Source organism: Hypericibacter sp. (genome assembly GCF_050729195.1).
GTDB lineage: Bacteria > Pseudomonadota > Alphaproteobacteria > Dongiales > Dongiaceae > Hypericibacter.
Genome location: NZ_JBOHKS010000147.1, coordinates 1 through 50,060, shown reverse-complemented (window position 1 = coordinate 50,060; position 50,060 = coordinate 1). Strand labels below are relative to the sequence as shown.

The 50,060-nt window shown below is 65.3% G+C and carries 49 protein-coding genes; 33 read left to right on the top strand and 16 right to left on the bottom strand.

Features of this window, described 5'->3' with window-relative positions; all coding sequences use genetic code 11:
• Nucleotides 1-661: NAD(P)H-dependent oxidoreductase (locus ACREE8_RS11460; RefSeq protein ID WP_431573127.1), on the top strand; the 661-nt coding region annotated here is incomplete at its 5' end.
• A gap of 9 nt (nucleotides 662-670) precedes the next feature.
• Here ACREE8_RS11460 and ACREE8_RS11455 read toward each other — a convergent pair.
• Together ACREE8_RS11455 and ACREE8_RS11450 are read right to left on the bottom strand one after the other, a co-directional pair.
• Entirely contained in the window at nucleotides 671-1,018 is a 348-nt protein-coding gene (locus tag ACREE8_RS11455; RefSeq protein WP_431573126.1) for a DUF4870 family protein, read from the bottom strand.
• 111 nt (nucleotides 1,019-1,129) lie between these two features.
• Nucleotides 1,130-1,753 (bottom strand): TetR/AcrR family transcriptional regulator, encoded by a 624-nt coding sequence (locus ACREE8_RS11450; RefSeq protein ID WP_431573125.1) that lies wholly within the window; start codon nucleotides 1,751-1,753, stop codon nucleotides 1,130-1,132.
• Nucleotides 1,754-1,900: 147 nt separating this feature from the next.
• Between ACREE8_RS11450 and ACREE8_RS11445 the strand changes: the two genes are divergently transcribed.
• From ACREE8_RS11445 to ACREE8_RS11425, 5 genes are all read left to right on the top strand, one after another.
• Nucleotides 1,901-2,986, top strand: a complete 1,086-nt coding sequence (locus ACREE8_RS11445) for a polyamine ABC transporter substrate-binding protein (RefSeq protein ID WP_431573124.1) — start codon at nucleotides 1,901-1,903, stop codon at nucleotides 2,984-2,986.
• 224 nt (nucleotides 2,987-3,210) lie between these two features.
• Nucleotides 3,211-4,074 (top strand): ABC transporter permease, encoded by an 864-nt coding sequence (locus tag ACREE8_RS11440; protein WP_431573123.1) that lies wholly within the window; start codon nucleotides 3,211-3,213, stop codon nucleotides 4,072-4,074.
• A gap of 4 nt (nucleotides 4,075-4,078) precedes the next feature.
• Nucleotides 4,079-4,861, top strand: coding sequence for an ABC transporter permease (locus ACREE8_RS11435; RefSeq protein WP_431573122.1), 783 nt, complete (start codon nucleotides 4,079-4,081; stop codon nucleotides 4,859-4,861).
• Entirely contained in the window at nucleotides 4,854-5,948 is a 1,095-nt protein-coding gene (locus ACREE8_RS11430) for an ABC transporter ATP-binding protein (RefSeq protein ID WP_431573121.1), read from the top strand. The genes ACREE8_RS11435 and ACREE8_RS11430 overlap by 8 nt, the downstream gene beginning before the upstream one ends.
• Nucleotides 5,949-5,964: 16 nt before the next feature.
• Nucleotides 5,965-6,483 (top strand): GNAT family N-acetyltransferase, encoded by a 519-nt coding sequence (locus tag ACREE8_RS11425; RefSeq protein ID WP_431573120.1) that lies wholly within the window; start codon nucleotides 5,965-5,967, stop codon nucleotides 6,481-6,483.
• Nucleotides 6,484-6,487: 4 nt separating this feature from the next.
• Here ACREE8_RS11425 and ACREE8_RS11420 read toward each other — a convergent pair whose 3' ends face one another.
• Nucleotides 6,488-7,891 (bottom strand): FAD-binding oxidoreductase, encoded by a 1,404-nt coding sequence (locus ACREE8_RS11420; protein ID WP_431573119.1) that lies wholly within the window; start codon nucleotides 7,889-7,891, stop codon nucleotides 6,488-6,490.
• Between the two features lie 193 nt (nucleotides 7,892-8,084).
• Between ACREE8_RS11420 and ACREE8_RS11415 the strand changes: the two genes are divergently transcribed.
• From ACREE8_RS11415 to ACREE8_RS11405, 3 genes are all read left to right on the top strand, one after another.
• Nucleotides 8,085-8,522, top strand: a complete 438-nt coding sequence (locus ACREE8_RS11415; RefSeq protein WP_431573118.1) for a DMT family transporter — start codon at nucleotides 8,085-8,087, stop codon at nucleotides 8,520-8,522.
• A 232-nt stretch (nucleotides 8,523-8,754) separates the two neighbouring features.
• Nucleotides 8,755-10,425, top strand: a complete 1,671-nt coding sequence (locus ACREE8_RS11410; protein ID WP_431573117.1) for a GMC family oxidoreductase — start codon at nucleotides 8,755-8,757, stop codon at nucleotides 10,423-10,425.
• Nucleotides 10,426-10,428: 3 nt separating this feature from the next.
• On the top strand, nucleotides 10,429-10,866 hold the full coding sequence (locus tag ACREE8_RS11405) for a hypothetical protein (RefSeq protein WP_431573116.1): 438 nt from the start codon (nucleotides 10,429-10,431) through the stop codon (nucleotides 10,864-10,866).
• Nucleotides 10,867-10,921: 55 nt separating this feature from the next.
• Here the strand turns inward: ACREE8_RS11405 and ACREE8_RS11400 are convergent, their stop codons facing one another.
• From ACREE8_RS11400 to ACREE8_RS11385, 4 genes are all read right to left on the bottom strand, one after another.
• A complete protein-coding gene (locus ACREE8_RS11400; RefSeq protein WP_431573115.1) occupies nucleotides 10,922-12,142 on the bottom strand; it encodes an ammonium transporter in 1,221 nt (406 codons plus the stop codon).
• A gap of 239 nt (nucleotides 12,143-12,381) precedes the next feature.
• Nucleotides 12,382-13,074, bottom strand: coding sequence for an MBL fold metallo-hydrolase (locus tag ACREE8_RS11395; protein ID WP_431573114.1), 693 nt, complete (start codon nucleotides 13,072-13,074; stop codon nucleotides 12,382-12,384).
• Between the two features lie 5 nt (nucleotides 13,075-13,079).
• The gene (locus ACREE8_RS11390; protein WP_431573113.1) at nucleotides 13,080-13,796 is read right to left on the bottom strand and encodes a GntR family transcriptional regulator; all 717 of its coding nucleotides are present in this window, start codon (nucleotides 13,794-13,796) and stop codon (nucleotides 13,080-13,082) included.
• Entirely contained in the window at nucleotides 13,786-15,003 is a 1,218-nt protein-coding gene (locus ACREE8_RS11385; RefSeq protein WP_431573112.1) for an NAD(P)/FAD-dependent oxidoreductase, read from the bottom strand. Before ACREE8_RS11385 ends, ACREE8_RS11390 begins: the two co-directional genes overlap by 11 nt.
• Before the next feature lie 169 nt (nucleotides 15,004-15,172).
• On the opposite strand from ACREE8_RS11385, the gene pcaD reads away from it, so the two are divergent.
• The 7 genes from pcaD (at nucleotide 15,173) to ACREE8_RS11350 (ending at nucleotide 21,502) form a co-directional block, all read left to right on the top strand.
• Nucleotides 15,173-16,021: a 3-oxoadipate enol-lactonase gene (pcaD, locus tag ACREE8_RS11380; protein WP_431573111.1), complete on the top strand. Its 849-nt coding sequence runs from the start codon at nucleotides 15,173-15,175 to the stop codon at nucleotides 16,019-16,021.
• Nucleotides 16,022-16,121: 100 nt separating this feature from the next.
• Nucleotides 16,122-17,222, top strand: coding sequence for a sugar ABC transporter substrate-binding protein (locus tag ACREE8_RS11375; protein ID WP_431573110.1), 1,101 nt, complete (start codon nucleotides 16,122-16,124; stop codon nucleotides 17,220-17,222).
• A gap of 151 nt (nucleotides 17,223-17,373) precedes the next feature.
• On the top strand, nucleotides 17,374-17,559 hold the full coding sequence (locus ACREE8_RS11370; RefSeq protein ID WP_151177978.1) for a 2-hydroxymuconate tautomerase: 186 nt from the start codon (nucleotides 17,374-17,376) through the stop codon (nucleotides 17,557-17,559).
• 76 nt (nucleotides 17,560-17,635) lie between these two features.
• Nucleotides 17,636-18,391, top strand: coding sequence for an SDR family NAD(P)-dependent oxidoreductase (locus tag ACREE8_RS11365; RefSeq protein ID WP_431573109.1), 756 nt, complete (start codon nucleotides 17,636-17,638; stop codon nucleotides 18,389-18,391).
• Nucleotides 18,392-18,518: 127 nt separating this feature from the next.
• Nucleotides 18,519-19,541 (top strand): ABC transporter permease, encoded by a 1,023-nt coding sequence (locus ACREE8_RS11360; RefSeq protein ID WP_431573108.1) that lies wholly within the window; start codon nucleotides 18,519-18,521, stop codon nucleotides 19,539-19,541.
• 15 nt (nucleotides 19,542-19,556) lie between these two features.
• Nucleotides 19,557-21,047, top strand: coding sequence for a sugar ABC transporter ATP-binding protein (locus ACREE8_RS11355; RefSeq protein ID WP_431573107.1), 1,491 nt, complete (start codon nucleotides 19,557-19,559; stop codon nucleotides 21,045-21,047).
• 44 nt (nucleotides 21,048-21,091) lie between these two features.
• Complete coding sequence (locus ACREE8_RS11350; protein ID WP_431573106.1) at nucleotides 21,092-21,502, top strand: GlcG/HbpS family heme-binding protein; 411 nt, start codon at nucleotides 21,092-21,094, stop codon at nucleotides 21,500-21,502.
• Between the two features lie 150 nt (nucleotides 21,503-21,652).
• Here the strand turns inward: ACREE8_RS11350 and ACREE8_RS11345 are convergent, their stop codons facing one another.
• From ACREE8_RS11345 to ACREE8_RS11330, 4 genes are read right to left on the bottom strand one after another with little or no spacing between them, the layout of a single operon-like run.
• Nucleotides 21,653-22,534, bottom strand: a complete 882-nt coding sequence (locus ACREE8_RS11345; protein WP_431573105.1) for an amidohydrolase family protein — start codon at nucleotides 22,532-22,534, stop codon at nucleotides 21,653-21,655.
• 29 nt (nucleotides 22,535-22,563) lie between these two features.
• Complete coding sequence (locus ACREE8_RS11340) at nucleotides 22,564-24,540, bottom strand: (Fe-S)-binding protein (protein WP_431573104.1); 1,977 nt, start codon at nucleotides 24,538-24,540, stop codon at nucleotides 22,564-22,566.
• A gap of 3 nt (nucleotides 24,541-24,543) precedes the next feature.
• Nucleotides 24,544-25,512 carry an electron transfer flavoprotein subunit alpha/FixB family protein gene (locus ACREE8_RS11335; RefSeq protein ID WP_431573103.1) on the bottom strand — a complete coding sequence of 323 codons (969 nt, stop codon included), beginning with the start codon at nucleotides 25,510-25,512 and terminating at the stop codon, nucleotides 24,544-24,546.
• On the bottom strand, nucleotides 25,512-26,279 hold the full coding sequence (locus tag ACREE8_RS11330) for an electron transfer flavoprotein subunit beta/FixA family protein (RefSeq protein WP_431573102.1): 768 nt from the start codon (nucleotides 26,277-26,279) through the stop codon (nucleotides 25,512-25,514). The genes ACREE8_RS11335 and ACREE8_RS11330 overlap by 1 nt, the downstream gene beginning before the upstream one ends.
• A 465-nt stretch (nucleotides 26,280-26,744) precedes the next feature.
• Between ACREE8_RS11330 and ACREE8_RS11325 the strand changes: the two genes are divergently transcribed.
• Both ACREE8_RS11325 and ACREE8_RS11320 read left to right on the top strand, forming a co-directional pair.
• Nucleotides 26,745-28,382, top strand: a complete 1,638-nt coding sequence (locus tag ACREE8_RS11325; RefSeq protein ID WP_431573101.1) for a GMC family oxidoreductase — start codon at nucleotides 26,745-26,747, stop codon at nucleotides 28,380-28,382.
• The gene (locus ACREE8_RS11320) at nucleotides 28,379-28,804 is read left to right on the top strand and encodes a hypothetical protein (protein WP_431573100.1); all 426 of its coding nucleotides are present in this window, start codon (nucleotides 28,379-28,381) and stop codon (nucleotides 28,802-28,804) included. Before ACREE8_RS11325 ends, ACREE8_RS11320 begins: the two co-directional genes overlap by 4 nt.
• Nucleotides 28,805-28,919: 115 nt before the next feature.
• On the opposite strand, the gene ACREE8_RS11315 is transcribed toward ACREE8_RS11320, so the two are convergent.
• From ACREE8_RS11315 to ACREE8_RS11300, 4 genes are all read right to left on the bottom strand, one after another.
• A complete protein-coding gene (locus tag ACREE8_RS11315; RefSeq protein ID WP_431573099.1) occupies nucleotides 28,920-29,651 on the bottom strand; it encodes an MBL fold metallo-hydrolase in 732 nt (243 codons plus the stop codon).
• A gap of 38 nt (nucleotides 29,652-29,689) precedes the next feature.
• Complete coding sequence (locus ACREE8_RS11310) at nucleotides 29,690-31,078, bottom strand: aminotransferase class III-fold pyridoxal phosphate-dependent enzyme (protein WP_431573098.1); 1,389 nt, start codon at nucleotides 31,076-31,078, stop codon at nucleotides 29,690-29,692.
• Between the two features lie 29 nt (nucleotides 31,079-31,107).
• Nucleotides 31,108-31,704: a HupE/UreJ family protein gene (locus ACREE8_RS11305; protein WP_431573097.1), complete on the bottom strand. Its 597-nt coding sequence runs from the start codon at nucleotides 31,702-31,704 to the stop codon at nucleotides 31,108-31,110.
• Between the two features lie 163 nt (nucleotides 31,705-31,867).
• On the bottom strand, nucleotides 31,868-32,644 hold the full coding sequence (locus ACREE8_RS11300; protein ID WP_431573096.1) for a FadR/GntR family transcriptional regulator: 777 nt from the start codon (nucleotides 32,642-32,644) through the stop codon (nucleotides 31,868-31,870).
• Between the two features lie 522 nt (nucleotides 32,645-33,166).
• On the opposite strand from ACREE8_RS11300, the gene ACREE8_RS11295 reads away from it, so the two are divergent.
• From ACREE8_RS11295 to ACREE8_RS11275, 5 genes are read left to right on the top strand one after another with little or no spacing between them, the layout of a single operon-like run.
• Nucleotides 33,167-34,633: a glutamine synthetase family protein gene (locus ACREE8_RS11295; RefSeq protein WP_431573095.1), complete on the top strand. Its 1,467-nt coding sequence runs from the start codon at nucleotides 33,167-33,169 to the stop codon at nucleotides 34,631-34,633.
• A gap of 52 nt (nucleotides 34,634-34,685) precedes the next feature.
• The gene (locus ACREE8_RS11290; protein ID WP_431573094.1) at nucleotides 34,686-35,630 is read left to right on the top strand and encodes an amidophosphoribosyltransferase; all 945 of its coding nucleotides are present in this window, start codon (nucleotides 34,686-34,688) and stop codon (nucleotides 35,628-35,630) included.
• Nucleotides 35,630-36,466 carry a hypothetical protein gene (locus tag ACREE8_RS11285; protein ID WP_431573093.1) on the top strand — a complete coding sequence of 279 codons (837 nt, stop codon included), beginning with the start codon at nucleotides 35,630-35,632 and terminating at the stop codon, nucleotides 36,464-36,466. Before ACREE8_RS11290 ends, ACREE8_RS11285 begins: the two co-directional genes overlap by 1 nt.
• Before the next feature lie 33 nt (nucleotides 36,467-36,499).
• A complete protein-coding gene (locus ACREE8_RS11280) occupies nucleotides 36,500-37,882 on the top strand; it encodes an FMN-binding glutamate synthase family protein (RefSeq protein ID WP_431573092.1) in 1,383 nt (460 codons plus the stop codon).
• Nucleotides 37,883-37,893: 11 nt separating this feature from the next.
• Nucleotides 37,894-38,340 (top strand): hypothetical protein, encoded by a 447-nt coding sequence (locus ACREE8_RS11275; protein ID WP_431573091.1) that lies wholly within the window; start codon nucleotides 37,894-37,896, stop codon nucleotides 38,338-38,340.
• Between the two features lie 89 nt (nucleotides 38,341-38,429).
• Here ACREE8_RS11275 and ACREE8_RS11270 read toward each other — a convergent pair whose 3' ends face one another.
• A complete protein-coding gene (locus tag ACREE8_RS11270; protein ID WP_431573090.1) occupies nucleotides 38,430-39,038 on the bottom strand; it encodes a hypothetical protein in 609 nt (202 codons plus the stop codon).
• 237 nt (nucleotides 39,039-39,275) lie between these two features.
• Between ACREE8_RS11270 and ACREE8_RS11265 the strand changes: the two genes are divergently transcribed.
• The 10 genes from ACREE8_RS11265 to ACREE8_RS11220 form a co-directional block, all read left to right on the top strand.
• Nucleotides 39,276-40,517: an FAD-dependent oxidoreductase gene (locus ACREE8_RS11265; protein WP_431573089.1), complete on the top strand. Its 1,242-nt coding sequence runs from the start codon at nucleotides 39,276-39,278 to the stop codon at nucleotides 40,515-40,517.
• Nucleotides 40,518-40,533: 16 nt separating this feature from the next.
• A complete protein-coding gene (locus ACREE8_RS11260; protein WP_431573088.1) occupies nucleotides 40,534-40,842 on the top strand; it encodes a sarcosine oxidase subunit delta in 309 nt (102 codons plus the stop codon).
• Nucleotides 40,839-43,757, top strand: a complete 2,919-nt coding sequence (locus ACREE8_RS11255; protein WP_431573087.1) for a glycine cleavage T C-terminal barrel domain-containing protein — start codon at nucleotides 40,839-40,841, stop codon at nucleotides 43,755-43,757. The genes ACREE8_RS11260 and ACREE8_RS11255 overlap by 4 nt, the downstream gene beginning before the upstream one ends.
• A gap of 3 nt (nucleotides 43,758-43,760) precedes the next feature.
• Nucleotides 43,761-44,492 carry a hypothetical protein gene (locus ACREE8_RS11250; RefSeq protein WP_431573086.1) on the top strand — a complete coding sequence of 244 codons (732 nt, stop codon included), beginning with the start codon at nucleotides 43,761-43,763 and terminating at the stop codon, nucleotides 44,490-44,492.
• Complete coding sequence (locus tag ACREE8_RS11245; RefSeq protein WP_431573085.1) at nucleotides 44,489-45,211, top strand: helix-turn-helix domain-containing protein; 723 nt, start codon at nucleotides 44,489-44,491, stop codon at nucleotides 45,209-45,211. The genes ACREE8_RS11250 and ACREE8_RS11245 overlap by 4 nt, the downstream gene beginning before the upstream one ends.
• 111 nt (nucleotides 45,212-45,322) lie before the next feature.
• Nucleotides 45,323-46,231 carry a class II glutamine amidotransferase gene (locus tag ACREE8_RS11240; protein WP_431573084.1) on the top strand — a complete coding sequence of 303 codons (909 nt, stop codon included), beginning with the start codon at nucleotides 45,323-45,325 and terminating at the stop codon, nucleotides 46,229-46,231.
• Nucleotides 46,228-46,911, top strand: coding sequence for a protein glxC (locus tag ACREE8_RS11235; RefSeq protein ID WP_431573083.1), 684 nt, complete (start codon nucleotides 46,228-46,230; stop codon nucleotides 46,909-46,911). Before ACREE8_RS11240 ends, ACREE8_RS11235 begins: the two co-directional genes overlap by 4 nt.
• 13 nt (nucleotides 46,912-46,924) lie before the next feature.
• Nucleotides 46,925-48,259: an FMN-binding glutamate synthase family protein gene (locus tag ACREE8_RS11230; protein ID WP_431573082.1), complete on the top strand. Its 1,335-nt coding sequence runs from the start codon at nucleotides 46,925-46,927 to the stop codon at nucleotides 48,257-48,259.
• Nucleotides 48,260-48,393: 134 nt separating this feature from the next.
• Entirely contained in the window at nucleotides 48,394-49,701 is a 1,308-nt protein-coding gene (glnT, locus tag ACREE8_RS11225) for a type III glutamate--ammonia ligase (RefSeq protein WP_431573081.1), read from the top strand.
• A 213-nt stretch (nucleotides 49,702-49,914) separates the two neighbouring features.
• A partial coding sequence (locus ACREE8_RS11220; protein WP_431573128.1) for a formate--tetrahydrofolate ligase occupies nucleotides 49,915-50,060 on the top strand: 146 nt, incomplete at its 3' end.

The following is a 50,060-nucleotide window of genomic DNA, read 5'->3' as shown; positions in this document are numbered from 1 at the left end:
CCGCCAAGCTGGCGCCGTAGCGGGAGCGGGGGCGATGCATATCCTGGCGGTCTTCGCCCATCCGGTTCGGGAGTCCTTCACCGGCGCCCTGCTCGACGCGTTTCTCGAGGGCGCTGCCGAGGCGGGCCACAGCGCCGAGATCGCCGATCTCTATCGCGAGGGCTTCGAGCCCCGCTTTCAGCCCGAGGATTTCGCGCAGTTCAAGGCGGGTGCCATGCCCGAGGCAATCCGGGAGGAGCAGGCGCGGGTCGACCGCGCGGAAGGGCTCGCCTTCGTCTTTCCGGTCTGGTGGTGGTCCTTCCCCGCCATCCTCAAAGGCTGGATCGACCGCGTGATGTCGCAGGGCTGGGCCTATGATTTCTCGCCGGCACGATCGCGCGGGCAGTTGGCCGACCGCCCGGTGCTGTTGTTGGGTTCTGCCGGCTCGCGCGAAGGCACCTATCGCAAATATCGCTATGACGACGCGATGGCGATCCAGATCGATGTCGGGATCCTGGGCTATTGCGGGCTGCGCAATGTCTCGACCCGCATCCTCCATGACGTCAATGACGATGCAGCGCTGCTCGCGGTGCATCTCGCGGAAGCGCGGCGCTGCGGCCGGGAGTTCGGGCGCTGGCCGCACCCGGCCACAGTCAAGCCGGGTGCGGTGCGCGAGGCTTAGAAATCGGACCTAGAACATCCAGGTCGCGGGATTGGGGTAGGGCTGCTGCTTGCCGACATACTGCATGCCTTTGACGCAGCGCACGATCCACCAGATCAGCACCAGCAGCAGGATCAGGAATCCGATGAGGATCCAGGTGGTCAAGGCGCCGATCACGGAAAACAGAAGACCGATCCAGAAGGTACGGATCTGCAGCCGGTAATGCGTCTGCACCCATTCCGGCGCCTGGCTCTTGTTCATATAGGCGATGATCACGCCGATCAGACCGGTGATGCCGGTCACGAGCGTGACGAGATAGAGAATGTAAACGAGGTTGGCGGTGCTGCCCGCCTTCGGATCGATCGGATTGCTGCTCACGGCACTTCCCCCTAATCGGCTATGACGACCAGGGGCAGATTAGGACAACCGGCCTAGCGGGCGTGAGCGGGAAATTTGCCTCCCATCGAGCCCTGGCGGGCCCACCCCCGGTCAGGCGCGCGGCGCGAGAAGGCCCGAGAACGCGATCTTCACCTGGCGCGCCATCCCGCGTTTGAGCTCGGCCAGGGTGTGCTCTTCCCGCGCCACGAAGCCCATGAAAAGACTGTTGCAGGATGCGAACAGGAGATCGCCGGCGGCCCGGCAATCGATGCCGGCGGCGATCTGGCCGCGTCCCTGCATGACCTGCAGGAGCTCGCCGACCTGATCGGCCAGCTTGCGATCGAGCTGGGCATAGCCTTGGCCGAAGGGCGAGTCGGCCTGGGTGAGGGCGGTCGCCATGGCGTTGCGCCACATGCTCTTGCTCAGATGCACCAGCGAATGATCGACATAATGCTCGAGCAGCCTGCGGACGGCCGCGACCGGGTCCTTGGGCGGATCGGCGATGATATCGCGGCCGGCGGCGCGGACCTCCTCGCCGTCGCGCGCCACCAGCGCCAGCAACAGGTCGCCCTTGGATTCGAAATGATTATAGACCGTGCCTGCCGCGACCTCGGCCTGTTCGGCGATGGCGTCCACGGGGGTCGCGTCGAACCCGTCGCGCCGGAACAGGTTCTCCGCCGCGGCCAGGATCGAGCGCCGGCGTCCCGCCTTCTGTCGTTCGCGCAAGCCGGTCATCGGGGGCGACAATCTCCTGCGGAATGATTTCGTTGGAGCTTGACGTAAATTTAGAGACGGTTCATTTTTTCGGCAAGCCCTTCCGCGAGGCTTGCGGCAGGCAAAGATCGGGAGTCGAATCCCGTCACCCCAGAGGAGGCTCTTGTCATGATCCGTTCGCATCTCCGCATTTCGCGCCGCCGTCTGCTGAAGACGGGTGCCGCCGGTGCCGCCGCGGTCGGCACGTTCTCGATCATCGGGCGCGCCAAGGCTGCGGAGGAAATCAACGCGCTGGTCTGGTGCGATCATTCCGACCCGGCCCTGCTGAAGCCGTTCGAAGACACCTACGGCATCAAGGTCAACACCAAGGAGTTCGCCGCGACCGGTGAGGCGCTGGCGATCCTCGACCAGTCGCAGCCCGGCGACTGGGACGTGCTGGTGCTGGACACGGTCGACATCACCAAGGTGGCGGCGATGGGCCATCTGGCGGCGCTCGAGAAGTCCGACTATCCCTGGGACGACATCTTCCCGCAGCTGACCACCGAGAGCCTCCATTTCCTCAATGGCAAGCTCTACGGGATCCCCGAGAAATTCGGCTACAACACCGTCGCCTACAATTCGTCGAAGGTGGACCCCGCCGACATGCGCAAGGCCTCGGTGCTGTGGAACGCGAAATACAAGGGCCGCATCGCGATCTATGACTATTACGTGCCGCTGATGCAGATGGTGGCGATCGGGATCGGCATCATCCCGCCGCAATTGACGCAAGATCAGCTGCCGGCGATCAAGGCGAAGCTCCTGGAGATGAAGCCGCTGGCGGCGCTGATCGGCGATGTCGTCACGGTGCAGAACGCGCTCGTCAGCGGCTCGGCGGACATCATCGCCGGCGGCGGCGAGTTCGCGACCGCGGGTCTCCATGGCGAGAACCCGGCGCTCGATTGGGTGCTCCCGGACGAGGGCGGCATCCGCTGGATGCAGTCGCTTGCCATCTTCGAGAAGAGCAAGCGCAAGGAAGCCGCCAACAAGTTCGTGAAATACATCATGAGTCCCGCCGGCCAGGCGCGGCTCGCGACCTCGGCCTGCTATTGGGCGATGCCCGCCAACAACAAGGCGGCGCTCTCCGACGAGCAGAAGAAGATCCTGCGCTGGGACGAGCAGCCGACCTTCCTCTCCAAGTCCTACCACTACATGTCGCCCAACCCCGAGATGGACAAGGCGATGCTCGAAGTGTGGACGGAGTTCTTGAACGCGTAGAGAGCGGCAGGCTGATTCTTGCATAGGGTACCCCCCTCCCTAACCCTCCCCCTCAAGGGGGGAGGGGATGGTTTGTCCGGAGGGATCGTGGTTTCACGGGAAGTGATCCTGCTGCGTCTATCTCGCTTCTTTCTTTCTATTCCCTCCCCCCTTGAGGGGGAGGGTGAGGGAGGGGGGTGCCGCAGACGCGATCTATCGACCTGCTTGCACCACCCGTATCTCCCATGACCGCGCTCAACTCCCGCCGTCTCGATCTCACCCGCTGGGCGACCTGGCCCGCGGCGCTCTGGACCGGGCTGTTCTTCCTGCTGCCGCTGCTGATCATGATGGCCGTGAGCTTTTCGGCGCGGGTCGACAACCGGATGCTGGCGGTCTTCACGCTCGACAATTACGCGGCCTTCTTCACGCAAGGCGGCGGCGTCTATGTGGCGGCCCTCGCCAACTCGGTCGAGGTGACGCTGATCGTCACCCTGGTCAGCCTCGCGGTCGCCTATCCGCTGGCTTACATCCTCGCCTATGGCGTGCCGGCGCGCTGGCAGCGGCTGCTGCTGGTCGTGATCGTGCTGCCCTTCTGGACCTCCTATGTGATCCGCTCCTATAGCTGGCTGCTGGTGCTGTCGGAGAAGGGCGTGATCAATCAGGTGATGCTGGCGCTGGGCCTGTTCGACCAGCCGATCGGGCTCGGCAACACGCGCGGCGCCACCGTGCTGGGCTTCGTCCATTTCTTCACCATGCTGCTGACCCTCACGATCTATGCCAACCTGGTGCAGATCAAGGAGAGCTACCGCAAGGCCGCGGCCGATCTGGGCGCTTCGCCTTTGCAGGTCTTCCTGCGCATCACGCTCCCTTTGAGCTTGCCCGGCGTGGCGGTCGGCGCCTTCCTCACCTTCGTGCTCGCCATCGGCGACTACATCACGCCTCAGATCCTGGGCGGCAGCCGCGAGCTGCTGCTGCCCCAGGCGATCATGCTGCAGATCAGCCGCCAGGCGAATTTCGAGATGGCCTCGGCCATGAGCATGGTGCTGATGCTGGTGGTGAGTGCCGCTTTCCTCGTCTTCGCGCGCCATCTGCGGATGGAGCGGGTCTGAGCCCATGAACGCGCGCCGGATCTTCGCCATCATCTATCTGCTGCTGGCGCTGGGCTTCATCTTCCTGCCCGTCGTCATGCTGATCCAGTATTCCTTCCAGGATGGGCTCCTGCCGGTGCCCCCCTTCAAGGGCGTGTCCTTGCGCTGGTACGACGCCTTTCTGGCCAACGACCGGCTGATCCATGCCATGGGCAACTCGACCCTGGTGGCCATCGCGTCGTCGGCGGTGGCGACGGCGTTGGGCTTCCTCGCCGCCTATGGCATGGCGCGGCGCAAGCGGCGCCTCAATCTCGGACTTCAACTGTTGCTGATGGCGCCCATCGCCGTCTCCTATCTCATCATCGCCATGGGTCTGCTGATCGTTTTCAACTGGCTCGGCATCTCGCGCTCGCTGCTGGCGGTGGGCATCGGCCATGTCGTGATCAACCTGCCGCTCTGCTTCGCCATCGTCTATTCGCAGCTGGGCGAGCATCAGGCCAATATCGAGCGCGCCGCCCATGATCTGGGCGCGAGCGACCTCAAGGCGCTGCTGCTGATCACCGTCCCGATGCTCTGGCCGGCGTTGCTGGCGGGCTTCCTGATCGCCGCGACGCTCTCCTGGGACGAGTTCGTGATCGCCTTCCTGCTCTCCAAGTTCGAAGTCACCATGCCGGTCATGATCTGGAGCATGCTGCGCTCGGGCCTCAACCCGGCCTTGAACGCCGCCGGCACCGTCGTCTTTGCGATCTCGATCCTGTTCGTGATCCTGATCGAGCTCATCCAAGCGCGGAGCCGGCGTCATGGCTGAGGCCGGGGAACCGCTGGTCCGGCTCGAAGGGCTCTGCAAGAGCTACGACACGCAGGTCGCGGTCGAGCGCTTCAACCTCACCGTCGCCAAGGGCGAGTTCGTGGTGCTGCTCGGGCCCTCGGGCAGCGGCAAGACCACGGTGCTGTCGATGCTGGGCGGATTCACCGAGCCCAGCGAGGGCCGTGTGCTGATCGAAGGCGCCGATGTCACGGCCCTGCCGCCGGCCAAACGCCCGACCGCGACGGTGTTCCAGGATTACGCCCTGTTCCCGCATATGAGCGTCCGGGCCAATGTCGGGTTCGGCCTCGCCATGCGGAAGGTGAGCAAGGCCGCGCGCGATGTCCGTGCCGACGAGGTGTTGAAGCTGGTCGGGCTCGAAGGCTTCGGGTCTCGGCGCGTGCATCAGCTTTCGGGCGGCCAGCGCCAGCGCGTGGCGCTCGCCCGCGCCATCGCGGTCAAGCCGGCGGTGTTGCTGCTGGACGAGCCCCTGGGCGCGCTCGATCTGGCACTGCGCCGGCAGATGCAGGAGGAGCTGGTCCATATCCAGAAGCGGCTCGGCACCAGCTTCGTCCATGTGACCCACGACCAGGAGGAGGCGATGAGCGTCGCCGACACGATCGTGGTGATGAACAAGGGGCGGGTCGAGGACCGCGGCGCGCCCTCACGGATCTATCGCCGCCCGGCCAGCCTCTTCACCGCGACCTTCATGGGCGAGAACAACATCCTCCCGGCCAAGCTGGCGGCCCGGTCGGGAGACGAACTGACGGTGGAGACGGCGCTTGGCCGTTTCCTGCTGGCTGGCGGCGGGGACGCCGCGGCGCTGCAAACCGGTGTCGCGCTCCATGTCGCCATTCGTCCCGAGCAGATCTTTCCGGCGGCGACGGCACCCGAGGGTGCGGTGTCGCTGGGATCGGCGATCCTGACGGAGCTGGTCTTCCAGGGGACCCATTGGCGCGCGCGCGTCAAAGCGGGGGCCAAGGGCGCGCTCGATCTGCTGCTGCGGCTGCCGCCCGATCTGGCGCCGGCCACGGGCCAGACGCTGGATCTCTTCGCCCGGCTTCAAGACATGACGGCCCTGACACGCTGATGCTGGTCTCCGCCCCATGAAGATCCTCGAGACGCGACGCCTCATCCTCAGGACGCTCGAGCCCGACGATCTCGACAACCTGTTCGCGCTCTATCGCGATCCGGAGATCCGCCGCTATTTTCCCGAAGGCACGCTGACCCGGGAGCAGACGCGGGAGGAGCTCGACTGGTTCGCAGGGGGCGGCGATCCCGATCATCCGCGGCTCGGTCTCTGGGCGACTCTCCACAAGGAGACCGGCCGGTTTATCGGCCGCTGCGGCATGCTCCCCTGGAGCATCGAGGGAAGAGACGAGGTCGAGGTCGCCTATCTGCTCGCCAAGGATCATTGGCGTCAGGGGCTGGGCGCTGAGATCACCCGGGCCCTGCTGCGCTATGGCTTCGAGCAATTACAGCTGACGCGGCTGATCGCACTGATCGATCCGGAGAATCAGGCCTCGATCCGCACGGCCGAGCGCGCGGGCCTGCGGTTCGAGCGGCGCATCGTGCATGAAGGCACGAGTTGCGCGCTCTATGCGATCGCGCGGCCGTCGGATTGACGGCTCAGAGCACCTTGCCGGGATTCATGATGCCCTTGGGATCGATCGCCAGCTTGATCCGCTCCATCAGCTCGAACTCGATCGCGGGCTTGTAAAGCCGGACTTCCTTGTTGCGCAACTGGCCCAGCCCATGCTCGGCGCTGATGCTGCCATGATGGCGGGCGGCGATGTCATGCACCAGGCGGTTGAGCCGTCCCATCTCGGCGAGGAAGGCTTCCGGTGTCATGCCGGCCGGCTGCAGCAGATTGAAATGGACATTGCCGTCGCCCAGATGGCCGAAGGCATAGACGACGATGCCGGGAACGGCCGCTTCGACAGTGACGGTCGCTTCCCTGATGAAGGCCGGGACGGCGGAGAGGGGCACCACCACATCATGCTTGATGCTGGCCCCGACCGCGCGCTGCGCCTCGACGACGGCCTCGCGCAGGAACCAGAGGGCCGCGGCCTGCGTCTCGTTCTGGGCGATGGTCGCCTCGAGCACGAGGCCGTCTTCCATCGCCGCCGTGAGGGCTTCCTCGGCGACCGTGGTGATGCCGCTGTTCTCGCGGCTGGAGGTCATCTCGATCAGCAGATAGGCCTCATGCGGATCGGGGAAGGGATCGAAGCTGCCCGGCACATGGGCGATCGCCTTCTCGAGCGCGATCCGCGGGATCATCTCGAAGCTGGTGAGGCCGTCGCCGCTGGCCGCGCGCATGCGGCCGAGCAGGGTCAGGGCCGCGTCCAGCGACGCGACCGCGACGAAGGCGCTGGCCCGTTCGCGCGGGCGCGGGAAGAGCTTCAGCACTGCGGCCGTGATGACGCCCAGCGTGCCTTCCGCGCCGATGAAGAGATGCTTGAGGTCATAGCCGGCGCTGTCCTTGCGCAGCGCGCGCAGGCCGTTCCAGATCCGTCCGTCGGGCAGCACCACCTCGATCCCGAGCGCGAGGTCGCGCATATTCCCGTAGCGCAGCACGGCGATGCCGCCGGCATTGGTCGAGAGATTGCCGCCGATGCGGCAGCTCCCTTCGGCGGCGAGGCTCAATGGGAAATGCCGGTCCGCCTGGGTTGCGGCCTCCTGCACCTGCTGCAGGATGCAGCCGGCCTCGACGGTGATGGTGTAGTTGGCGGCATCGAGCGACCGGATGCGGTTCATGCGCTCGAGCGAGAGCACCAGATTGTTGCCGTTGGGGCGGGGCGTGGCGGCACCGGCGAGCCCGGTATTGCCGCCCTGCGGCACGATCGAGACGCCGGCCTCGGCCGCCAGCGCCACGACGCGCGACACCTGCTCGGTGCTGCGCGGCCGGACCACCGCCAACGCCTCGCCGTGATAGAGCTTGCGCCAGTCCGTCAGATAGGGCGCCGTGTCGCTCGCGGCCGTCAGCAGGTCCGCAGGCTCGAGGATATCGGCGAGGCGTTCCAGAAGCGGCATGATGTTCACTCGATCTGTTCGGTCTGACGTGGCGGGCGGGCGACGCGCATCTTGCGAGTGCGATGGCGGAGAGGGTAAGTCTCGATAAGACGTTTCGACTAAAGAACCCGTCGCCGCTGCCGGCGACGGGGAAGGGGCATCCGGCACCGCCCGATCATGATCGGGCCGCCGGTTCATTACAACGCGGGGACCCATGCCATATATGTTCTTGGCCTTCATCGCGGGCGCGGCGCTGTCGCTGCAGGCGCTCATCAATGCGCGGCTCTCCGCCGGCATCGGCGGCGCGCTCTGGGCGGCGGCGGTGTCCTTCTTCGTCGGCGGCGCCGGCCTGCTTGCCGTGCAGCTCGCGACGCGCGCCACCTGGCCGTCGATGGAGCGGATCGCGGCCATTCCCTATTGGGTCTGGCTCGGTGGTTTCCTGGGCGCGCTCTATGTCGCCAGTGTCATTACCAGCGTGCCCCGGCTGGGGAACACGTCGGTCTTCGCGTGGGTGATCTTCGGCCAGCTCGCGGCCTCGCTGCTGCTCGATCATTTCGGCGTCCTCGCCACGGCACCCCATCCGGTCAATGCGCTTCGTCTCACCGGCGCCGCCCTGGTGCTGGGCGGCGCGGTCATGGTCCTGAAGGCCTAGAGCCGCGGCCGGAAGGGCCGGCCCCCGCCCGGATATGTCGATAATATTGTCGACAATCTTGTTTGCAAAGTCACGCTGTGCCATCGTTTGGCACAGCGCAATCGCCTCCATCCGAACAAAACGACAAGAGGCGCCCTGATTCTCCGGAATCTCGAGCGTCGCACCCAGGGACCGGGCGGGCGCGCAAGGCGGCGTCAAGCCGTGAGAGAGAACGCCAGGAGGATTCTAAAGAATGAGCGACGATCGCAACGCGTCCGGCCGCGCCCCCAAGCGCGGCGAGGAGGTGGATGTTCTGATCATTGGTGCCGGCCCCTCGGGCTCGGTCGCCGCCAAGCATCTGTCGGCCGCCGGCCTGTCGGTGGTCACGCTGGAGCAGGGCAACTACCCCGACCGCGACAAGTTTCCCGGACGCCGTCCGGAATGGGAGTTGGTGAGCCAGCGGCAATGGCATCCCAATCCCAATGTGCGCGACATGCCGCGCGATTATCCGGTCGACACGTCGGAATCCGATATCAATCCGCTGATGTTCGCCGGCGTCGGCGGCAGCGCCACGATCTATGCCGGCCATTGGACGCCGTTCCTGCCGTCCGATTTCCGTGTCCGCACGCTCGACGGCATCGCCGACGACTGGCCCTTCACCTATGAGGATCTGCTGCCTTATCTGGAGCAGATCGAATGGGAAGTCGGGGTCTCCGGCATGCCGGGCAATCCGGCCTATCCGCCGAAAAAGGCCTATCCGACGCCGGCCTTGCCGATCGGCAAGGTCGGGCGCAAGGCGGCCGAAGGGTTGGACAAGCTCGGCTGGCATTGGTGGCCGGGCACGAACGCGATGCCCTCGCAGCCCCATAACGGCCTCAACGCCTGCGTGCGGCGCGGCACCTGCATGACGGGTTGCCCGGAAGGGGCCAAATCGACGACCGACATCACCTACTGGCCGGCCGCCATCAAGAACGGCGCCAAGCTGGTCACGGGTGCCCGCGTCCGCCAGATCGAGGTCGACGATCGCGGCCTCGCCACGGGTGCGGTCTATATCGACCAGAACGGCCGCGAGCATCGCCAGCGGGCGAAGACCGTCATCGTCTGCGCCAACGGCATCGGCACGCCGCGGCTGCTGCTGCTGTCGGCTTCGAGCCGCTTCCCCGACGGGCTCGCCAATTCCTCGGGCATGGTCGGCAAGCGGCTGATGATGCATCCCTTCTCGGCCGTGCTCGGGATCTATGACGAGGATCTCGAATCCTGGCGCGGACCGTTCGGCCAGACCGTCTCGTCCTATGAGTTCTATGAGACCGACGAGAAGCGAGGCTTCATGCGCGGCGCCAAATGGGGCGCGATGCCGGGCGGCGGACCTCTGGGTGCCACCAGCTTCGTCGGCACCAAGGTGTTCGCGGGCCCCACGGCCAAGGTCGGCGACATGTGGGGCAACAATCTCCATGAGATGGTGGATCGCCGGTTCGGCCGCAGCCTCGTCTGGGGCATCATCGGCGAGGATCTGCCGGAAGACTCCAACCGCGTCGTGCTCGACCCGACCATGACCGATACCGACGGCATCCCGGCGCCCAAGCTCCTCTACAAGGTCTCGCAGAACTCGCACGACATGCTGAAGTTCCATGTCGCGCGCTGTCTCGAGGCGGTGCAGGCGGCCGGCGCCATCGAGACGGCCGTCGTGCATCAGATGCGCGACACCGGCTGGCATCTGCTCGGCACCTGCCTCATGGGCGACAATCCGAAGACCTCGGTCGTCAACCAGTGGGGGCAGACGCACGACGTGCCCAATCTCTACATCTTCGACGGCAGCACTTTCCCGACCTCGGCCGGCCTCAATCCGACCGCGACCATCATGTCGGTGGCGCTGCGCCAGACGACGCGCATGCTGGCCGAGCGTCGCAATCAGAAGGCGGCCTGAGCCATGAGCAAACCTGCAACCGCGAAACTGTCGGCCGACGACCGCGCGATTTTCGGCGCCATCGCCGACTTCCTGATCCCCAAGACCGTGAAGATGCCGGCAGCGACCGAGGTCGGTGTCGCCGCCGGCGGCATCGACGACGTGCTCAAATTCCGCCCCGACCTGATCGAGGATTTCCATCGCGGCCTCGAGAAGGCGAAAGGCCTGACGGGAGCGAAGGCGGCCGAGCAGCTGTTCGAGACCGACAAGGACGCCTTCGGCGCGGTGAGCCTGGCGGCGTCGGGCGCCTATTACATGGCGCCCAAGGTCCGGCAGATCATCGGCTATCCCGGCCAGGAGAGCCTGACCTACGACAATCACGAGACGCCGGATTACCTGACCAACGGCATGCTCGAACGCGTGGCGCGCCGCGGACCCACCTACAAGCCGACGCCGAAGTGACTGGTAACGATCAACCCCGCGCTGCAGAATTGGCGGCGTGGGGCCGATCGCTCCGTTACTGCGTCCCCAGATAGGCCGTTTCCCCGTGCAGCGCCGCATCGAGGCCCGCCTCTTCGGCTGCGCTCTCGACCTTGACCGGCGTGACCTTGTCGATCAGCCACAGCATCCCATAGGTAAAGACGAAGGCCCAAACCGATGCGAGTCCGATCGCGACCGCCTGTTTGAGGAAAAACCCTCCATTGCCGAACGCCAAGCCATCGACTCCGGCCGGGTTGAAAGCGGTGGAGGCGAAGACGCCCAGGAGGATAATGCCGAGCGCACCGCCGACGCCGTGAACCCCCCAGACATCCAGCGCGTCGTCCCAGTGCAGCTTGTTCTTCAGCGCGACCGCGAAATAGCAGACGACGCCGGACGCGATGCCGATGATCACGGCGCTGAGCGGAGAAACATAGCCCGCAGCCGGCGTGATGGTGGCCAGGCCCGCCACCGCGCCTGTCAGCAACCCGATGAAGGTCGGCCGCTTCTCCTGCCACCAACCCACGACCATCCAGGTGACGGCGGCGAATGATGCCGCGACGTCGGTGTTGAGGAAGGCGACTGCGGTCACTGAATCGACCCGGAACTCGCTGCCGGCATTAAAGCCGTACCAGCCGAACCAGAGCAGGCCCGTGCCCAGGGCGACGAGCGGCACGCTATGCGGCCCGCCATCCATCGTCCGCCGACGGCCGACATAGAGAACCGAGGCGAGGGCCGCCATGCCGGCGGTGTTGTGCACCACGATACCGCCGGCGAAATCGAGAACGCCCCACTTCTGCAGGAAGCCGCCGCCCCAGATCATATGCACGAAGGGGAAATAGACGAACAGCAGCCAGAGCGTGAGGAAGGCCAGATAGGCCTTGAACGAAACCCGGTTGGCAAAGGCGCCGGTGATCAGGGCGGGTGTGATGATGGCGAACATCATCTGGTACACGATATGCACGAGCAGCGGGATCCCGGGCGTGGGCGAGGGCGTGTCCAGGGTCACCCCGCGCAGGAACGCCATGTCCAGATTGCCGATGACGCCGCCGACGTCGCCCGAGAAGCAGAGCGAATAGCCGACGGCAAACCAGAGCACCGTCGTCCAGCCCATCGACACGAAGGATTGCATCATGATCGCCAGCACGTTGCGCCGGCTCACGAGCCCACCATAGAAGAACGCCAGGCCTGGGGTCATCAACATGACCAGGCTGCTGCACAGGATCATGAATCCGGTATTGCCGGTATCGAGGTTCGCCATCGTTTCCTCCCAACGGTTCGGTGCTTTTGCAGCACTCTCTGCCACCGGGAGGCCGGGCTTCGGGGAACTCAGGAGATGTCGCTGATACAGGAATCTCCGGGATCCCGCATGGCACTGCCACAATAAGAGGCAGCGGCGAGAAGGGTCAACGACGCGGCGGCTATAAGATGGCCTCGCCATTGGCGCAAAAGGGGGAGGACGGCTTACCCGTCGTGCCGGCCGTGCCGCCGGAAAATGCGCTACCGGACGATCAGGTCGAAGGCAGCGCCCTCGTTCCAGCCGAACTGGCCATCGGGTTGCTTGATCAGCTCGGGGAAATGGCCGGGGATGATGCGGTCGGCCATCTGCAGGATGCGCTTGATGCTGGCCGTGCTGTGAGCGGCGGTGTCGTAGACATTGTCGCCGCGCTGCATGATGACTTCCTTGGCGTATTTGATCGCGTCGCCGGCGATCACCACGCAGCCGCGTTCCTGGGTATCGAGGCGGACGGCGAAGCTGCCGGGCGTGTGGCCGGGGGCGGGGAAGAAGCTGACGCCCGGATCGATCACGCCGTCGCCATCGAGGATCTCGAGGTCGTAGCGCTCCAGCATCTCATGGATGCCCCAGGGCATGAAGATGTCCTCATGATGGGGCGATTTCGCATAGCTCCATTCGGTCCGGCTCACGAACACCTTGGCCGTGGGGAAGAGATCGATGTTGTGGCAATGGTCGAAATGGAGATGCGACAGGAACACCATCTTGATGTCGGCGGGCGCGATGTTGCGCTCGCGCAAGGTGGTGATCAGCCCCAGCCGCGAGATGTAGCCCGCGGTGTCGAACAGCATGTAGCCGCGGCCGGTCTTCACCAGCGTGACATTGGACATCGCCAGGAAGCCGTCGCGCAGCCGCAGATTGTTGCCGCGGACGATGATGTCGTAGGTGATGTCGGCCAAGGCGCCTACCGCCGTCCGATGACGGCGACCTTGTCGGGCAGGGCGCGGTGATTGCCGGAGGCGCCGACGTCCCAGCCGCCATGCGCGCGTTTATAGGCCTCGAGCGCCGGGAAGATATGGTCGACGCAGCGCCGGACCAGCTCCTCGCGATTGCCGTCCTTGATCGCGTCGATCATGGCCCGGTGCTCGAGCCGCGACTGCTGCAGCAGCTCCGGGTCGCCGATCGCATAGCAGCGGATCGCCGTGGTGCGGGTCCAGAAGCGCTGGATGGTCTCGGTCAGATAGCGGTTGTTGCAGGCGCCGAACATCGTTTCGTGGAAGACGTTGTTGAGCGTGCAGGTCGCCTTGAGCTCCATCCGGTCGACATTCTCGGAAAATTTGGCGTGGATCGCCTCGAGCTGGGTGATCAGCGAGCGCGGGGCCGGCAGCGGAATCCGCCGGGCGGCTTCGCCCTGCAGGATGGCCCGCATCTCGTAGATCTCCTCGATCTCCTCGACCGAGAAGTCGCAGACCACGACGCCGCGGTTGGGGCGCCGGGCCACCAGGCCCATCTGGTCCAGCGTGCTCAGCGCCGAACGGACCAGGTGGCGGCTCGCATTGAAGCGCTCCGCCAACTCTTCCTCGACCAGGCGTTCCCGGGGCCGGAGTCGGCCGAAGATGATGGCCTGGCGGATCGAATCGACCAGGTCCGCCAACAGTTTTTCGCTTGTTTCACGAGCCAAGGGCGTACTCGCTCTTCTCTTCTTTCTGATGCAGCAGGGACGGTAGCTGATCCCGCGCGGGCTGTCGGTAGTTAAAATCCACCACGACCTGCTTCACATACTCGGCGATCGCCAAGGACGAGGTCAGGCCCGGGGATTCAATTCCGTAAAGATTTACCAAACCCGTCACGCCATGCGCCTCTTCGCTTTGAATCACGAAGTCCGCGTCGCCATTGGGATTATCATAGAGCTTCGGGCGAACGCCAGAGTAGTCGGGGACCAGGGCGTGGTCGGGAAGTGCCGGCCAATAGCGGCGAATCGCGGCATAGAAGCTGTCGGCGCGCCGTGGATCGACCGCATAGTCAATTTTGTTGACCCATTCAACATCCGGGCCGAAGCGGGCCCGGCCCGCCAGATCCAGGGTCAGATGCACCCCGGCGCCGCCGCCGCCGGGCATCGGGTAGATGAGATGGTGGAAGGGGGCCTTGCCACTCAACCCGAAGTAGTTCCCCTTGGCGAAGTGCAGGGGCGGGATGCTTTCGGAGGGCACCCCCCGGATGGAGGCCGCCACGCCCTGCGCACCCAGGCCGGCGCAGTTGACGACCGTCCGGCAGAGGAGATCCATCGAGCCTTCCTGCTCGACCTCGAGGCGGATCCCGGCCGGCGTGACCTCGCCCTGCATGACGCGGGTGCCGAAGGCGATCATGCCGCCCGCCTCCTCGAGCTCGCCGCGATAGGCGAGCATGAGGGCGTGGCTGTCGATGATGCCGGTCGAGGGTGAGAGGATCGCCCCGGCACAGCGCAGGGCAGGTTCCATCGCCTTCGCTTCCGAGGCGCTGAGCCAGCGCAGATCGTCGACGCCATTCTGTCCGGCGCGTTGGAACAGCCGCTGCAGGGTCGAGATCTCGGCGTCCTCGGCCGCGACCAGCAGCTTGCCGATCGGCGAATGCGGAATGCCACGGCTGCGGCAGAAGGGATAGAGCCGGTGCCGGCCCTCGAAACAGAAGATCGACTTGAGGGACCCCGGCGGATAGTAGATTCCGGCATGGATGACTTCGGAATTGCGCGAGCTGGTGACGGTGCCCATCGCCTTCTCGGCTTCCAGCACCAGCACCTCGCGGCCCGCTCGGGCGAGGCTGCGCCCGATGGCGAGACCCAACAGGCCGGCGCCGATGACGGCCACATCGACGGGTTCGCCCCTGCTGCCTGAATTTTGGGCATCGCCCATGCAAATCGGCCTTCACTTCTGCAAGATTGTTGACAAGCACAGTATCTTACAGACAATGATGTTTACAATCTTGTCGACAATTTGAGCAGGGCCTGCCGAAATAAATGGCGGGCCGGAACGCCAAAGGCGCCAGAGAGCGCCGCGGTGAAAGACCAGGGGAGAAGGCAGCATGGGAACAAGCGAGGGCAGATTACGCTGCAATGGCGCCGACCTCGCTTATCGCATGGATGGACCCGCCGGCCGCCCGATCCTGCTCTTCAGCAACAGCCTCGCTTCCGACATGTCGATCTGGGACGACCAGGTCGCCGCCTTCAAATCCGATTATCGCATCGTCCGCTATGACATGCGGGGACATGGGCGCTCGCCTGTCGTCGACGGGCCGCTCACCATCGACGACCTGGCGTCCGATGCGATTGCGCTGATCGAGCAGCTGGCGCTGGGACCGGTACATTTCGTCGCGATCTCGCTGGGCGGCATGCTGGGGCAGGCCGTGGCCGCGCGCCGCCCCGATCTCCTGCGCTCGCTGACGCTGTCGAACACCTCGAGCGAGACCGACAAGCCCGAGCTGTGGGAGCCGCGCATCCAGACCGCGCTCAGCACCGGCATGGCGCCCCTGGTCGAGCCCACGCTGGAACGCTGGTTCACGGCGCCCTTCCGCGCGAGCCAGCCGCAGCGGGTCGAGACTGTGCGCCGCATGGTCGCGGCGACGCCACCCAAGGGCTATGCGGCCTGCGCGCGCGCCATCCAGGCCATGCGCCAGACCGCGATCCTGTCCAAGATCGTGACGCCGACGCTGGTGATCGCGGGGCGCGAGGATGCGTCGACGCCGGTTGCCGCCGGCGAGCGGATCGCCCGCGCCATCAAGGGCGCCGAGTTCATTGTCGTGGAGCAGGCGGCGCATATCACGCCGATCGAGCAGGCCGACAAGTTCAACCAGCATCTTCGCCATTTCCTGGCGGGGGCGGCAAAGCATTCGTCTTCGGGTGCAGCCTCGGGACCGGCAGCGGCCTCGAGCTGAGCAGACGACGGAGTCCGGACCGAAGAGGTCCCAATAGAAACCGGCGAGTGGGCGAGCCGTTCGTCCCACGTCGGGACCGGTGATGAGGAGGAAACCAGACGTGACTAATAAATTTCTCTCAGAAGAATTGCGGGAATGGCTGGACGTCTCGCGCCGCGAATTCATGCAGCGCATCAGCCTCGGGGCCGCCTCGGCGGCGGTGGCCGGGTCGGTCCTCGCGAAATCCGTCAGCGCCGACGAGCTGCGCGATCATGTGCAGGTCGCGGACACCGGCAAGAAGGTGAAGGTCGGCATCGGCCTCAATTACGGCCCCTTCAACCAGCCCTGGCGGCGCGGTTGCTGGCGCCTCTGCAAGACCGTGCTGGACGGCGGCGGAGAGATCGTCGCGGTCCGCGGCGAGCCCTCGAAGGACAGCGAGCAGCAGTCGGAGCGCCAGCTCCTCGACCGCGGCATCGACGTGCTCTGCCTCGGCATCTATTCGCAGGAGTCGGAGACGGCCTTCATCGTCGACGAAGCCAAGAAGCGCGGCATCAAGACGGTCGGGTTTGCCGTTCCGGTGAAGGATTCCCCGGCGGTCGTCGAGGACACCTGGGGCACCGCGATGGTGATGGGCTACCAGATCCAGAACATCCTGCAGCGACAGGGGACGCTGGTGCAGACGGCCGAGGATCGCGGCTTCTATACGCCGTTCGACATGGAAGGCGATCTGCTCGAGCTCATGACCAAGTATGAGCCGCGCATGAAGATGCTGCCCTTCATGCCGGGCAGCACCTCGACCAACGACCAGATCTCCAAGGGCCGCGAGAACGCCCTGGCGCTGCTTCAGGCCAATCCGGACCCGAACAGCATCCAGGCGATCGTGTCCTGGTGGTGGCCGCTGACGCTCGGCGCCGCGCAGGCGCTGAAGCAGATGAACCGCAAGGGCATCAAGGTGTTCAACCACTACTTCTCGGACCAGTTCCTGACCGAGTTCCAGAACCCCGAGAGCCCGATCGAGTTCAGCACCGACACGCCCTGGCACATCATGGGCGACAAGACGGGCGAGCTCGCGCTGGCGCTGGGTCGCGGCGAGGACGTGAAGCCGAACGTCTATCACGTGCCGGTCACGTCGATCACGAAGGATCAGGCCTCGAAGTCGCTGGCCGAAATCCAGGACATGGACAAGCAGGCGATCGCGCTGCTCAAGCAGTATGGCGGCTGATCGCTCGCGAGACTGAATCGAAGACCGGGTTCGTACCGGTTGGAACTGCAAAGGGCCGGTTCCGGGACGCGAGATTCGCGCTCCGGGGCCGGTCGTCCTTTGCGTTCCGGTACGAGGCCCGCGAAAGTCATTATTGCAAGGAAGGGATCAAATGCCGGTCGTACAGGTGCATCTCAAAGCCGGTCGCACGGTGGAGCAGAAACGGCAATTGGTCGAGAGGATCACCGACAGCCTGGTCGAGATCGCCGGCGCCAATCGCGAGCGCGTCCATGTGATCATCGACGAGGTGCCGGGCGACAATTGGGGCCGGGCCGGACGATTGCTGTCGGACGACTGACGGGTTCACCAGGAATGCCGGCGCGGCCGCGACATGCAGCCGGCGCCGGGCGGATCAGCAAGAGCGGAACAGGACAATGAGCGAGCGTCTCAAGGGTAAGCGGATCATCATCACCGGGGCTGCGACCGGCATCGGCAAGGAAGCGGTCAAGCAGTTCGTCGCCGAAGGGGCCAAGGTCGTCATCGGCGACATCAACGAGAAGGACGCGACCGCGACCGCCAAGGAATTCGGCGCCAACGTCCATTTCATCCGCTGCGACGTGACCAGCGAGGACAGCGTCAAGGCGCTGATCGACGACGGCGCCAAATGGCTCGGCGGGCTCGACGTGCTCTGCAACAATGCCGGCCTGCAGCATTCCGGCAAGGTCACGGAGTTCGACGCCAAGCGCTGGGACGCGCTGATGGCGGTCAATGTCCGCGCGCATTTCTTCGCTTCCAAATATGCGGTCGCGCATATGCGCAAGGCCGGGGGTGGCTCGATCATCAATACCGCGTCGCTCGCGGGCCAGCGCGGCGGGCCCGGCATGACGGCTTATTCGGCCTCCAAGGGTGCCGTCATCGCCTTCACCACCTCGCTCGCCATGGAACTGGCCGGGGACAAGATCCGCGTCAACGTGATCTGCCCGGGCTGGGTCGACACCCCGTTCAACAACCCCGCGATCGCCTTCATGGGCGGGCGCGAGGCGCAGGACCGGGCGGTGAAGGGGATGGTGCCGCTGGGGCGCCAGGGCGTGCCCAGCGAGATCGCGCCGATGTTCGTCTATCTGGCGTCGAACGAATCCTCCTACATGACCGCCCAGGCGATCACCATCGATGGCGGCGTCTATAATTAAACGGCGGCAATGGCGGGCGTGACCCAAGGCGGCCCGGGACTCCGGGCCCTCGTCGCAATATTGTAGCTTGGCACTCTAATCCGTCCGGCTTCGGCGCGACGGCGGGCATGAAACTCGGAGAATTTCCATGGCGGTGACTTCGACAGACACCAAGACGGCAGCCGTAGCGGCCAAGCCGGCAACGGGCGGGACCGAGAGCCTCGGCCTCCGGCTGCTGCGGCGCTGGGGCACGATCGCCATCATCGTGCTGGTCGGCGTCGGCTTCTCGGTGTCCTCGCCCTGGTTCTTCACCGTCTCGAACTTCAACAACATCCTGTTCTCGATGATCGTCAGCTGCCTGGTGTCGATGGGGCTCACCTATGTCGTCATCGCCGGCAGCTTCGATCTCTCGATCGGCCTCACCGTCACGACCGCCTCGATCGTCACCGCCTATCTGATCCCCGTGGTCGGCCCCTGGGTCGCCATCCTGGGCGCCTTGGCAAGCGCGGTGGTGGTCGGACTGCTGAACGGGCTGCTCGTCACCTATGGACGGCTTTCCGGCATCGTGGTCACGCTCGGCATGATGTTCGTGCTGGGCGGCCTCAACATCTTCCTGACCAACGGCTATCAGATCGCCGTGCCCTATACCGAGACGGCGTTCCTCTTCATCGGCCAGGGCACGATCGGCCCGGTCGCGGTGCCGGTCATCGTCCTTCTCTGCGTCTTCCTGCTGGCCCATCTGTTGGCGACCAAGACCAAGGTCGGCCACTACATCACGGCGGTGGGCGACAACCCGATGGCCGCCTTCTATTCGGGCATCAAGGTCTATCACTGGGTGATCCTGTCCTTCATCCTGTCGAGCCTGATGTCCGGCATCGGCGGCGTGATCCTGACCTCGATCTCCACCTCGGCGCAGCCCTCGGGCAATTCCAACTATCTGCTGGAAGCCTTCGCGGCCGTGTTCCTGGGCGCGACGACGCTCGGCAAGGGCAAGCCCCATGTGCTGGGCACGCTCTTGGGCGTGTTCTTCCTCTACATGGTCAGCGCCGGCATGAGCATGATGGGCTTCCCCTTCGCGATGCGGCAGCTCTTCATCGGCCTCGTGCTGATCCTCGCGGTCGGCGCCAATGCGCTGCTGAACCGCGAAGAAATCCACCTGAAGTTCATCTAGGTGGTCGAGCCAGCCATGACCCAGACTCCGATCGTCGAATTCCGCAATCTGGGGAAGGAGTTCTCCGGCACGCGGGTGCTGCGCGGCGTCGAGCTCAAATTCGAGCGCGGCGAGGTCCATGGCCTGCTGGGCGAGAACGGTGCCGGCAAGTCGACCCTGATCAAGATCCTGACCGGCGTCTATTCGCACTCCGAAGGCGAGATCATCGTCGAAGGCAAGCCGGTCACCATCAAGAGCCCGATGGATGCGCATAAACTGGGCTTGGGCGCCGTCTATCAGGATGCCGAGCTGATCGGCAGCTTCACGGTCGCGCAGAATGTCGTGCTGGGCGGCGAGCCCGGCCGCTTCACCATCAATCGCAAGGCGATCCGGGATCAGGGTGCCAAGATCCTCAAGGAGATCGGGCTGACGCTCGATCCCGACCGGATCGCATCTTCGCTCTCGGCCGCCGAATCGCAACTCGTCATCCTCGCGACGCTGTTCCAGCGCAAATACAAGCTGATCGTGCTGGACGAGCCGACCGCGCGTCTCTCCGCCTCCGAAGCCGAGCTCCTGTTCCGCCTGATCCGCCGCTTCCAGGAAGAAGGCATCACGATCATCTATATCTCGCACCGGCTGGGCGAGATCCGGCAGCTCTGCGACCGCATCACGATCCTGCGCGGGGGCCGCGTCTCGGCGACGCTTGCTGGGGCCGACATCACGGAAGAGCGCGTTACCGAGCTCATGGTCGACCGGACCAAGAACGAGCTCGAGGTCTTCAATCCCGGCCTGGCGCGGCCCGAAGGCATGCTGCAGGTGGTCGAGCTCAGCTGCGACCAGCTCTCCCCCTTGAGCTTCGATGTGCATGCGGGCGAGGTGCTGGGCATCACCGGTCCCGTCGGCGGCGGCATGGAACTGGTCGCTCGCGCCGTGGCCGGCCTGGTGCCCCATCATGGCGAGATCAAGATCGCGGGTCAGACCACCGATCTTTCCAGCCCGAGCAAAGCGCTCGAAGCCGGCATCGCCTTGATCCCCGAAGACCGGCGCAAGCAGGCGCTGTTCCCCAACATGTCGGCCGCGGACAATATCGCGCTGCCGGTGCTGTCGCGGCTGAGCCGCGGCGGTTTCATCTCCGACCGCGCCAAGCTCACCTATGCCGAGCAGGTGATCAAGCGCCTCCAGGTCAAGCCTGACACGCCCGGCAAGGCGATGAAGTTCTTCTCCGGCGGCAATCAGCAGAAGGCCGTCATCGGCAAATGGCTGAGCGCCAAATGCCGGATCTATATCTTCGTCGAGCCGACCTCGGGCGTCGATGTCGGTGCCATCCGCGACATCTACGAGATCATGCTGGGGCTGGCCCGCGAAGGTGCGGCCGTCATCCTGGTCAGCTCCTCGATGCGCGAAATCATGGCGCTGTCGGAGAATGTGATCGTCATTCGCGACGGCAAGGCGATCTATCGCGCGCCGAAGGCGAAATGCACCCATGACCAGCTGCTGGGCATCTCCATGACCGGCCGCGTGGCCTGAGTTTCAAACCACCAATTTATCAAATCGAACCGAAGGAGACTTGAATGAGCGAGATTACCGCCGATCGCGCCCTGAAGGGCATCGCCGCCGCCATCGCGAAAGCCAAAGAAATCGGCTCGGCCCATAGCATCGCGATCGTCGATGCCGGCCGCAATCTGGTGGCGTTCCATCGCATGGACAACGCCCTGCTCGCGAGCATCGAAATCTCGCAGGGCAAGGCCTACACCGCGCGCTCGCTCAACATGAAGACGGGCGACGTGACCCAGTATGTGCAGCCGGGCGGACCGTTCTACGCGATGGAAACCTCGCACCGGACCCCGATGGTGGTGTTCGGCGGCGGCCTGCCGGTCGAGATCGGCGGCAAGGTCGTGGGTGCGGTCGGCGTCGCCGGCGGCATGATCGACCAGGACGTCTCGGTCGCCGAAGCCGCGCTCGCCGCGATCGCGAAGGGCTGAGGTAGAGACTGAGGGTTTGAACGAGTCCTCGATCTAATCCCTTCCCCCCTTGTGGGGGAGGATTAAGGAGGGGGTGCCGCATACTCGATTTCGACCGAGCGGTGGCACCCCCCTTCCTAACCTTCCCCCACAAGGGGGGAGGAGATAAGATTAGAAATCGTAGAGCGCCTTCGGGTTCTCGGCCAGGATGCGCCGGCGCACTGCTTCGTCCGGCACCCAATCCCTCAGAAGATCCGTCAGCGGCCCGTCATCCGGCATCGCCAGCTTGTTGGCCGGGTGCGGCCAGTCCGTGCCCCAGACGCAGCGTTCCGGCGCGGCTTCGACGAGCGCGCGGGCGATCGGCGTCACGTCTGCATAGGGCATGCCCGGCTGGCGGGTGAAGAGATAGGGCGCCGAGAGCTTCACCCAGGCCAGCCCCTCGGCCAGCATCGCCCGAAGATCGCGGAAGGCGGGCGACGTCGCCCCATGCGAAGCCGGGAAATGTCCCATATGGTCGATCACGATGGGCAGCCGCAGCCGCTTGGCGGCCTGATGCAGGTCCGGCGTCTGCGAGATGTCCAGCAGGAACTGGATATGCCAGCCGAGCGCGCGGATCCGGTCGGCGATGGCCTCGGCCGCGGCGAAAGAGACGCCGCCGCGGAAGAGGAGATTGACGCGCACGCCGCGCACCCCTGCCTCATGCATCGCCTGGAGCTCGCGGTCGGAGACCGTCGCATCGATCACCGCGACGCCGCGCAGCCGCCGCGGCTCGGCCTTCAGCGAATCCGTCAGCATCCGGTTGTCGGTGCCATAGACGCTGGGCTGCACCAGCACGCCATGCTCGACGCCCAGCAGGTCGAGGAGGGCGAGGTAGCGTGACAGCGGCGCTTCTGGTGGGGTGTAGCTGCGGTCGGGCCAGTAGGGATAACGGTCGGCCGGCCCGAGCACATGGCAATGGCAGTCCCAGGCGCCCTTCGGGATGGCGATACGCGGCCGGCTGGGATGGGGATGCGGCGGTGGGACCGGCGGCGGCTCGGCTTTCGGCGACGTCATGGCGGCGCTCCGGTGATCGCGATTCAAAACTAGGCGAAGAGCTCGGCGATATCCTTCACCTGGATCTTGTCCTCCACTGCCAGCGACTGGACGGCGGCCGTGTACATGACGAGGTCCTTGGGACAGGCGACCGCGAAGATGGTCGCATCGCCCAGGGCCAGCGCCTCGCGGATGCGGTTCTCGCTCGGCCGTTCCTTTACGCCAGTATCGTCCTGCCAGATCCGTCCGCCGCCCGCGCCGCAACAGAAGCTGTTCTCGCGGCAGCGGCCCATCTCATGGAGCTTGTAGCCCAGTTCTTCAAAGATCTGGCGCGGCGGCTCGAAGCCGTTGTTGTAGCGGCCCAGATAGCAGGGGTCGTGGTAGGTCACGACGCCCGTCACCTTGTCGTTGGCGGCCTTCTGGATCTTCCCCTCGCGCAGCAGCTCCAGCAGGAACTGGGTGTAGTGGATCACCTCGTAGCGGGTGCCCTGCGCCGGATATTCCTGGCGCAGCGCGTTGAGGCTGTGCGGGTCGGTGGTCATGATGCGTTTGAAGGTACAGCCCGCCAGCGCTTCGATATTATGCTCGGAGAGGTTCTGGAACAGGCCCTCGTCGCCCACGCGGCGCACATCGTTGCCGCTGTTCTGCTCGGCATCATAGAGGATGCCGAAATCGACGCCGGCCTTCTGCAGCAGTCGCGCCACGGTCTGGGTGATGCGCTGGACGCGCGGATCGTAGGAGGCGAAGTCGCCGACGAACCAGAGGATGTCGACCTCTTCCTTGCGCGCGTCCTTGATCTTGAAATCGAGGCCGGTGGTCCATTTCGCGCGCATGCGCGCCGGCTTCTTGAAGGAATTGCCATATTGCTGAAGGCTCGCCAGCGCATCCTGGATGCCGGTCGTCACATGGCCGGTCTCGACCATGTGACGGCGCATATCGACGATCTTCGGCACATGCTCGATATGGAGCGGGCAGACATCCATGCAGGCGCGACAGGTGGTGCAGGCCCACAGGGTCTGCTCCGAGATCACGCTCCCGACCAGCGCCTCGAGATTGGAGCCTGCGGCCGGCGCGCCGGCCGGAGCTGCCGGCGCCGCCTGCTCCCCGATCAGCGCGTCGCGCAGATTCATGATGAGGATCTTGGGGCTGAGCGGCAGGCCCGCGGCATAGGCCGGGCAGGCCGCCTGGCAGCGGCCGCACTCGGTGCAGGAATAGAGATCGAGCATCCCCTTCCAGTCGAGCTCGCGGACATCCGAGAGGCCGATATGGGCGGCCTTCGGGTCGGGCGTGCGCGACTGGCCCTTGGGGCCGATATTGCGCAGAAAGATGTTCGGGATCGCCACGAACATATGGAGATGCTTGGAGCCCGGGATATAGGTGAGGAACCCCAGGATCACAGAGACATGGATCCAGTAGAGGATGTGGGCGGCTTCCGCGGCCCGCTCGCCCTCGAAGCCCAGGGCCACGAGCAGCCTGGCGATCAGTGAGCTCAAGGGGCGCCATGCCGCGGAGGGCTCGTTGCCGGCGGCGATATGGAAGGCGAACTCCAGCAGCATGCTGACCACGACCGAGCTGATCAGCAGCAGGATGATGGTCGCGTCCTTGTTGTTCGAGCCCTTGAACCGCGCCGGCTTGATGACGAAGCGGTTATAGAAGGCCATGCCGACGCCGATGAGGATGACCACGGCGAAGACATCCTGCAGCAGGGCGATGACGCTGTTGCCGCCGACGGGGGCCAGGCTGAAGCCTGGAATCAGCCCTGACCCGAAGGCCTGGATGATGGCGGTGAAGAGCACGATGAAGCTGCTGAAGATCATCGCGTGCAGGATCCCGGAATAGCGGATCATCAGCAGGCGACGATGCAGCAGCACGTTCGGCACCAGGCCCCAGAGCCGTTCGCCGATATGGTCGAGCCGATCGATCCCCGGTGCGCTGAACATCGGGCGCAGCCGCAGGAAGAACCGGTAACCGGCGAAGGAGGCGGCCAGCAGCATCATGGCTGCCAGCACGAGGGGCTTGGAATCCACGGGTCAGGCGTTCCGCGTGTTCAGCCGTTCGGTCAAGGCGGGCAGCAGATCGAACAGGTCGCAGGTGGTGCCGATATGGGCGACGTCGAAGATCGGCGCCTTGGCGTCCTGGTTGATCGCAACGATGAAGCCCGCATCGCGCATGCCCTCGAGATGCTCGGGCGCGCCCGAGATGCCGACCGCGACATAGAGCTTCGGCTTCACCTTATGGCCCGACTTGCCGACCTGCCGGCTCTTGGGCATCCAGCCGGCATCGACCACGGGGCGGCTGGCCGAGACCACGGCGCCCAGCGCCTCGGCCAAAGCCTGCGCCAGCGCGATATTGTCGGCCTCGCCGATGCCGCGACCGACGCTGACGAGCCGTTCCTGCTGGGTGATATCGACGTCGCCGGACTCTTCCTTGAGCGCCTCGACGAAGCTGCTGGCGAGGCTGCCGAGGGCGGCGGGCGCCTCCAGGCGGATCGTTGCGACGCCCGGCTTCGCGGTCGCGTCGCTCTTGAAGGTCCCCGGATTGACGGCGGCCACGGCGGGCAGTTTGGTCTCGGCGATGGCCTCGATCTTGCCGCCATAGACCTGGTTGGTGGTGGTCAGGACATCGCCCGCCAGCGCCACGGCCATGCAATAGCTCACGACCGGACGGTCGGTCGCGATCGCCGTGCTGGCGGCGAGGTCGAGCCCGACATAGGAATTGGCCAGCAGCAGCAGGTCCGGCTTGCGTGCCGTCACGGTCCCGGCCAGCACCGCCTGATGCGCCTCGGGCAGATAGGCGGCGAGGGCAGGGTGCGCGACCTCGAGAATGCGATCGGCGCCGACGATCTGCGACGCCAGCGGCGCGGGATCGGCCGCCAGGATCAGCGCCTCGACCGAGCTGCCGGAAGCGTCGGCCAGCTGGCGCGCGCCGGAGAGGGTTTCGAGGCTGGCCGGCGTGACCGCGCCGTCATTCGCTTCGACATAGACCAGGATCACCGACATCACTTTCCTCCCACGAGGCCGCGCGCCACGAGCGCGTCATAGATCTTGCCCGCGACCGCCTCGGCCTCGCCGTCGATCATCTCGGCACCTTGCCCGCGCGCAGGCCGGCGCATCTCCTTGACGGCGCCGTTGTTGGCCGCGCCGGCCGAAGCCGACAGCGTCTCGATCTTGGTGCCCTGGATCGCCTGGCGCAGCTTGGTGCCCGACACATAGCGCGGCGGCTGCGAGGCGGATTGCACGCCCAGGACCGCCGGCAGGGCTAGCTTCAGGCGGGCGGCACGGCCGGCGCCATATTCCTGCTGGATCAGGACGGCGTTGCCCTCGACCTGCGCGCCGGTGATGCCGCTGGCATGCGGGCGGCCCATGAGCGCGCCCAGGAACGGGACCAACTGGCCGAAGAGATCCTCGGGCGTCTGCACGCCCGCCAGGATCAGGTCCGGCTTCAGCTGCGGCAGCGCTTCGCTCAGCAACTTGGCCAGCGCGCGGGAGTCCGGATTGGCCTCGCCGCAATCGATCTTCACCGCCCGATCCGCGCCGCGGGCGACCGCGGACTGCAGCACCCGGTCCATGCCCTCGACCGCGATCCCCACCGCCGTGACGCTGGCGCCGGTGGCCTCCTTGATCAGGACCGATTCCTCGAGCGCGTGATCGTCGAACTCGCAGAGCTTCACGCCGATCCATTCGCGGTCGATGTCGGTGCCCTGCTCATTGACCTGGATCTCCTCGAGCAGGTCGGGCACCAACCGAACCACGGTAACGATATGCATTCCTGATTTCTCCCGTAAGCGAAGGCAGGTCCGGCGCCGTCAGGCCGCCAGGGATGGAACTCGAGACACCGATTTTACAGGGTCGAACGGTCGAGGCCGCCGGGGCGGGGCGACGAACGCGGGTGCGATCACGAGATCTGCCTGGAGCCTGAAGAACACCTCATTCCGGCACATCCGGACGCCATAAAAAGCGTCCCAACAACGCTGCGGGCGCCGTCGTTCTGGGATGCGGGACCGTGAACGGAACGGCCCCCGAGTGAGCCATTCTTCATCCGAAATGTACCATCGACGGCGCCAAGATTGTCAACGAGAATGTCGACAATCTTGGCGTTCCGCCACCCCCGTGGCAAGATGAGCGCCGCCAATTGTCGCCAGGTCCCTGGCGAAACCAAGCCTTTTGCGGGGGCCTGCCAGGGCGCCGCGGAAGACCAACGAAAAACGGGAAATAGAGAGAGAACAGCTCAGATGGCAATTGCGGGTGGTGACCGGCGCAGCGAAAACGCCGACGTCCTGATCATTGGTGCAGGGGCCTCCGGATCGGTCGCGGCCAGGCATCTTTCGGACAATGGCTTCAAGGTCGTCTGCCTCGATCAGGGGCCTTGGGTCGACAACAAGGAATTCGCGGGCGCGCGTCCGGAATGGGAGCTGATGGCGCAGAAGCGCTGGCATCCCAATCCCAATGTCCGCGACCTCGAGAACGACTATCCGGTCGACGTATCGGAATCGGACGTGAATCCGCTGATGTACAACGCGGTCGGCGGTAGCACGATCCTCTGGGCCGCGCACTGGCAGCGTTTCATGCCGTCGGATTTCCGGGTGAAGACACTCGACGGCGTCGCCGACGATTGGCCCTTCACCTATGAGGAGCTCGAGCCCTTCTACGAGCAGGCCGAGGAGGAGATGGGCGTCTCCGGTCTCGCCGGCGATCCGGCCTTCCCGCCGGGCAAGCCGCTGCCGACGCCGCCGCTGCCGATCGGCAGGATCGGCATGAAGGCGGCCGAGGGCATGAACAAGCTGGGCTGGCATTGGTGGCCCGGCCCCAATGCGATGCCGTCGAAACCCTATCGCGGCCGCAATGCCTGCGTGCGCCGCGGCACCTGTCTGACGGGTTGCCCCGAGGGGGCGAAGGCGTCGATGGACCTGATCTATTGGCCGACCTCGATCAAGAACGGCGCCAAGATGATCACCGGCGCGCGGGTGAAGGAGATTCTGGTCAACGACAAGGGCCTCGCCACGGGCGCCGTCTATATCGACCGCGCGGGACGCGAGCGCACCCAGAAGGCCGGCATCGTCATCGTCTGCGCCAACGGCATCGGCACGCCGCGCCTGCTGCTGCTCTCGACCTCGAAGCGTTTCCCGAACGGCCTCGCCAACAGCTCGGGCCTCGTCGGCAAGCGGCTGATGATGCATCCCTATGCGGCGGTCGCGGGCGTGTTCGACGAGCCGCTCGAAAGCTGGCTCGGGCCCGCCGGGCAAACCATCCAGTCGATGCAGTTCTACGAGACCGACAAGTCGCGCGGCTTCGTGCGCGGCGCCAAATGGCAGGTGATGCCGTCGGGCGGTCCGCTCGGCCTCCGCGCCGCCTATGGCGGCCGTGCGCTCGAGGAGGCCTGGGGCGTCAACCTCCACCGCAACACCAAGCGCGTTTTCGGCCACGCCTTCGAGTGGGGCATCATCGCGGAGGATCTGCCCGAAGAATCGAACCGCGTCGTGCTCGATCCGACGCTAACCGATTCCGACGGCATCCCGGCACCGAAGCTGATCTACAAGAACTCGGAGAACACCCGGAAGCTCATCGACTTCCATCTGGCGCGCGCGCAGGAAGCGATGAAGGCCGCGGGTGCGGTCTCGATGACGACCACGCCGCTGATGCGCGATTGCGGCTGGCATCTGATGGGGACGGCCCGCATGGGCGAGGACGCCGGGACCTCGGTCGTCGACCCGTATGGCAAGGCACATGACGTGCCGAACCTCTTCGTCTATGACGGCAGCAATTTCGTGACCTCGTCCGGTTTCAATCCGACCGGCACGATCTGCGCGATCGCGTTGCGCTGCGTGAAGCATTTGATCGCCAATCGGCGCGACCAGGAGATTGCGGCATGAGCACCGCATTGCAGGACGACGATCGCAAGACCTTTGCCGGCATCGCCGATGTGCTGATTCCGGCGGCCGAGGGCATGCCGGCGGCGAGCGAGATCGGCATCCAGGGCGAGATCCTCGACAAGGTGTTGGGCTTCCGCCCCGACCTGCGCGAGAATCTGCTGCGGGGCTTGCGCGCCGCGAAAGGCAAGGATCCCCGCGCCGCCGCCGAGGCCTTGAACAAGACCGACGGGCCCGCCTTCGGCGCCATCAGCCTCGCGGCTTCCGCGGGCTATTACATGGATCCGCGGGTCCGCAAGCTCATCGGCTATCCGGGCCAGGAGAACCGGCCCTACAACGCCGACGAGACGCCGGAATATGTCCGCAACGGCATGCTGAAGGTGGTCTCGGACCGCGGGCCAATCTTCAAGCCGACGCCGAAGTGAGCGGCGGTCCGCGTCATCGCTGCTAAAAGGCACCCCTCCCCCTAGCCCCTCCCCTTGCGGGAGGGGCTAGGGGGAGGGGTGCAACGCACTCTGCCGCTCGCAGCCTATGCGCGGCTCAGATCGTGCGCTTCTCGCGCAGATAGCCGTCGATCAGTTGCACGAACCGTTCCCGGCCGAAGCTTGGAAAATGGCCGCCATGCACAGTGCGCACCGGCAGATCGCGCAAACGTTCCATCGAGCGGATATAGGCGGCGATATCGGAGTGATAGGCATCGTCGATGAGCGGCCCGTCATAGACCGTGTCGCCGGCGAAGAAGACGCCGCTCGCTTTCTCCCAGAGTCCGGTCGATCCCGGCGAATGGCCGGGCAGGTGGAACACCTCGAAATGCCGGTCGCCCAGATCGACGACATCGCCGTCATGGAGGATCCGGGTCGCCGGCGCCGGTGTCACCTCATAGGCCGGTGCGTCGAAGCCGCCTGGCGGCAGGCTGGTGAACATCTCCTCGGTCGCGTAGAGCGTCGCCAGCGTCTCGTCGCGGCCGGGATGGGCGAGGAGGGCTGCCTCCTCGGCATGGATGGCGCGCTCGGGAAATTCGTGATGATTGCCGACATGGTCGAAATGGGCGTGGCTCGCCACCGCGACCTGCGGCCGTTCGGCGAGGATCGCGACCTGGCGGCGCAGGCTGACCACGCCGAGTCCGCTGTCGATGAGGAGATCGCGATCGCGGCCCCGGACGTGCCAGATATTGCAGCGGTAGAACGGCTTGATATGCGGTTCGTCGATATGGGTGATGCCGTCGCCGACCTTCTGCACGCGATACCAGCGTTCGGCGGTCACGATCTCCATGGGTTGCATACTCCGTTACAATCGACCGTCCCAGGCGCCTAGAGAATATCGCCGAGGAACTCGCGCATGCGTTCAAGATAGAACGCGACCTCGGCTTCGGCCATGGCGAAGGAGACGGTGGGGCCGGCGGTCGCGACCGACTCCCAGACACCGCGATTGGCCATCCACAAGCGCAAGAGGCGATAGAACTCGGGCTGCGCCAGCTCGCGCGCCTCGGCGGCGTTGCGCGGCAGGTGGCTGGCGAAGGTGAAGCCCGAGCGGCTGGTGAGGCGATGGACCTGCCAGTCGAGGCTGCCGGCGGCGAAGAGCCCGGCGAGCCCATCGGCCAGCTGTGCGCCCAAGGCCGCCGTGCGGACGAAGCCCTGCGGCGTCAGCACCTGCGAGAGGGCCGCGCGGCAGGCGGCCATGGAGAGCGCATTGCCATAGAGCGTGCCGCCGGTGGCGACGCCGCCAACCGATTCCATCGGCGCGCCTTGCATGACCGGCGGAGTCTTCAAGGGCTGTGCCAGCGTCTCGCTCAGGCCATAGGCGCCGATCGGCACGCCGCCGCCGATGGTCTTGCCGAGGCCGACCGCATCGGCCTCGAGATTCCAGAGACGCTTCAACCCGCCGGGGCTGGCGATCTGGGTATGGGTCTCGTCGAGCGCCAGGAAGGTTCCGTAATGCTCGGTGAGCTCGCGCAGGCCCTGATGAAAGCCTTCAGCCGGCATCACCACGCCGACATTGGTCAGGGCAGGCTCGACGATGCAGATCGCCACGTCGCGCGGCGAGAGCGCTCGTTCGACCGCGTCGAGATCGTTGAACGGCACCATGCGGGCGCGGCCCGTGGCGGCGTTCGAAAGCCCATAGAGCTCGGGCTTCACCCCGCCCTCGGACATGATCACGAGGCTGTCCTCGATATGACCGTGATATTTGCCGTCGAACATCAGGATCTTGTCGCGGCCCGACACATGGCGCGCGAGGCGGATGATCTCTGTGTTGGCGCCCGAGGCCGAGAGCGTGAACTGCCAGTAGGGGAGGTCCCAGCGTTCGGCCAATTCCTCGGCGCACCAGATCGCATCCTCGGTCGGCAGCATGAACTGGCTGCCGCGGCGCATGCGGTCGGCGACGGCGGCGACCACGGCCGGCGGGCCGAAGCCGACATTCATCGACAGGTCGGCCTGATTCATGTCGAGATAGCGATGGCCGTCGACATCGGTGAACCAGGCGCCTTCGCCCTCGACCGCGAAAACCGGCGGATGGCCATGCATCGCGGTCATCCAGGCCATGGGCACGCCGCCCGGCATATGGGCGCGGGCGCGGTCGAGCAGGGAGAGCGAGCGGGGCCGGTCGGCGAGGAAGCGCTGTTCCTCGCGACCGGTAAGGAAGGCAAGGCGGGTCGGATCCAGAACCGGCCGGCGGGCGCGGTCGCGCGGCGTCAGCGACACCGCTTAGACCCGGGCACCGCGGCTGCCGCTCAGAGCGCAGCCACCATCGCGACGCCGGCGGCGGCGATGCCGCCACCGATGACACGCAGTACCGGCTTCGGCGCGACGCGGCCGATCATGAGGGCGAGCCCGAGGCCGACCGCATGCAGGAGCGAGGTCGCGATCACGAAGCCCAACGCATAAGCAGCGGGATTGGCTGCTTCCGGCAATTCGGTGCCATGCGCATGGCCATGGAAGAGGGCGAAGAGACCGACGATCGCCATGCCCACCACCGTGGGCACGCGGGCCGCGGTCGCGATCAGGAGGCCGAACAGCAGGACCGAGCCGAGGATGCCGGGCTCGACCAGCGGCATCGAGATACCCGAGACGGCCAGGAGGCCGCCGGCCACCATGCAGCCGACGAAGGCGCAAGGTACCGCCCAGATCGCGCGGCCGCCGAGCTGCGCCGCCCAGATGCCGACGGCGATCATAGCCAGGAGATGATCCAGCCCCGAGAGCGGATGGAGGATGCCGGCCTGGAAGCCCGCGCCATGCTCGCCGATGAGATGTGCTTCGGCGACAGGTGCTCCCAGCAGGGCAGCGGCGGCCAAGGTGAAGGCGAAGCTCAGGCGATAGGCGCGGGTCATGGGTGATCGCTCCGGGAATTCAAAAGGTTGGGAGAGAGGCGATGGGGGCGCTCTCCGGGCGTGAGCGGACTCTATGACCGGGGGCCCGCCGCGACAATAGGGCGGGCGACCGATTCTGGCGGATCCGCGCCGGGCGAAAATGGGGACGAACCGGTACCCTGTTCTAGGCTTCGCCGCCGACATTGGCGCCGGCACCCAGAAGCTGGCGGCGCGCGTAATGGAGATGATTGGTCACGATCGCGACCGCACTCTCGACGTCGCGGGCCTGGATCGCCTCGACCAGGGTCCGGTGCTGGCGGTTATATTCGGCGATCCGCTCGATCGTCAGCACCTTGTCCTTCATCGCGTTCCACTGGGCGTGGGTGCGGACATCGTTGATCTGCCGATAGAGCGAGACCATCAGGGGGTTGCGGCTGCATTCGGCGATGCAGAGATGGAACTGCTCGTCGAGCAGGGTGAAGGTCTCGGAATCGACACTGGACCGCTCCATCTCACCCAGCGCCTCGTTCAGCCGCTCCAGCTCGCGCGAGGTGGAGTTCAGCACCGCGAGCCGCACCATATGCGGCTCGACCGCCAGGCGGACATCGATCAGCTCGAGGGGGCTGGTGAGCTCGGCCACATCGTCCTGCGGCGAGCGCGGCTGATAGTTCACGAAGGTGCCGCTCCCGACCCGGCGCGTCACCAAGCGATCAGCCTCGAGCTGGTTCAGTGCGCTGCGCACCGTGGTGCGCGAGGCGCCGAAGATCTCGGCGAGCTGGCGTTCCGCCGGCAGCTTCTCCGCATGGCGCAGGCTGCCCTCGGTGATCGCCTGGCGGAGCTGCTGCGTGATCCAGGCCGAGCCGCGCATCGGATCGGCGATGGCGCGGGGCTCGTTGCGGGGCAGCAGAAAGGCCGGAGCTTCGTTGCGCTCCTTCAGCGGCCGACCACCAATGCGGGCCATTTCTGTGCCTTTGGAAAATAGTGGTTTGAAACCGGCTGGGCTTATGTTTCACTAATTGCGCCTTCCGATCAAGTCCGGAGCGGCGGCGCCTGAGGGGCATCCGGTCCCGGGCGCCTGCCAGCGCCGGGTCGGCGTCGGGAAAGTGCAACGGTCCCAAGCATCCGTCTCCGCCCCGAACCCTCATGACAGTTCCTCCTTATGCGACCGATAGGATCTCGCCCGTGGCCCGAATTCGGCCGCGTGCGGTCTCGTTCGGCGCCGTTGCGATGGGGCGGCTCCGGGAGTCGAAAGACGCCGCCGCGGGGCTAGTGGATCCCGGCCATCCGGCACGGCCAAGGAGAGGTATGAAATTGGTTTGATTGGGCAGGGTTGCCCGGGCCGACCGGCAAAAGGCGGCCAGGAAGCGCAACCGGTTCAGTCGTTTTCGCGCTTGGGCGAGGTTCGGCAGTCGAGGAAACTGGCGCCGGCTCCGTCCTGGAGACCTGGACAACGAAAAATGATCGTAGGGGAGAACACGCAGCCATGACCGACTTGGAAGCCCACGTTTCTCAAAAGGGGCGCAAGGAACTCGTCAAGCAGGTACGGGCCAAGATCAACGAGCTTGGCATCCAGTACATCTATTATCAGTTCGTGTCGGTGACCGGCCGCATCGTCGGCAAGGGTGTTCCGGCGGATCACTGGGAGAGCATCGCCGAGCGCGGCTTCCAGCTGGTCTATGGCTCGACCGCCAATCTCTTCGTCGATCGCTTCAAGAATTATATCGGCTACGGGCCCGAGGCCTCCGAGCTGGTCGGCATCCCCGACCCCGAGACCTTCTGCCAGCTGCCCTGGGACAAACGCGTCGCGCGCGTCTTCTGCACCTGCTTCCGCAATCGCGAGGAGAGGGTCAATCCGGGCGGGCATCTGACGTCGGACTGCCGCGGCAATCTTCGAATCCTCCACGAGGAATTCAAGAAGAAGCATAAGGGCCTCCACATGCGTCACGGCTGCGAGCCGGAGATGATGTGGCTCAAGAAGGGCGCCGACGGCTTGCCGGATGGCGGATTCTCCAAGCCGAATTGCTACCACATCGATCAGTTCGAGAGCCTGCGGCCGGTCTTCATGCGCGCGATCGAATATTCGCGCGCCATGGGCCTCGACATGATCCAGGGCGATCATGAGGACGCACCGGGCCAGCTCGAGCTCAACTTCATGTTCGACGACTGCCTGCGCACGGCCGACCGCCTGACGACCTATCGTCAGATCTGCGCCCAGGTCGCGCGCGAGTTCAATCTCATCGCCTGCTTCATGGCCAAGCCCTTCATGGGCGTGTCGGCCAACGGCTGCCACCACAACATCTCCCTGTGGAAGGGAGGTGAGGACAAGGTCAACAAGCTTGGGCTCGACAACCTGCCGGGCATGGCCGAGAACTTTGCTTATCTCAAGGGCGGCGAGAACACCTTCCTGCCGCAGAAGGGCCAGTCGAAGCCGGGCCCGATCGGCCTCCACTGCATCGGCGGCATCATCAAGCATGTGGGGGCCCTGACCGCGATCGGCTCCTCCACCGTCAATTCCTATCGCCGCCTGTGGGACACGGGCTTCTGGGCGCCGGTCTATGCCGACTGGGGCTACCAGAACCGTACCTGCGCGCTGCGCATCTCCGCACCGGGCCGCTTTGAATACCGCTCGGTCGATTCGACGGTGAACCCCTATCTGATGGCGGCCGGCATCCTGCAGGCTTTCGACGATGGCATTGCGCACAAGATCGATCCGGGCGAGCCCGAAGAGCGCAACATCTATGCGGCGATGGCGGCCGGCAAGAAGGTCAAGAAGCTGCCGATGTCGCTGGGCCTGGCGCTCGAGGAACTCGAGAAGGATGAGGTCATCAAGAAGGCGATGCCCGACGAGATGTACAGGGTCTTCACGCATTACAAGCGCGACGAGTGGGAGAAGTTCAACGCCACCGTCACGAACTGGGATCTGCAGCAATATTGGGACTATCTGCCGTAATCCATCCCTCGCGAGGGATGCGGGTACCGGCATAGGAGAAAGAGAGAGCGAGATGTGCGGAATTGCGGGATTGATCCATAGAGGCGGTAAATCCGGCGATATCGGCACCGAGATGACGGCGATGTTGCAGTCGCTGAAGCATCGCGGGCCGGATTCGACGGGCTACGCGCTTTACGGCAAGCCGCTGAAGGGCAACGAGCTGATGTTGCGCTTCAAGGTGGCCGAGCAGGACGAGATGCTGAAAGGCTTCAAGATCCACGACCAGGTCAAGGAGCGCCGGACGGAAGTCGACAAGCGCATCAAGGAACTGGGCGGACGGATCGTCGAGGCCAACAACGCCACCGAATACGCTTTCCGCTACAAGATCGACTATGCCGGCGACCGGCGGAAGCTCGCCGACTTCATCGAGGATGTGGAGGGGGCCGAGATTCTCTCCATGGGCCACGGGCTCGAGCTGGTGAAGGATCTCGGCGACGCCGCGCGCGTGGCCGAGCAATATGCGCTCAAGGGCTTCAACGGCACCCATGCGCTGGGTCACACCCGCATGGCGACCGAATCCGACGTCGATATCCGGTCGGCCCATCCCTATTGGGCCTATCCGTTCGCCGACGTGTCGGTGGTCCATAACGGCCAGCTCACCAACTACTGGAACGGCCGGCGCGCGCTCGAGCGGCGCGGTCACCGCTTCATGTCAAACTGCGATTCCGAGCTGATCGCCGTCTATCTCGCCGACAAGATGCAGCAGGGCGCCGAGCTCAAGGACGCGATGACGGATTCCATCGAAGAACTCGATGGCGTCTTCACCTATCTGGTCGCGACCTCGGATTCGCTCGGCATGGCCAAGGACGTGATGGCGGCCAAGCCCATGGTCCTCTACGAAAGCGAGAAGTTCATCGTGCTAGCCTCCGAAGAAGTGGCGATCCGCAGCGTATTCCCCCACGAAATCGACACCTTCGACCCCTATGAGGGCGAGGTTCGCGTTTGGAAGAGCGCATAATGGCCCTCAGAACCAAATCCCAGGATATGGGGATGCACACGGAGCAGCTCTCCGGGCGCACCCAACAGCGATTCTTCACGCCCTCCGAAGAGCAGAACTTCACCTATCCGGAGGCGTTCGACGTCGACTTCAACAAGCGGGCCGAGCTCGATTGTGGGCCCCTGTCGCCACGTGAGGTCAACCTCAAGCTCCGCGACCTGATGAGCAAGGGCTACGGCACCATCGTGATGAAGAATCCCGGTGCCAAGCATTCGCTCGCGGTCGGCATCCTCAACAAGCTGAACCTCCATATCGAAGGCAGCCTGGGTTATTTCGGCTGCGGCCTGATCGACGGGCCGAACATCCGGATCAAGGGCCGCGTGGGCTGGTCTTGCGCGGAAAACATGCTGGCCGGAACGATCGTGATCGAGAAGAACGCCGGCTCGACCTTCGGCGCCGCCTTGCGCGGCGGCGACCTCGTCTGCATGGGCGATGTCGGCGCGCGCATGGGCATCGACATGAAGGGCGGGACCATCCTCGTCGGCGGGCGCTGCGGTGCCTTCTGCGGCTTCATGATGCAGCGCGGCCGCATGGTCGTGCTGGGCGATGCCGGCAAGAACCTCGGCGATTCCATGTATGACGGCACCATCTATGTGGGCGGCAAGATCGACGGCCTGGGTGTCGATGCCGTGCCGGGCGAGATGACCGATCTCGACGTGTCCTGGCTTTCCCGCAAGCTCAAGATGTACGGGCTCGAAGCGCCGAAGGGCGTCAAGAACATGCAGAAGATCGTCGCCGGGAAGCAGCTCTGGAACTACGACAATCTGGAGCCCACTGAGAAGAAGCTCATCCTCTAAGCCCGCGACAGATCGCACAGAAGGAATTCGCTCATGGCGAGAGAACGCAAGAAAGCACCCGCTACCGCGCCGGCCAAGAAGCCGTCATCGCGCAACAAGAGTCTGCTGGGCAAGAGTTTCATCTTCCCGCCGACGGTCATCGACGACATCCACATCAAGTCCGAGCTCGGCCGCTATCGCATGCGCGGCTTCTCGCTCTTCAAGAAGATCCCGACCTGGGACGACCTGACCTTCCTCCCGGGTACCCTGACCCGTTTCGTGATCGAGGGTTACCGCGAGAAGTGCCTGACCCAGACGGTGATCGGACCCAGGGCGAAGCGCCCGCTGGTGCTCGATATCCCGATCTACATCACCGGCATGAGCTTCGGCGCACTCTCCTTCGAATCGAAGATCGCGCTGGCCCGCGGTGCCACCATGGCCGGCACTGCGACCTGCTCGGGCGAAGGCGGCATGATCCCCGACGAACGCCGCTATTCGTCGAAGTGGTTCTACCAGTGCATCCAGTCGCGCTACGGCTTCAACCCGCATCATCTGCGCCTCGCCGATGCCTGCGAGTTCTTCATCGGCCAGGGCTGCAAGGTCGGCCTCGGCGGCCATCTGATGGGCCAGAAGGTGACGGACCAGGTGGCGGAAATGCGCTCGCTGCCGGCCGGCATCGACCAGCGTTCGCCCGCCCGTCATCCCGACTGGCTGGGACCGGACGATCTGGCGCTGAAGATCCAGGAGATCCGCGAAGCCACCAATGGCGAGATTCCGATCCAGCTCAAGCTGGGTGCCGCGCGCGTCTATGACGACGTCCGCATGGCGGCCAAGACCGGCCCGGATTCGATCTATATCGACGGCATGGAAGGCGGCACCGGTGCGGGTCCGCATATCGCGACCGAGGAGACCGGCGTGCCCGGCATCGCCGCGATCCGCCAGGCCCGCAAGGCGCTCGACGATGTCGGCATGACCGGCCAGATCAGCCTGGTCTATGCCGGCGGCATCCGCAACGGCGCGGATGTGGCCAAGGCGATCGCGCTCGGCGCCGATGCCGTCGCGATCGGTCATTCGGCGCTGATGGCGCTCAACTGCAACAAGGACATCCCCGAGGCCGACTTCGAGAAGGAGATCGGCGTCGAGGCGGGCTACTGCTACCACTGCCATACGGGCCGCTGCCCGGTCGGCGTGGCGACGCAGGACCCGGTCCTGCGCAAGCGCCTCGACCCCGACGAGGCGGCCGAGCGCGTCTACAACTTCCTGCACTGCCTTGCGATCGAGTGCCAGATGATGGCGCGCGCCTGCGGCAAGACCAATGTGCACAGCCTCGAGCCGGAGGATCTCGCGGCCCTCACCATGGAAGCCTCCGCGCTCGCCATGGTGCCGCTGGCCGGCTCGCAGCACACGGTCGGCCGGCCCGACATGACCCGGTATTGAGGAGAGCCTCGATGGCAAAGCCAACGAAGAAGCCGGTGATGAAGGTCGTGAAGACCGCGAAGGCCGTCGCTCCCAAGAAGGAAGACGTCGACAAGTACCTCAAGGGGAAGGGCCTCGATTCCCATCGCGAGAAGGAAATCGGCCAGCACATCGGCTATCGCTACGACGTCAATCTCGTGCCGGACTACAGCCGCCTGACGCCCTTCCTGAAGAAGTACCTGGAAGTGATGGGCTGGGACGACCTCAACTGGCTCGAGGACGTCCATATGGGCTACGAGGAAGGCCGCGCCGCGGTGTTCGATCGCAACGTCAATGGCTGGGTCACGATCCCGGCCGGCATGAAGCTGCCCGACAACCAGCAGGATCGCGACATGATCGCGCGCGAGCTGCTGATCAAATTCCAGATGTCCCGCAAGCATCCGATGGTCGATCTCAACAAGGCCTATCGGAAGTTCTAAGCGGGCCTTCGAGGAAACGCCGTCATGAGAAAGGGCCGGACTTCGTCAAGTCCGGCCCTTGCCATGTCGGGTGTGAGAGGGGGCGGGGCTCAGTCCTCGCCGATCTCGACCTCGAAGTCGGCCGAGTGGGTCCAGTCCGGCGTGAAGGACAGGACCCGGACGCTGGCCGGCATGTTCGCGTTGAAGAGGCGGTTATGCCAGTAGGTTGCCTGATAGAAAGCATCCTTTTCGGCCAGCTCCAGCACCGAGCAGGGGATGCGATAGCCCTTGGCATATTCGATGAATTCGAGCTCGCAGCGGCCATGCAGCAGCAGCTGGTCGGCGAAGGCCGAACCGGGCCCGAACAGGCCGGTCATGATGTCGCTGAAGTCGCGCGGGCGCTGATAATACCAGGCCGACAGGATCTCCAGCGCCTTCTCATAGCGCTCGACCGGATCCAGGGTCTTCTGCACCTGGAAACGGAACTGCTGGGTACTTTCGTCGGGTTCCTCGCGCATCAGCAGCAGGGTGACGGCCGGGGCGAGCTCCGTACCGTCGAGAGTGCTGACGCGGGCCCGCATGCCGCTGGAGGGCCGTCCCAGCCCCTCGCGCACCGAGATCTGGCGCAGCCGGCACTGCCAGCCGAGGAACTCGTCGCGCAGCGCTTCCGCCGCGGGTTCCATCAGCACGACATTCTTTCGCCGGTCGCCGGCCGTCATGATCGATCCCTTTCGAATGGACGTGTCCGGAGTCTGAGGCGATCCGCGGCGAACCGCAAGCGCTGCCGTCCGGGGCATGGCGTCGCGATGTCGCTGCCGGCCGGTCGGATTTGCGGTAAATATCGCCGGCTTTCCGCCGATCATCGGAGTGATGTTTCTTGTCCGGCAGGAAACCGGCGGTTAGCCTGCCGGTCCTGATCCGATCCGCCTTCATGCCGACCAAAGACGGGGTCCACGATGCCCTTCGGGCTGCTGAAATACGGCCTTAGCAAGACCTACCCGGCCGAGCGCCACTTCCCGCTCGCCCAGGATCTGAAGCCCAGTTACGACGTCGTCATCATCGGTGGCGGCGGCCATGCGCTGGCGACGGCCTATTATCTGTCGCGCGACTACGGCATCACCAATGTGGCGATCCTCGAGAAGGGCTATCTCGCGGGCGGCAACACGGCGCGCAACACCGCGATCATCCGCTCGAACTATCTGACGCCCGAAGGCGTCAAATTCTACGACACCTCGGTCAAGCTCTATCAGGATCTGAGCCAGGATCTCGACTACAACATCCTCTATTCAGAGCGCGGTCATTTCACGCTGGCTCACACCGACGCCGCGATCCGCACCAGCCGCTGGCGCGCCGAGGTCAACAAGCATCTGGGGGTGGATTCCGAGCTGATCTGGCCGGACGAGATCCACAAGCTCTGCCCGGTGCTCAACATGTCGGAGGATGTGCGCTATCCGATCCTGGGTGCGCTCTATCACCCGCCGGGCTCGATCGCGCGCCATGATGCGGTCGCCTGGGGCTATGGACGCGGCGCCACGCGGCGCGGCGTCGAGATCCATCAGCTGACCGAGGTAAGCGAGATCCTGCAGGCCGGCGGCAAGGTCAAGGGCGTCGTCACCAACCGCGGCACGGTCTATGCGAACAAGGTGCTGCAGGCGACGGCGGGATCGAGCTCGCTGGTCGCGAAGATGGCGGGCTTCAGGCTGCCGATCCGCACCATTCCGCTGCAGGCTTGCGTCTCGCTGCCGGTGAAGCCTTTCCTCGACCAGATCATCGTGTCGGGCTCGCTCCACGTCTATATTTCGCAATCCTCGCGCGGCGAGCTGGTGATGGGCGGATCGACCGATCCCTATGGCGTCTATTCGACGCGTTCGACGCTCGATTTCAAGGAAGGCCTGCTGGGCCATATGCTGGAACTGCTGCCCTTCCTGGGCGAGATGAAGCTCAACCGGCAATGGGCCGGCATGGCGGATATGACGCCGGATTTCAGCCCCTGCATGGGACTCACGCCGCTCGAGAACTACTACATCGATTCCGGCTGGGGCACCTGGGGCTTCAAGGCGACGCCGGTCTGCGGCCTCACCATGTCCTACACCGTCGCCAACAACAAACCGCACGAGCTGATCGAGCCCTTCCGCCTGTCCCGCTTCGAGGAGATGAAGCAGGTCGGCGAAAAGGGCGCGGCCTCGGTCGGGCATTGAGCGAGGGAGGAAACCCATGAAGATCATGAACTGCCCGCTCAACGGCCCGCGCAACATCTCGGAGTTCGTCTGGGGCGGCGAAGTCAGGCCGATGCCCGATCCTTCGCGCGTCTCGGACCGCGAATGGGCCGAGTATGTGCATATCGAGAACAACACCGCCGGCGTGGTGCGTGAATGGTGGTGCCATGTGCCGACCTCCTTCTGGTTCATCGCCGAGCGCCACACGGTGACGGACGAGATCCTGCGCACCTATCCGGCGGGCGAGGTCTTCAAATCCCGGGTCGAGTTCACGGCGGCGCCGAAGGCGAACGAGGAAAAGAAATGAGCGACGGGGTCAACCGTCTGCCGGCACCGGCCGGCCTGCTGATCGATCGCGGTCAGCCGGTCGAATTCACCTTCGAGGGCCGGCCCTTCCAGGGCTTCGTCGGCGACACCATCGCGAGCGCGCTGGCGGCCAATGACGAGTGGCTGATCTCGCGCTCGTTCAAATATCACCGGCCGCGCGGGATCCTGACCATGGCCGGCCAGGACGCGAACACGCTGGTGCAGATCGGTGGCGAGCCCAACGCGCTGGCCGACATGCATGCGATTACGCCGGGCTTGGCCGTGATGGGCCAGAACTACAAGGGCAGCCTGGAGCAGGACCGCCTCGCCTTCATGGAGAGGCTGAGCCGCTTCCTCCCCGTGGGGTTCTATTACAAGGCCTTCTTCAAGCCGAAATGGACCTGGCCACATTGGGAGAAGGTGATCCGCGAGATCGCCGGCCTCGGCAAAGTCGACGTCCATGCGCATCATGATTACTACGACAAGGAATATCTCTTCGCCGATGTCGCGGTGATCGGCGCCGGTCCCGCCGGCATGGCGGCGGCGTCCGAGGCGGCGAAGGCCGGCCTCGAGGTCATCCTGATCGACGAGGGCCCGCGCGTCGGCGGCTCGCTCGCCTATGCGCGATTCGATGCGGCGGGTGAGCAGGGTGCCGAGCGCTCTCGCGAACTCGCGGCCGAGCTGGCCGCGTCGCAGAACGTCCGGATCCTGACCGACGCCACCTGCAACGGCTTCTTCGCCGACAATTGGCTGGCCGTGATCAAGGGCAATCGCCTCTATAAGCTGCGCGCCAAGGCGGTGGTGGTCGCGACCGGCTCGCTCGAGCAGCCGGCCGTGTTCCACAACAACGACCTCCCGGGCGTGATGTTGGGCTCGGCGGCCCAGCGTCTCATCAAGCTCTATGGCATCCGGCCCGGCCGTCGCGCCGTGGTGCTCACCGCCAATGCGGATGGCTATGGCGTGGCGCTCGATCTAGGCGATGCCGGCGTCGAGGTCGCGGCCGTGGTCGATCTGCGCAAGACCACCGACGCATCGGCACTCGCGCGGGCCGTCCGGGCGCGTGGCGTTCCGATCATGCAAGGGCATGGCATCGCCGAGACGTCTTACGGCGTCGGCAAGCGTCATATCACCGGATCGCTCGTCGGCGAGGTGACGGGCGAGGGCGCGCTCTCGCCAGCGCTGGCCACCATCCCCTGCGATCTCCTCTGCATGTCGGTCGGCTACAGCCCGACCGGCCAGCTGTTGCATCATATCGGCGCCAAATTCGCCTATGACCGCGCCAGCCATATGTTCGCGCCCAGCGTTCTTCCGGCCCATGTGTTCGCGGCCGGCTCGGTCAACGGCACCTATGCGCTCGATGTCGTGATCGCCGAAGGCCGGCGCGCCGGCTGGGCCGCGGCCAAGGATGCCGGGGCCGCCGTCGGCGCCGAGCCCTCGATGACAGGCGATCGTGGTGCCCTCGGCATCACGCATCCCTGGCCGATCTTCCCGAGCAAGAAGGGCAAGGACTTCGTCGATTTCGACGAGGATCTCCAGGTCAAGGATCTGGTGAACGGCATCGCCGACGGCTACGACCATGTCGAGCTGCTGAAGCGCTACACCACCGTCAGCATGGGCCCGTCGCAGGGCCGTCATTCGGCGGTGGCGACGGTCCGCATCGACGCCAAGGAGACCGGCCGCGATATCGCGACCATGTCGGTCACGACCCAGCGGCCGCCCTACCGGCCGGAGAAGTTCGGCCTCATGGCGGGCCGGACCTTCGAGCCGGAGCGCCACACCGCGATGCATCAGCGCCATCTGGAGCTGGGGGCCCGCATGATGCCGGCGGGCCTCTGGTACCGCCCGGCCTTCTACGGCAAGAAGGAAGAGCGCGACCAGGCGATCCGCGAGGAAGTCCGCAATGTCCGCAACAATGTCGGGTTGATCGACGTCTCGACGCTGGGCGGGCTCGATGTGCGCGGGCCCGACGCGGCCGAGTTTCTGAACCGGCTCTATACCTTTGCCTATGCCAAGCAGCCGATCGGCCGCTCGCGCTATGTGCTGATGACCGACCAGAGCGGCGCCATCATCGATGACGGCGTCGCCTGCCGCTTCGGCGAGGAGCATTTCTACGTCACCGCGACCACGAGCGGCGTCGACGGCGTCTATCGCCTGATGCTGTTCTGGAACGCGCAATGGCGACTCGATGTCGATGTGGCGAACGTCACGGCCGCCTATGCCGGCGTCAATCTCGCAGGTCCGAAGTCGCGCGAGGTGCTGCAGAAACTCTGCCCCGACGTCGATCTCTCTTCGGCTGCCTTCCCCTATATGGGCGTGCGGATGGGCACCGTCGCCGGCATTCCGGCGCGGTTGATGCGCGTAGGCTTCGTCGGCGAGCTCGGCTATGAGATCCATGTCCCGGCCTCGATGGGCGAGGCCTTGTGGGACAAGCTGATGGAGGCGGGGCGTCCCGCCGGCATCCGGCCCTTCGGCGTCGAGGCGCAGCGCGTGCTGCGCCTGGAGAAGGGACATATCATCATCGGCCAGGACACGGACGGGTTGACGCATCCTTACGAGGCCGACATGGCCTGGGCGATCTCCAAGAACAAGCCCTACTTCATGGGCGGGCGCTCGATCGACATCCAGAACCGCTCGGGCCTGACCCGCAAACTGGTCGGGTTCACGCTCGACGATGCCAATGCGCCGGTGCCGGAGGAATGTCACCTGGTGGTGCGGGGGCCTGAAATCCTGGGCCGCGTCACCTCGGCCGTGATCTCCCCGTCGCTGGGCCGGGTGGTGGGCTTGGCCTATGTGGCGCCTGACCAGGCCGAGCCCGGCAAGAATTTCGACATCAAGGTCGGGGGCGGGCGCTTGATCCAGGCGCGCGTGGTGCCGATCCCGTTCTTCGATCCCGAGAACAAGCGGCAGGAGATGTAAGCCATGGCCACCGCGACCGTCTCCCCGACCTCCTTCAACCGCCGCAGCTATGTCTATCGCCTTCTGGACGCCAAGGGCGCCGAATGGGCGGCGATCCGCGACAGCGCGGTCGCCATGCGGCTTGGCCGTTCCGTCGACGAGGAAGTGGGCATCGGCCGGCGTCTGGCGCTGACCGATCTCTCGCCGCTGCCGCGCACCGGCTTCAAGGGCACCGGCACGGTCGAATGGCTGACCGCCCAGGGCATGACGATCGGGCCCGACAGCAACATGGCCTATCGCCAGGCCGACGGGTCGCTGGCGGCAAGGCTGGCGCCGACGGAGATCTTCCTGATCGACAGTCTCAAGGGCGAGGCCGGCCTGATCGATCGGCTCAACGGCGCCCGGAACTGGGGTGCCGAGAAACCGCGCAAGCTCATCGGCTATCCGATGCCGCGCTCGGAGAGCCATTGCTGGTTCATGGTCTCGGGCTGGCAGGCACCGGCCATGTTCGCGAAGATGTGCGGTGTCGATCTGCGCGCGCATAAATTCAAGCAGGGCCAGATCGCGCAGACCTCGGTCGCCAAGATCAGCGCGATCCTGATCCGCGATTATTTCGGCGAGATGCCGGCCTATCACCTGCTGACCGACAGCGCCTCGGCCGAATATATGTGGGGCTGCCTCGTCGATGCGATGGCGGAGTTCGACGGCCAGCCGATCGGGCTCAGCGCGCTGCGCCGGCTCGCCGAGGCACGGTGAAGGGAAAGCGCAGGGCGGGGTCGGGCGCGCCGGGATCGGAGGCGCGCAAGGGCGGGCCTGCGCCCAAGAAACCTGCGAAGCGCCCGGAATCTCCGATCGTCCAGGAATTCCAGGATCCGCATGGCCTGATCGACAAGCGCCATGGCCGGCTCGAGGAGGCGATCGGGCGCGAGGTTCGCGACTTCCGCCGCAAGCTCAACATGACCGTGGCCGAGCTCGCCAAGATGGCGGAGCTTTCGGCCGGCATGCTCTCCAAGATCGAGAACGGCATGACGTCGCCCTCGCTGGCGACCCTGCGGGCCCTCTCGGTGGCGCTCCATGTGCCGGTCACGGCCTTCTTCCGCCGCTTCGAGGAGGAACGCGACGCCACCTTCGTCAAGGCGGGGCAGGGCTTGCAGATCGAGCGCCGCGGCACGCGCGCCGGCCATCAGTATCAGCTGCTCGGCCATACGCTGCGCAAGAGCATCTCGGTCGAGCCCTACATGATCACGCTGACGGCGGATTCCGACGTGTTTCCGCTGTTCCAGCATGACGGCGTCGAGTTCATCTTCATGCTCGAGGGCGAGGTCAGCTACCGCCATGGCGACCGCACCTACACGCTGCTGCCGGGCGACTCGCTCTTCTTCGATGCGGACGTGCCGCATGGCCCCGACGAGCTGCGCAAGCTGCCGATCCGCTTCCTCTCGATCATCTGCTATCCGCGCGACGCAGAGGGCTGATTCCGCAGCATTTTCCTCACAGGAAACATTGTTTCCCCGTCATTGATTCCCCGCCCGGCCTGGGCTATCGTCCCCGGGCTTTTGTCGGGCCCTCCCGAAAGGATCTCTTCCATGTGCGGAATCGTCGGACTCTTCCTCAAGAATCCCGCCTTGAGGCCCAGCCTCGGCCGGCATCTGAGCCATATGCTGGTCGAGATGACCGAGCGCGGCCCCGATAGCGCGGGGATCGCGGTCTATCACAAGCCGGTCCATGGCAAGGATTCCAAGCTGACCCTGTTCCACGCCGATCCGCATTTCCATTGGCGCGAAATCGGCGGCGCTCTGGGCGAGGCGCTCAAGGCCGAGGTCGATATCGAGACCAAGGCCAATCATGTGGTGATGACGGTGTCGGCGCCGGACGCGACGGTTCGCGGCTGGCTCAAGGCGCATCACCCCGAGATCCGCATCATGGGCTATGGCCAGGTGATGGAGGTCTACAAGGATATGGGCCTGCCCAAGCAGGTCGCCGACCGCTACGGCCTCGCCAAGATGGAAGGCACGCATGCGATCGGCCATACGCGCATGGCGACCGAGAGCGCGGTCACGACCGAGCATTCGCATCCCTTTACCGCCGCCTCGGACATGTGCCTGGTCCATAACGGCTCGCTCTCCAACCACAACAATCTGCGCCGCTGGCTGCAGCATCGCGGTCACGAGTTCGAGACCGACAATGACAGCGAGGTTGCGGCGCGTTATTTCGCGCAGCGCCTGAGCGAAGGGGCGAGCCTGGCCGAGGCGCTCGAGGCCGGCTTCAAGGATCTCGACGGCTTCTATACCTTCACCATGGGCACGCGGAACGGCTTCGCCGTGCTGCGCGATGCCTTCGCCTGCAAGCCGGCCGTGCTGGCCGAGACCGACGATTGGGTGGCGATGGCCTCGGAATATCGCTCGATCGCCAATCTGCCGGGCGCCGACAAGGCCAAGGTCTGGGCGCCGGCGCCGTCGGTGGTCTACACCTGGGATGTGCAGGCCGCGGCATGATCACTGTCGATCTGGCCCAGAGTTCGGTTCGCGACCTCAACCAACGCCTGCATAGTCTGCCATCGGAGACCAACGAGAAGGCCTGGCGCGTCGTCAATCCGAAGGGCGCGCATGCGCTTTGCGCCGGTCTCACGCTTCCGATCGAAGTCGTGATCGACGGACATCCCGGCTATTACTGCGCCGGGATGAACAAGGAAGCGACCGTCGTCGTGAACGGTCATTGCGGCGTGGGCCTCGCTGAAAACATGATGTCCGGCGAAGTCCGCGTGAAGGGCAATGCCTCGGACGCCGCCGGTGCCACAGGCCGCGGCGGGCTATTGGTTATCGAGGGCGATGCGGGCTTGCGCTGCGGCATCTCGATGAAGGGCATCGACATCGTGGTCGGCGGCTCGGTCGGCCATATGAGCGCCTTCATGGCACAGGGCGGCAGCCTGGTCGTCTGCGGCGATGCGGGCTCGAGCCTCGGCGATTCCATCTACGAAGCCCGCCTCTATGTGCAGGGCAAGGTCGAGAGCCTGGGTGCGGACTGCATCGAGAAGACGATGACGCCGCATCATCTGGCCAAGCTCGAGAAATTGCTGGCTCGCGCCGGCATCAAGGCCGACGCGAAGCGCTTCAGGCGCTACGGGTCGGCGCGCCGGCTCTATAACTTCCATGTCGACAACGCCGACGCCTATTGAAGCGAGATCAGCAATGAACGCCACCTTCTCTCCTGTCCCGATGCCGCCGCGCCGCTCGGCTACCTTCGACGAGTATGCGATCGCCGAGATTCAGCGCGCCGCCGCCACGGGCATCTATGACATCCGCGGCTTCGGCGCCAAGCGCAAGGTCCCGCATTTCGACGATCTCGTCTTCCTCGGCGCGTCCGTCTCGCGTTATCCGCTCGAAGGCTACCGCGAGAAATGTGCGACCGACATCGTGCTCGGCACGCGCTTCGCGAAGAAGCCGATCCATCTGAAGATCCCGATCACCATCGCCGGCATGAGCTTCGGCTCGCTCTCCGCCCAGGCCAAGGAAGCGCTGGGCCGGGGTGCCACCCAGCTCGGCACCAGCACGACCACGGGCGATGGCGGCATGACGCAGGAAGAGCGCGGCCATTCCAAGATCCTGGTCTATCAGTTGCTGCCCTCGCGCTACGGCATGAACCCGGACGATCTGCGCCAGGCCGATGCGATCGAGGTCGTGGTCGGGCAGGGCGCCAAGCCCGGCGGCGGCGGCATGCTGCTGGGGCAGAAGATCTCGCCGCGCGTGGCGAAGATGCGCACCCTGCCGGAAGGCATCGACCAACGCTCCGCCTGCCGGCATCCGGACTGGACCGGCCCCGACGATCTGACCATCAAGATCCAGGAGATCCGCGAGATCACCGATTGGGAGAAGCCGATCTATGTGAAGGTCGGCGCGACGCGGCCTTATTACGACGTGGCACTGGCGGTCAAGTCCGGCGCCGACGTAGTCGTGCTGGACGGCATGCAGGGCGGCACCGCCGCGACCCAGGAAGTCTTCATCGAGCATGTCGGCATCCCGACCCTGGCGGCGATCCGCCCGGCGGTGCAGGCGCTGCAGGATCTCGACATGCACCGCAAGGTGCAGCTCATCGTCTCGGGCGGCATCCGCAACGGCGCCGACGTGGCCAAGGCGCTGGCGCTGGGGGCCGACGCGGTCTCGATCGGCACGGCGGCCCTCATCGCGCTCGGCGACAACGATCCGAAGCTCGATGCGGAATACCGCAAGATCGGCGCCACCGCCGGCACCTATGACGACTGGCATGAGGGCCGCGATCCGGCCGGCATCACGACGCAGGATCCGGAGCTGGCCAAGCGCCTCGATCCGATCAGGGCCGGCCACAGGTTGGCCAATTATCTGGCCGTGCTGACCATGGAGACGCAGATCATCGCGCGCGCCTGCGGCAAGAGCCATGTGCTCAATCTCGAGCCCGAGGATCTGGTGGCGCTGACGATCGAAGCCGCGGCCATGGCGCGTGTGCCCCTGGCCGGCACCAATTGGATCCCGGGCCAGGGCCGGGACTAGGGAATTTCGGGGCGGCGACCCGAAAGTCGCTGCCCCATTTCGCCGCCGCCCGGAATCGCGGGCGCGGACCATAACGACGGCCATCGAGAGCAAAATCGCTCCGGGCCGGTCATTCGAGCAGGGGGACCACCATTATGGCTGCCGATCTGTCCAAAATCGCCAAAGAGCGAAAGATCAAATATTTCCTGATCAGCTATGTCGATCTGTTCGGCCATCTGCGCGCCAAGCTGGCGCCGGCCGAGGCGATCGCCGGCATGCAGCGCGACGGTGCCGGTTTTGCCGGTTTCGCCACCTGGCTCGACATGACCCCGGCCCATCCCGACCTGTTCGCGCGTCCCGATCCCGACAGCCTGATCCAGCTGCCCTGGAAGCCCGAGGTCGGCTGGCTTGCCAGCGATCTCTGGATGGACGGCAAGGAGGTTCATGACAGCCCGCGCGCGCAATTGAAACATCAGGTCGCGAAGGCCGCCGCCAAGGGCTGGCGTATGAAGACCGGTGTCGAATGCGAGTATTTTCTGATTACGCCCGATGGCAAATCGGTTGCCGATTCGCTCGATTCTCACGAGAAGCCCTGTTACGACCAGATGGCGTTGATGCGCCGCTACGATGTCATCACCGAGATCTGCAACGCGATGCTGGTGCTGGGCTGGAAGCCCTATCAGAACGACCATGAGGACGCCAACGGCCAGTTCGAGATGAACTGGGAATATGACGATGCGCTCTTGACCGCCGATCGTCATGTCTTCTTCAAATACATGGTCCGCCAGATTGCCGAGAAGCACGGCATGCGCGCGACCTTCATGCCAAAGCCATTTTTGAATTTGACCGGCAATGGCTGTCACGCGCATGTCTCGGTCTGGGACAAGAGCGGGAAGACCAACCTGTTTCACGACCCGAAGGGCGAGCTCGGCCTCTCGAAGCTGGCCTACAGCTTCCTCGGCGGCGTCATTCATTCCGCCGACGCGCTCTGTTCCTTCTTCAACCCGACCGTGAACAGCTACAAGCGCATCAACGCGCCCCGGACGCTGTCCGGGGCCACCTGGGCTCCCAACACCATCACCTATGGCGGCAACAACCGGACCCACATGGTCCGCATCCCGGATGCCGGCCGGTTCGAGCTGCGGCTGATGGACGGCGCCGCCAACCCCTATCTGCTCCAGGCGGGTGTCCTGGCCGCAGGCATCGACGGGGTCGACAACAAGCGCGACCCGGGCCCGCGCCTCGATATCAACATGTATACCGAGGGCCATAAGGTGAAGGGCGCCAAGAAGCTGCCCTTGAACCTGCTGGACGCGCTCCGCCTGACCGAGAAGAGCAAGATGCTGCGCGAGGCCATGGGCGACAGCTTCATCGACGCCTATACCCGGATGAAGCACGAGGAATGGTCGCGCTATTGCCGCCATCTGACCCAGTGGGAGATGGACAACACCCTGGATTGCTGAGCGTTAAGGCAGGTTTCGGCCCCCTGGCGGGGCCGGCCGGAACTGGTCCGGATTTGGTGTTCCCGGCCAGGCCAATTCGCGTCGTTTCGGGACCATCCGGCGGGGCCGGCGCCGGATAGCCTCCGGCCCGGCCCTTTCGGTCGCAGCCGGGCTCGGGGTACAACCCCACCCGCCGGCCTATCCGGGGCAAGCCAACCAAGAGGACTGGGGACGATGATCAAGAAGGTCGGTAGCGATATCGAGATCGCGCGCGCTGCCAAGATGCAGCCGGTCGAGAAGATCGCCGAGAAGCTCGGGATTCCGGAAAAGCACCTGTTCCGCTACGGACCCTCCAAGGCCAAGGTCGATCTGCACTATGT

Excerpts from the sequence above, each read along its gene's own strand:
- ACREE8_RS11450 (WP_431573125.1), bottom strand. The coding sequence starts at position 1,753 with ATGACCGGCTTGCGCGAACGACAGAAGGCGGGACGCCGGCGCTCGATC.
- ACREE8_RS11445 (WP_431573124.1), top strand. The coding sequence starts at position 1,901 with ATGATCCGTTCGCATCTCCGCATTTCGCGCCGCCGTCTGCTGAAGACG.
- ACREE8_RS11440 (WP_431573123.1), top strand. The coding sequence starts at position 3,211 with ATGACCGCGCTCAACTCCCGCCGTCTCGATCTCACCCGCTGGGCGACC.
- ACREE8_RS11435 (WP_431573122.1), top strand. The coding sequence starts at position 4,079 with ATGAACGCGCGCCGGATCTTCGCCATCATCTATCTGCTGCTGGCGCTG.
- ACREE8_RS11430 (WP_431573121.1), top strand. The coding sequence starts at position 4,854 with ATGGCTGAGGCCGGGGAACCGCTGGTCCGGCTCGAAGGGCTCTGCAAG.
- ACREE8_RS11425 (WP_431573120.1), top strand. The coding sequence starts at position 5,965 with ATGAAGATCCTCGAGACGCGACGCCTCATCCTCAGGACGCTCGAGCCC.
- ACREE8_RS11420 (WP_431573119.1), bottom strand. The coding sequence starts at position 7,891 with ATGCCGCTTCTGGAACGCCTCGCCGATATCCTCGAGCCTGCGGACCTG.
- ACREE8_RS11415 (WP_431573118.1), top strand. The coding sequence starts at position 8,085 with ATGCCATATATGTTCTTGGCCTTCATCGCGGGCGCGGCGCTGTCGCTG.
- ACREE8_RS11410 (WP_431573117.1), top strand. The coding sequence starts at position 8,755 with ATGAGCGACGATCGCAACGCGTCCGGCCGCGCCCCCAAGCGCGGCGAG.
- ACREE8_RS11405 (WP_431573116.1), top strand. The coding sequence starts at position 10,429 with ATGAGCAAACCTGCAACCGCGAAACTGTCGGCCGACGACCGCGCGATT.
- ACREE8_RS11400 (WP_431573115.1), bottom strand. The coding sequence starts at position 12,142 with ATGGCGAACCTCGATACCGGCAATACCGGATTCATGATCCTGTGCAGC.
- ACREE8_RS11385 (WP_431573112.1), bottom strand. The coding sequence starts at position 15,003 with ATGGGCGATGCCCAAAATTCAGGCAGCAGGGGCGAACCCGTCGATGTG.
- pcaD (WP_431573111.1), top strand. The coding sequence starts at position 15,173 with ATGGGAACAAGCGAGGGCAGATTACGCTGCAATGGCGCCGACCTCGCT.
- ACREE8_RS11370 (WP_151177978.1), top strand. The coding sequence starts at position 17,374 with ATGCCGGTCGTACAGGTGCATCTCAAAGCCGGTCGCACGGTGGAGCAG.
- ACREE8_RS11365 (WP_431573109.1), top strand. The coding sequence starts at position 17,636 with ATGAGCGAGCGTCTCAAGGGTAAGCGGATCATCATCACCGGGGCTGCG.
- ACREE8_RS11360 (WP_431573108.1), top strand. The coding sequence starts at position 18,519 with ATGGCGGTGACTTCGACAGACACCAAGACGGCAGCCGTAGCGGCCAAG.
- ACREE8_RS11355 (WP_431573107.1), top strand. The coding sequence starts at position 19,557 with ATGACCCAGACTCCGATCGTCGAATTCCGCAATCTGGGGAAGGAGTTC.
- ACREE8_RS11350 (WP_431573106.1), top strand. The coding sequence starts at position 21,092 with ATGAGCGAGATTACCGCCGATCGCGCCCTGAAGGGCATCGCCGCCGCC.
- ACREE8_RS11345 (WP_431573105.1), bottom strand. The coding sequence starts at position 22,534 with ATGACGTCGCCGAAAGCCGAGCCGCCGCCGGTCCCACCGCCGCATCCC.
- ACREE8_RS11335 (WP_431573103.1), bottom strand. The coding sequence starts at position 25,512 with ATGTCGGTGATCCTGGTCTATGTCGAAGCGAATGACGGCGCGGTCACG.
- ACREE8_RS11330 (WP_431573102.1), bottom strand. The coding sequence starts at position 26,279 with ATGCATATCGTTACCGTGGTTCGGTTGGTGCCCGACCTGCTCGAGGAG.
- ACREE8_RS11325 (WP_431573101.1), top strand. The coding sequence starts at position 26,745 with ATGGCAATTGCGGGTGGTGACCGGCGCAGCGAAAACGCCGACGTCCTG.
- ACREE8_RS11320 (WP_431573100.1), top strand. The coding sequence starts at position 28,379 with ATGAGCACCGCATTGCAGGACGACGATCGCAAGACCTTTGCCGGCATC.
- ACREE8_RS11315 (WP_431573099.1), bottom strand. The coding sequence starts at position 29,651 with ATGGAGATCGTGACCGCCGAACGCTGGTATCGCGTGCAGAAGGTCGGC.
- ACREE8_RS11305 (WP_431573097.1), bottom strand. The coding sequence starts at position 31,704 with ATGACCCGCGCCTATCGCCTGAGCTTCGCCTTCACCTTGGCCGCCGCT.
- ACREE8_RS11300 (WP_431573096.1), bottom strand. The coding sequence starts at position 32,644 with ATGGCCCGCATTGGTGGTCGGCCGCTGAAGGAGCGCAACGAAGCTCCG.
- ACREE8_RS11295 (WP_431573095.1), top strand. The coding sequence starts at position 33,167 with ATGACCGACTTGGAAGCCCACGTTTCTCAAAAGGGGCGCAAGGAACTC.
- ACREE8_RS11290 (WP_431573094.1), top strand. The coding sequence starts at position 34,686 with ATGTGCGGAATTGCGGGATTGATCCATAGAGGCGGTAAATCCGGCGAT.
- ACREE8_RS11285 (WP_431573093.1), top strand. The coding sequence starts at position 35,630 with ATGGCCCTCAGAACCAAATCCCAGGATATGGGGATGCACACGGAGCAG.
- ACREE8_RS11280 (WP_431573092.1), top strand. The coding sequence starts at position 36,500 with ATGGCGAGAGAACGCAAGAAAGCACCCGCTACCGCGCCGGCCAAGAAG.
- ACREE8_RS11275 (WP_431573091.1), top strand. The coding sequence starts at position 37,894 with ATGGCAAAGCCAACGAAGAAGCCGGTGATGAAGGTCGTGAAGACCGCG.
- ACREE8_RS11270 (WP_431573090.1), bottom strand. The coding sequence starts at position 39,038 with ATGACGGCCGGCGACCGGCGAAAGAATGTCGTGCTGATGGAACCCGCG.
- ACREE8_RS11265 (WP_431573089.1), top strand. The coding sequence starts at position 39,276 with ATGCCCTTCGGGCTGCTGAAATACGGCCTTAGCAAGACCTACCCGGCC.
- ACREE8_RS11260 (WP_431573088.1), top strand. The coding sequence starts at position 40,534 with ATGAAGATCATGAACTGCCCGCTCAACGGCCCGCGCAACATCTCGGAG.
- ACREE8_RS11255 (WP_431573087.1), top strand. The coding sequence starts at position 40,839 with ATGAGCGACGGGGTCAACCGTCTGCCGGCACCGGCCGGCCTGCTGATC.
- ACREE8_RS11250 (WP_431573086.1), top strand. The coding sequence starts at position 43,761 with ATGGCCACCGCGACCGTCTCCCCGACCTCCTTCAACCGCCGCAGCTAT.
- ACREE8_RS11240 (WP_431573084.1), top strand. The coding sequence starts at position 45,323 with ATGTGCGGAATCGTCGGACTCTTCCTCAAGAATCCCGCCTTGAGGCCC.
- ACREE8_RS11235 (WP_431573083.1), top strand. The coding sequence starts at position 46,228 with ATGATCACTGTCGATCTGGCCCAGAGTTCGGTTCGCGACCTCAACCAA.
- ACREE8_RS11230 (WP_431573082.1), top strand. The coding sequence starts at position 46,925 with ATGAACGCCACCTTCTCTCCTGTCCCGATGCCGCCGCGCCGCTCGGCT.
- glnT (WP_431573081.1), top strand. The coding sequence starts at position 48,394 with ATGGCTGCCGATCTGTCCAAAATCGCCAAAGAGCGAAAGATCAAATAT.